This window comes from Bifidobacterium saguini DSM 23967, from assembly GCF_000741715.1.
Lineage (GTDB): Bacteria > Actinomycetota > Actinomycetes > Actinomycetales > Bifidobacteriaceae > Bifidobacterium > Bifidobacterium saguini.
Genome location: NZ_JGZN01000006.1, coordinates 57672 through 115342, shown reverse-complemented (window position 1 = coordinate 115342; position 57671 = coordinate 57672). Strand labels below are relative to the sequence as shown.

The following is a 57671-nucleotide window of genomic DNA, read 5'->3' as shown; positions in this document are numbered from 1 at the left end:
GCATCGGTTCGGCTCGTAGCCACTACATCAACGCGTCCGGGGCTGGCGTTGTACGCGTATGGATTCAAGAGGAACGCGGCGCAATAGTACCTGTCAGCGACGCGCGCGCCAATGTCAAAGTACCGTTCTCCTTCAATTGGGCTCGCGTGGCCGTTATGGCTGTACTGGTGCTGCTTATTGCATTGTGGCGCCCTGGTTCCAAACTATGGCGCATCACTTTGAATCCTTCGAGCGCACGCCAGCGATGGGCGTTTGCCGCCATCATGGCAATCCCTACGGTGATATTGGGCTCATCCATCGTCTGGCAGCTGCTGTATGCCACTCCGCTCGCCTTCCATACCGCAGGCGGATACACATATGATTTCGACCAGTATGCGCATGTGGCTGATTCCCTCATCGCAGGCCGCCCGTGGTTGGACCTCGAAGTGCCGAGCCAGCTGGCGCAAACCGAAAATCCGTATGATGTGGCCACACGCCTTAAGCTTTTGGATGATGGAGTAAGCCCCCTGTATTGGGATTACGTGTATTACGGAGGGCACTGGTATTCCTATTTCGGCGTGCTCCCCGCAGTGTTGCTGTTTGCTCCATACCGACTGATTACCGGCCGGATTCTGCCCACCAGCGCCGCCGAACAATTCCTGGTGCTGCTGTTCATTATCTTCTTCTCGATGCTGCTGCTGCGTCTGATTCACCGGGTGATGCCGAAGACTTCTATTGCAGCTGCGTCATTAACGGTTGCTTCCGGCTTGCTTGGTGCGCAAATAGGATATTTGGCATATCGCACGAATTTCTATCAGGTACCGTTCGCCGCATCATTGGCGTTGACTTCATTGGGATTGTGGTTCTGGCTGGGAGCGGATACTTCGGCCCGGCCGCTGCTGGCCGCCGACCGCTGGCATGCGGGTAACGCTGCACCATTGTCGTTGCCGAGGCTCGCGCTTGGCGCTTTGTGTATTGCCGCCAATTTCGGATGCCGCCCGACCTTCACGCTGACCGCGCTCCTTGCCTTCCCATTATTCTGGCCGCAGATTCGCGCGATGATCAGCGACTTGGTATGGCGTTCGGTGAGCCCGGTCAAGGCTCTCAGAGCGCCGGCCGCGATGGTTCTGCCCGCCATCGCGGTGGTGATTCCGCTGATGGCTTGGAATAAGGTGCGTTTCGGTTCGCTGCTGAATTTTGGCAACGCATACCAGTTCACGGTGTCCGATATGACTCGTTATGCCACGCCTGCGGTAGATATGCCATACACGATTTGGTATTACCTGTTCCTGCCATTGCGCTTCACCGACCAGTTCCCTTGGCTGGCGCTCTCCCCCGCGCCAATGCCCACTTGGGGGTATTACGAAGTGATGGTTGGCGCCTTGTTTACGGCCACGCCCCTGATGCTGCTGGCATTGGTGCTGCCGTTCCTGAAGAATCTGGAAACGCATGGTATGCGCACTTGGCTGCTGAGCTGCCTGATATTGGCGGGCGCGCTGGTGATATTCGATGGTTCCGTGGGTGGTCTTGGCTGGCGTTATCTGGCTGATTTCGGCTGGCTTACCGCACTGGCCGCTGTACCGGGCACATTGTGGCTGGTGAACGGCCGCGAGCCGAGCCGGTCGCTGGCAGGCGCGAATGATGCCGCTTCAGGAGATGGCATCGCTCATGTCACACCGTGGCGTTGGCTGATGCGTTGGACCGTGCTGCTGCTTGTGCTGTGGACAGTAGGTATAGCATTGCTCGGCTGCTTTGTGCCGGGGCGTGATGATGCGATGATCAACAACAATCCTGTGCTCTGGCATGATGTGCAATCATGGTTCTCGCTATTGTGAGCGATAACTACGTACTTTTTTCATGAAATCTCAGGGTCGGCTCCAGTGTTTGCCCAGTTTTTTCCTTATATTTCTCCAAGTCTCGCGCCATAATGTAACCGATGTAATTCATTAGCTTTGTGTTGCTTTATCGTGAGGATTTTCATGTCCAGTACAATGCGCGCCCGCATTTTTTAAAATTTTTGCCGCAGTTATCACTATCGCCATCGCACTGGGCTTGTGCCTGTTCTACAAGGATGATGTCAGCGCCGCCATCAAGGAACGCCGTGTGGAACGCCTCAACGCTCAGGTCGAGAACATTTACACTACCGACTACCAGTCCATGATGGATGAGCAGCTCACCAAAGAGCGCGACAGCAAGGAACGTACGGTAGACAACATCTACACCAAGGTGAATCCGTATGGCACGAACACCACGTCCATGTACGTGTATTTCACCACTGACACCGCTTCCACGGTGAGCTACACCGTGTCCGCGGACGGTTACCCTGATTACACGGCCACTGCCGTGACCAGCGACGAAGCTGCTAGCGCCATCCGTTCCGCGATCAACGCTTCGGAGAACTCCACCGGAGATACATTGAGCCCCAGCGCCTCCGATGAGGATTCCGTGGTCTCCACCGTTTCTGAAGACAAGCTGGCTTCCACCACGCATGAATTCCTGGTGTTGGGCCTGATTCCTCAGGTGAAGAACACAGTGACGCTGACCATCACCGCCACTGATGGCACGAAGACAACTCGCACAATTACCCAGAAAGGCCCGAAGCTGCTCGGCAGCGAGGAAGTACAGCTTGAGCAGACCACGGCACCGGATAGCACCACGCTCGGTGAGCTCGGCAATGGCCTGTATGCCATTCTCGGCAATGATTCCAACGAGCAGGACTTCATGTACTACTACGATGCGAACGGCGTGCTGCGCGGCGAAGTGCCAGTGCTGTACTACCGCTCTCACCGCCTGCTGTTCGATAACAATGGTTTGATGTGGCTGTCTGCTTCCACTAAGAACTTCGTGGCTATGAATCGCCTTGGCAAGATTGTCAAGAACATTAATCTGGGTGACCGTTTCATTCTGCACCATGATTATGCGCTTGATTCCGATGGCAATATCGTGTCTTTGGCCACCGATTTGAAGCGCAGCGACCACGCGGTGCAGGATCAGGTGATTAAGGTCGATACCAATACCGGCAAGGTGAGCCTTTTGGTGGACTTCGGCGAACTGTTCTCCGATTACAAGTCTTCCACCGATCATTCCGGCATTGATGAGTCCGACCCGACCGCCAAGAACCGTTGGGATTGGATTCACTTCAACACGATTCAGCTGATGGATGACGGTTCCGCACTGCTTTCCGCTCGCGAAACCTCCACAATGATCAAGATCAATGACATTGAAGGCACTCCGACGCTGGATTACATGATTGGTGAGCCGAGCGTCTGGGATGGCATGGACGAGCAGGATTCCTTCCTGACCAAGGTTGGTGATTTCGGCGACACCGGTGGTCAACATTCCATCACCGTGCAGTATGATTCCTCGCTGCCGTCTGGCCAGTATTACGTGTACTTGTTCGATAACAACTTCGGTTACGCCATGACCCGCCCGGATTACGATTGGACGGTGATTGACGGTATTTCCACCGCCCAGTCTTCCAAGGATAAGGATTCGAACTCTCAGTTCCGCAAGTATCTGGTTGATGAGAACGCTGGAACCTACACCGAAGTGCAGTCCTTCGATGTGCCGTATTCCCCGTATGTCTCCTCCGCACAGGAACTTTCCGATGACCTCAACTTGGTGGATACCGGTATGCAGGGCTTGTTCGGAGTCTATGATGACAACGGCAATTTGAAGGCCCAGTACAAGATGGAGCTCTCCACCGCCTACATCTATCGCGTCTACCAATACGGCTTCCGCGGCTTCTACTTCGCGTAATCCTTTACTTGCCTCCCTCTGACGAGGGAGGTGGCATCGCGCAAGCGATGACGGAGGGAGAGAAGTACATCAACTATTGATTTGATTCGCCGCCTCATACTTGCGGCGAATCAAATCCTCATAGAAGGCCACGGCATCTTGAGGGGTGCCATCGAACACGACCGTGTGCTCGTCCAGTACGAGTGCACGGTCGATTGCATATTCTGGCCTGCGAATCATATCCGTATCATGCGTGGCAAAAATCACTTGCTTGTCATAGCTGAACAATGCTTTCGCCACATGCGCGGTGCCGATTTCATCCAAGCCCTTGCTGGGTTCGTCCGCTACGATAGCGCTCGGTTCGAAGCTCAATGCTGCGGCGATAGCCAGCAGGTGACGTTTGAGCGAATCCAGTTCGCTGGCCTTGGCGCGAGACACCTGCGCCAAATCAAAATGCGCGAACAGGTTGCCGATGCGAGCCTGCCGCTCCCCTTCCGGGATCTTATGCTTCTTCAACGCTTTGGCAACAGCCTCGGAGATATTCTCCGCACGGTAGAACGCGTTCGGAATCTCCTCGCGGCGCACAATACCAACCAAATCATTGATGCGCTTGGCATCTTTCTTCACGTTCGGGTCAAGCTGTTCGCTGCCGCCTGCTATGTTGACCGCACCAACGGTGGCTTTCAACGTGCCATCAAGCAGGCCGAGCAGCGTGGATTTGCCGGCTCCGTTCAGTCCGATGATTGCCACGCGTTTCTCGCTGATGGTCAGCGTGGTAGGCGCGAGCCCTAACTGACCATCATCATAGGTATGGCCGGCCTGATCAAGGCGGAAGGTCAACGATTGCGGACGCGGCAGCTCTTTGGACTTAAAGAAGAATCCCATGTCGCCTATTGTATGCCTAGCTTGCCAGCAGAGCGGCCACCTCATCCAGCACTGCTTGCACATTATGCTCGAATTCTTCCGGCTCAGGCAGCAGGGATATGGCCAAATAGCCGTTCGACGTCATATCGAAGAAATAGCCGGGCTGACCGCTGAGCCCATGACGCTTAATAAAACCTAGTACCAGCTCATTTTCATCGATTACGGAAGGCACACGCAGCAGCACATTCCAACCACCTTCGGCGCGCAGCACGCTCACCAATCCGTTAGGGTCAGCGGCGAGCATCTCATGCAGCCGTGCAAGATTGCCGCGCACACGTTCCTGTACGCGGGCGGTCTGTGCGGGAGCCGCCTCAAGCAGTGCAGGAATCTTGTCTGCGATAATGTCGCTCATCGGCAGGTAATCATCGGCAATAACATCAAGGCGACGCTTGGCTTCGACTACATCCTCGGCCGGGCCGGAAACCTGAATCCAGCCGACTTTGGCATGAGGTGCCGCAAGCATTTTAGAGAAGCCGTCAAGCGCAAACGTCAACGCACCGGGCTCACCGGCAAGCCGCGCATTGCCTGCAAATGGTTCAAGGCTGTAGTCGTAGAACACTTCATCGGCAATCAATGCAATACCGTGACTGTTGCATAGATCCACTATGGCTTTGCGCTCATCCGGCTTAACATATGAGCCAGAGGGATTGTTGGGGTTAATCAGTACCAGTGCGCGAATGTTCTCACCGTGCGCAGAGTCCAACAATTCGGCCAGCGATGCGGTGTCGATGAACCATGAACCGTCGAATTGCAGTTGGTATTCCACGGTTTGAACGCCTTCGAGTCGTGCAATGGACTCAATCAGCGGATAGCCGGGCTTAGGTGCCAATACCGCGTCGCCAGGATTGCAAAGCAGCTTAATCAGCCACGAATAGGCTTCCGATGTGGAGCTCAGAATATACAAATCATCAGCATCAGGCTGGTCTGCTCTATTGGACCCATTGGAGAGGAATGCCGCCAAGGCTTCTCGTGCCACTCGTGGGCCACGCGGATCAGCCGTGTAGACGCTTGGCACCAATGCCGGTGCCAGGCCATGCCGCGTGGGATTGGAATCGTTGAGCTTGCCGAGCATGATGCCCTGAGCTTTGGCTTGAGCCTCGGCTGCGGCAATCGGGTTAGGAGCACTGATATCCACACGAGAAGAGAAATGCACGGTCATAGGCTCCTACCTTAGCCCTGCCCCGCCCTTTTTTGGCAGGATTAAAGGTTCTGTTCAACCAAGATTGACACGATTCCGGCGAACTACCCCTCAGTCGGCTTCGACGCCAGCTCCCCTGACAAGGGGAGCCAAAATAAGGGACATGTCAATTTTGGGTTAACAGAGTCGAATTAAAAAACTCTCCTCATACGAGTCATATGAGGAGAGCTTGCAAGCAATACGGCTACCGTTTATTTCACTGCTGCTTGGTGCTGGCGTAGTAGGCGGCGCCCACAATGCCGGCCTGGTTGCGCAGCTTGGCGGGCACAATCGGCGTCTTGATGTCCACGTACGGCAAGAACTTTTCGCTCATACGGCTCACGCCACCGCCCACGGTGAACAGGTCCGGGTTGAAGTACTTCTCCATCAGACCGTAGTACTTGGTCAGTCGCTTGGCCCACTTCTTGTAGCCCAAATCCTCATTCTCGCGCACGGCAGAGGAAGCATACTTCTCAGCATCCGGGTGCTTGGCGCTCAGAATGATGTGGCCCAGCTCGGTGTTCGGAATCAGCTGACCGTTGTAGATCAGCGCGGTGCCGATGCCGGTGCCCAACGTAGTAGCGATAACGAGACCTTCCTGGCCCTTGGCTGCGCCATACTGCACTTCAGCAAGGCCTGCAGCATCAGCATCGTTGACCACGACGACCGGGCGGCCGCATGCTTCGGAGAAGACTTCGGTAACGTCCACGCCAATCCAGGACTGGTCAAGGTTGGCCATGAAGTCCAGTTTCTGGCCGGGCTTAATCGGAGCGGGGAATGCGATGCCCACTGGAGCGGATTCCGGCACCTCGAAGTGGTCGAGCTGCTGCTTCACGATGGCGGCCACGGCTTGCGGCGTAGAGACTTCCGGAGTCAGGATCTTCAGACGAGGCTCGGCAAAATCACCCTTAGTCAAATCGACCGGAGCGGCCTTAATGCCAGAGCCACCAATGTCAACGCCAAAAGCCTGTGCAGTTTCAATCATCGTTGACCTTCCTTTCGTTTCAGCGAGGAATCACTTTGCCATAAGTGTAACGCCGCGCAAAGCACATTCCAAAGATTATGACCACGCTTTTGCAACCGTATGCATCAGCTACGTAGATAAAAATCGGCAACACACATGCAAAAGCGAGCGTTGCGCCCGCACCGAAAGCATGAGACGGGTAATAATGGAGGCATGGCAGAACATAATCAACTTATTGATGCGATTAATATTCGTACCGCTGTGCGCGCCTATGATGACGAGCCTATCGATGATGATGCGGCACGACAGCTTGACATGGCACTGCAGCCGGTCAACCTGCTTGGCAACCTTCACCTCCAGCTGGTGCTGAATCAGCCCAAGGTGTTTGAAGAGGCCAATGCTTCCGGTCATTTGACCGGTGCCGCGAATTACCTGGCTCTGGTAGCTCCTCAAGGTGATGAGCAGGCCAAGGAACGCGCTGGCTTCTATGCCGAGCGTGTGGTGCTGACCGCTACGTTGCGTGGACTGGGTACGCTGTGGGTGGCTGGTTCTTGGGATAAAGCTGAGGCTGCAAAGCACTGCCGTATTGCCAATAATGAGGAGCTGCTGCTCGGTGTGGTGATTGGCTATCCGAAGAATCATCTGGCTTACCAGTCGATGACGTATGAGGAGCTGTGCGAACGCCAGCAGAATCATCGTTCCAGCAAGACTTATGAACAGTTCACGGCCACGATGAGCGATGAGGCTCGTGCACAGGCTCCGGACTGGTTCAAGGCTGGTGTTGAGGCTGCGATGAAGGCGCCGAGTGCTATGAATCGTCAGCCAATTACGTTCTCGTACAACCCTGATGATGATACTGCTGCCGCTCATATTGATACGACTGCAGGCGATGAACATCATGCGTTGAACGATTTGGGTATCGCGAAACTGCACTTCCAGATTGGTGCCGGCCAAGGCCAGTGGGCCTGGGGCGACGGCGGCCTATTCATTCATAAGTAATAAATAAGGCTCCCTCTGATGAGGGAGCTGGCTCGCGTAGCGAGACTGAGGGAGAGACAAACCGCTATTTCAGCGGTGTTTACCAGATGTATGGTCTCTCCCTCAGTCAGCCTATCGGCTGACAGCTCCCTCGTCAGAGGGAGCCTTATTTATTGCTTGATACTTACTCCAGCGGAGGCATCGGCTTCCAATCAGGATCGTGCAGCAGCTTGCGGGAATCCCACCAGCCTTGTGCGATCTTGACTAAGCCGGTCTTCACATGTTCGCGGTCCACCATCACGAGGCGAATCACTTCCTTGACTGCAGTCAGGAACGTGCCGAAACCGAAGACCAGCGGGTGGAAGTCGCCGTGCACCATGAAGTAACGGGCCATGTAGCCACGGTTACGCATGATGTGGTAACGGTTCATATCGGAAGTGGAGTTGAGCTGGCGCACGCCGGCGATATCCCAGTTGCCGATTTCGCGGGTACGGCGCAGAATCACATCCGGCACCACAATCGGGTTGGTGACCTTGCTGGCACGGTAGCCATAAATCGTGTCATCCCAGTAGATGAAGAAGCGCGGATCCGGCAGGCCAATGGCCTTGACCACGCGGCGGTTGAACAGGCCACCTTCGAAGCACAGAGTGTCCATTACACGGTAGCCGGCCGGGCCGAATGCGGCCGGGGCAATCGGGTTCGGAATACCCAGCGGCACGATGAAATCATACTGCCAGTAGAACGGGCCGCCATCGTAATCGAAGCGGGAGCCCTGAATCACTTCATGCTTGTCGGTCCACTTGGCGAGCTTGCCGATGGCATCCGGCAGCACGGCCACATCGTCGTCCATCACCCAGAACCATTCGGCACCGAGCTCGTATGCCTTCTTCACGCCTGCGGAGAAGCCGCCTGCGCCACCCAGATTCTCGGTCTGCGGAGCGTACACCACGCGCTCTTCATTGCCGGAGAGGTCCGGAACCGTGGTGCCCCACTGGCCGGTGACCTTAGCGGCCAAATCGTTGACCATATCCGCAGTCTTGTCGGAATGCTCGTTGTCTACGATGATGATGCGCCACGGAGCCTGCTCCAGTGCCAGAATCGAATCGAACAGCACTTCAAGCAGCTGCTGACGCTTGAATGTGGTGACGATCAGGGCAAGTTTGTTGATGGTCCGCGGTGCGGCATGCTTTTCACTCATGGGTTCCATTCTATGCACACTTGTTCCCTAGCTCACACGATTAGTGTTCAGATCGAACTTGGCGATGGCGATATGCGCTAATCAGCAGCGCAAGCACAGCCAATGCGATGGCGGCAACGGCGATATTTCTGACTGCCGAGCCGGTGTTGGCCGGTGTTTCCGGATTTGGCGTGAGTTCATTCGTCGGCGGTGTAACAACACCTTGCTCGCTGAATTTAGGCTCGGCGGTAACGTCCAGCTGGGTAACACCGCTGTCGTTGCCAGGAATAGCTACAAGGAATGGGTCACAGTCGTACTGCTTGTTGGCATCTGCCACACTTGTGCGTTCTACCAGATAGAGGCCGAATGGTAGCCCGGCGAAAAGGGTTTTGCCGTTCGTATTAGTGGCAGCGGATTGCGCATATAGATTGTGCTGCTTCACGTAGGCTGCGATTTTGGCTGCGGCGTCATGATATTGGGATGATGTGATGCTCTCCCAGTTCTGCTCGAATTGGGTGAATGGCTCGAGCATATGGAAGTTCGCGATATTGCCTGCACCGTCCAAGTCTACGGATGCGACGCGCACGATGGAATACGTGTCTCCGGCGAGCGGAGCGGCATCAGCTTCGCTACGATTCCATACTGCATCGATGGTGAGGCTGCCCACACTGGCTGCCTGTGCTTGCGGGGTGACGGTAGCGGCGGTGATTCCTGCAATCACAAGAGAGAGGATGGCAGCGAGACTGATGACTGCGCCGAGCATGTGCCGTGCCATAATGCTCCGGCTATTATGCATGCTTGCCATGTCTGGTCCGTCCTTTCCTGTGTGATTCGTCTGTGGTGCTGTTGTCTAAAAGTTCTGAGAGTTGTTGTGAGGCCGATGCTGCAGTATTGCTGGCAGTGCTGTCGGCAGTTGCTGCCGCACGGCGTCGCGTACGATGCTGCCATATGGTCCAACCGGCGAGCAGTGCGATGAGGCCGATGGATGGCAGCAGGTATTGCAGAGGAATGTCCACGCGGAATGTGGGCTTGGCTTCCTCGGCTTGTTCTGGGGTGTAGGGAATGCGGTGGGCGCGCACGAGTAGCCGATGCGTGTTGACCGCGTATGGGGTGCAGGTGATCAGGGTCACGAGGTCTTTGCCGGGTTCGATGGCAAGTTCCTTAGTGTCGGTGGGCAGCACCGTGGTGATTTTATCGACCTGATAGGCGTATGTGTCTTTGAGAATCTTGATGTAGAAACGGTCGCCTTTCTTCATCAGATTCAAGTCGGTGAACAGTTTGGCGGTGGGCAATCCTCGGTGACCGGAGAGTGCCGCATGCGTGGTTTCACCGCCGACAGGCAGCGAGGTTTGCTCTAGGTGACCAATGCCTACCTGCAGCACTTTTTCGGCAGTACCGTGGTAGATAGGCATGGTTTCCTTGAGCCGCGGGATGGTGATGTAGCCCATCATGCCGTCACCGTCGAGGTTCAACAGTTTGTTGTATTCCTTATCGGTGGCTTCGGTGTTGACGGCTGCAGCGAGCGCATCCGTGGCTCCGGCATTATTGGCGGCCAATTGTTCGTTGTAGGCGTGCGCGGCATCGAGCATCTTCTGATACTCCTCGTCGGAGATGGACTCGGTGGCGGCATCATAATTGGTGACCGCGCGCGAGGCGTTCTTCATAACGAGAAAGTTGCTGATGGTCGGGTAAAACAGGACGGCAAGCCCTATCACGATGACCAGCAGAGGCGCAATGCCGCGCAGCTTTTTCATGGATTTCCTTTTCCGGGGGCTCCCCTCAGTCCGCTCCGCGGACAGCTCCCCTCAAAGAGGGGAGCCAGAAATGTTCTGAGAGGAGCCAGCGACCGGCTCAGGCAGCGTGCTTGGAAGCCTTGCGGTTGGACTTCACGTACCAGCCGGCACCCAGAGCCACGATCAGCACACCAAACACAGTGAACAGAGCAGTACCCATGCCACCGGTGGACGGCAGCTCAATGCCCTTCTTGTTTTCAACGGTGATGGTGGTGTTGTTCTTGGAGTAGGTGTCGGAGGACTTGTAGACGCCCCATTCGGTCAGCTGGCCATCTGCAGCATACTTTGCCTCAATCTTCACCTCAATCGGAGCGGTGAGCTTGTTATAGCCCTGCGGAGCCTTGGTTTCCACGACCTTGTAGGTGCCTTCCTTCAGGCCGGTGAAGTTCAGAACACCGTTGTCATTAGTCTTGACATCCTCAGCTGCAGCGGCAGAGTCGTCCTTGCCGGTCTTCGGACGGAAGGTGTTGGAAGTAGCATCAGACTGCACGAGCTCAATCTTGGTGCCGTTCTCATACTGCAGCGCAAACTGAGCGCCTGCAAGCTTCGTGTTTGCATTTTCGGCATCCACCTTGTTGATGCCGAAGTTGAAGTCGTAGGTGTAGGTCTTGTCTTCCTTGGACTCGCCAGTGCCATCGGTGCTCGGATCGTTGCTGTACACCACCTTGGCGGTGTTGTCATGTGCGGTACCCGCAGTTGCGTTCTCATTCAGAGTCGCGGAATACTCAACGGTAATGGCCTTGCCAGCATATTCCTGCTTGCTCTTGAAGTTCACCATTTCGACGGTCAGGGAAGTGGTGCCATCCTGATTTTCCACAACGGTAGCGTTGTAGTCAGTACCCTTAACCAAATCACTGGAGACACCATCAATCTTTACGGTAGGAGCGAAGGTCTTAGCGCTATCGGTTTCAGTAACGCCATTCAGCGTAAGGCCCCCGGACAGGGTATCGGTGAACTTGAAGGTGTAGCCCTTGGTGTACTCAGTCATATCCGGCACGGTGGAAGTAAGCTTGAACTTCACCTCATCGCCGATTTGGGCGCTGTTGTGGTTGGAGTCTTCCGTGCCGTTCTTGACGGTCTTTTCCACAGTCGGGTAGGTGGACTTCAAGTTCTGCTCCACAGCAGTGCTGTTCTTTACATTGAGCAGGATGGCATCAGTACCGCGCTTGTCCTTGGCATCAGTGGAGCCGCTCTGCGGGCTAACCACGTAGTAGCCGTAGGCAAGGCCGCTAATCGTTGCCGTGTACTTCGTACCATCTACCGCAGCAGTTCCAGTGTGCTTAAGGCCAGCAGTATCCAAAGTAGTGTTGTTGGCCGCAACCTTGGCCCAATCAGAAGCCGTCTTGGCGAACTTTACGAGAGCATTATCCTTCAGGCCGGAAACGTAGTCGTAAGCCTTCTGCTTGACGTTGGTATCATTGACCTCACCAAGGTTGAACTCAGTAGCCTTTGCCTTGAAGAACGCATCCCAGCTGTCAATCAGCTTGTAACCAGCGTTAGTGGCAGTGCCGTTCTCTACAGCTTCCTTGTCGTAGCTGAACATCTGGTAGGCGGTAACGGTCTTGCCATTGAATTCAGCGTTGGAGCTGCTGATTTTGATAACGCCATCAGATGCAACGGTATCTGCATTGGCGGTGGTGACTCCGAGGCCGGCGATGCCGAACATCGTAGCCGCGGCGATAACGCCCGCCGCCAGCTTCTTGGTCAGTGAGTTCATCACTGTTCCTTTCTCCTTAATGTTGCCTCCCGGACCTGACCCGGAAGGTGACGTTGGTTGACATTGGTTGGCCGCAACCGAGGCTGCGGAAATCTTGAGGTTATGCAACCGCGTGGCGGCCGCGTTTACGGGATGAACCGCTAGTACCGCCATTCGCGTTGGCACGTAGGTACCATGCGGTACCGAGTCCGAGCAGGAGCAAGCCGACTAGTGCGAACCACATCGTGCCCTGGCCACCCGTTTCGGGTAGCGGCACGGAATTGGTCACTGTGGCCACGTATTCCTTATTGCCTTCGCCCGTGGTGTTGTTCGGGTCAGCCGCGTACGAGACGGACACCGAGTAACCGGCATCGGTTGGCGTCTTGCAGCCTTCCTTAGCGTCAGCTCCAGCGGAGGTCGTGCACTGAGTCACATCCCCCTTGCCAAGCATCATCCAGGTTTCGGTAACGGTGTACGTGTAGTAGTGCAGCTTGCCGGCATCATCCTTGAAGGCCACCGGCAGACCGGTGATCTTCTTGCGCCACGTGCTGCTCCACAGGGAACCGTCGGAGGAATCCAGCACCACGGTCCAGCCGTTCTCCTGCTCCACGGTTTTGCAGTCGCTGTCGTAGCATTGGATGGACTTCGGCGTAACCTTCTCCCCTGCCTCGTTGGTGTAGGTTGCCGTGATCTTCAAGGCGATGGAGTCCGGGCGCGTCACGCGGCCGTAATCCTTCCACACCTTCTGCAGGGTGAGGTCCACGGTCTGGCAGCCCTCCTTGCCACAAGGATCCTGACCATCATCCGGTTCAGGGGTGAAGCCACCGTTGTTGTCTTCCACGGCGGTGTCCAGCATGAGCACAGCCTTGGCAGCGGAAACATATACGTTCAACGCCTGTGCATGGTTGGCCACGCCCTGAGACTGACCGGTGTTCGAACCGCCAAAATTGTTGGCGACGATGGCACCCTCGTAGTCGGAGTACTGCTTGATGAACGGTTCCACGACATTGCCGCTGGAATCCTTGGTGTAGGCCAAATGCGCCACATCGTAACGGTTGAGCGGCAATTGCAGTGCGCCGGTCACGTCGATTGGTTTGCCCTTATCAAGCGTGTTGTCCATATGCGAGCCATAAGTGAACTGCTTTTTATCCTTGGTCAACGCATACGACCAGCTTTCCGGCACATCACGATAGATGTGATACGTGTTGCCGTTGCCTTCAAAGGCGTAAATCGTCTTGAAATCATAGTTAGACTCAAAGTACGTCTTGCCAATAAAAGGACCGATTAATCCGGCAGTGCCTCGAATCGTATCGGCGTAGGTCATATTGTTGTTCTTCAACAGACCTTCATCATTTACGGCAACGAAGCCGCCTGCATAACCGGTCGCACCGTTACCATTCGTGTTTTGCGTCGCGTCACCACCGAACACGTCATAACCATCAGCAATGCCCTGCACGGAGGAATCAGTAATCTTCGTGCGATTGGCCTGAAGCAATTGCGCCTTGACATTATCGACGGAATCAGAATCGACACCATCCTTCGAGCAGCCAACGCTAATCTTGGAATCACCAATAAAGATGTAAGCGGTGTCTTGGGTATCGGTGCCGGTCTTATCAAGAGCAACGCCGATTTTCAAACCAAACAGATTGACATACAACGCATTGCCATCAGTAAGAAGTTCCAAGTCGATAATCTTGGTCAGCGGGCCGAACAACTGGTCCTTCCAATAGCTCAGTTTGTTGCCGATATTCTCAATTTTCTCGACGTACAAAAGCTTGAGCAGCGGATTTACAATCCACTTCAGCAGCAAATCCACCACTTCTGAATTCACACCGGCATCCACCAGATACGCTTTCGTGGTCTGACCAGCGAAACCGCCCGCAAGCTCTCCGCTCGCAGCTTTCTTAAAGTTGGTCACCGAGCTGCCCGAGATATGGGAGAGATCGGCATATCCGGCAAAACCAGCGGCAATTTCCTCACCTTTACGATCTTTGGCATCGGTCAGCGATTCATTACGGCCATATTCTTCACCGTTATGCGTAGCAGTGACCGTAAAGCCAGCACTGATACCCGCAACCGAGGAATCCTCAACGTGGGAGCCCCAGATATCTAGCACGCCAGCGGTCAATCCGGCAAGCACAGAATCGGCAGCGGTCACCTTATCCGCGCTCACCGTTCCGGACTTGCCGAGATGGCCGATGAAGCCACCCGTGTAGTTCAGACCGGTGACGCTGTTGAGGTTGGTAACCGTGGACTTCTTCACGGAACCGTTGATCAGTCCACCACCGAAGCCACCGGCAGCACCGGTGAAGCGTGTGTTGTCGAGCAGGCCATAGGTCTGAGCAGTGTGCGCTTTGACCTGAATGCCATCCGGCACACCGGCAACATGACCGCCGTAGATGAAGGTACGGAATGCCTCAAGCACGCCAATATTGCCAACCTTGAGCAGCTTCAACACCAAGTTCGTGTCACCACTGGTGCCGGCGGTATTGCCACCCACCGAGGCCACGCTAGACACGTCGGCCAAGCCAAAGAAGCCACCGGCGTATTGGCCGCCATCAACGGCACGCAAATCGGAGACGGTTACTGCGGCAACATCCTGAGACGCATCCGTAGCATCTGCAGCCGAATCCTTATCGCCCAGGATCGCGGCCTGCAACGAGCCGGCGAAGCCACCAGCGTTGACTGCATACTGTGTGGTGCCATCAGCCCCCGCGTAGGAACCTTCTACCGTGTAGCCCCAATCGGAGTCATCGGCACTTACATGAGCACCGCGAATGGTAACCACCGTGGCTTGCAGCACGTTCACCAGACCACCCGGATTGGCGTTCTGAATCAGCGTATCGAGCACGCCTTGCAGGAAACCGCTCGAAGCATTGGTATTCACATCGGCCACGGAACCGGAGGTAGCGATGCCCACATAACCGCCCACATTGTTGCGGCCGGACACCTTACGCAGATTGGTCACGTTCGCACCCAAAGCTTCATCAACAGACGATGCCTTGCTGCCGTCTTTCTTGCGGTCGCCCCAGATTTGAGCGCCCACAGCCAGGCCGACATAGCCACCGGCATTACCAGTGCCGTGTTCGATGTCTGTACCGGTTGCGGCAACCTTCATGCCCTTGCGGTAACCCGTCACACTGGACGCCTTGACCGCAGGCACGAAGACCTGTGCCACGCCAAGCATCTGGGCGAGGCTCAAATTCAAGCCCTTCTTACCAAGCAGTTGGATGGAACCGAACTGTGCTGCCGTACCGGCTTCCATCGTGCCGGCATAACCGCCGGCAGCGCGGAATGCGGAAACTGTCTTCACATCCATTGACTGACCATCGGTGATGGTGCCGGTGCGCATCAAGCCCACATGGCCGCCTGCCACGCCAGAATCGAGTCGGCTGGCATCGCCTTTATATTCGTTGCGGCCGGCCACCACGTTGAAACCGTAGATGTAGTCGTTCAGCTTGTCGATGGAGTCAATCTTGCCGGAGTTGGCGTTCTTGATGAGCTCGGCGAATTCCTTGCCGTATGCGCCGTTGACGCCCACAGCCTTCACCCACGCATTCCAAGTGTCGAGGTCGAGGTTGCGCAGCGGACCGGTGACCTCCGAATGCTCTTCAGTTGGGTACGCCATTTTCAGCGCACCGAGCAGGTTATCTACGCTGATTAGACCAAACAGTAGATGCAGGCTACCAGTTTCAGCGGTATCGGCGGATTCCATGAACCCGGTGAAACCGCCGGCAAGCTCAGCGCCATAGACGGAACGAATGCGTGCGGCATAGGCCCTACGCTTATTCCCGTTGTAGCCGTTCGAGTCGTTTTCGCTCTTCCAGCTGGCACTGTTACTACCCCAAATATGGCCGCCTTCGTTATGGCCAACGTATCCGCCTGCCATACCGCGGCGGACACTGGCGGAGGAAACCGCTTCAGCACGAATCGCACCGCCACAAGGCACAGCATCGGTAGAGGAGTTGCGAATCGTCGGCACGAAGTCTTGTAATACCGAGGCCAGTGCTTCGCTGGTATCGACCAAACCCTTCAGAATCGAGGATTGATCGCCCAGAATCTTTGCCGCATCGCCTGGAGCAATGCCACCTGCATAACCACCGGCAGTGATCTGGCCGATGATGTACGCGAAGTTATGCGCATGAGAGTCCTGAATATGGCCACCCATCACACGACCAGCAAAGCCACCGGCTTCACCAAGCGGATTATCCTTGCTGCCGGGTGTAGGAGTCGCATCACCGATAGCAGTGTTTGCTTCACTGGTATCGCTGGCGAGCACCGCATAGCCAGCGGCTGCACCGGTTACTTCAGAATGCTCGATAGTGGAAACGACCACAGAAAGTACCTTGGCCACATCAGTGAGCTGGATGCTCTTGCCAAGTAGGCTCAAGCCATTGCCCACGGAGGCAGCGGAACCGATATCCATCTTGCCGATGTAGCCACCGGCATAACGCTTGCCGCTCACCGCATAGGAGCTCTTCGCAGTATCGAAGTAGGTGCCGCCATCAGTGCCTTCAAGCTGCTTCGGCTCGGTGACCTTGGTGTATCGCAGCTGGGTCACGTTGCTGTACGAGACCTGCACGCCCGAACCAAAGCCAATGTAGCCGCCAGCGGAACCGGAGTTGGAATCACCCGTATCAACACGATCAGCGGACACTACAAGTCCAAGATTCTTGATGTCAGTAGGCTCGTTGCCGCTCGTAGTCTCAGTGGTGGAGGCGTCGGACTTCACGCTGGCATAGGAAATATATGGCACATAGCCTTGCACCAGATCCACTAGATTATTGAGCTGCACAGTGCCGAGCTTGCCCAGTACGTTGATGCCACCCTTACCTGCAGAAGCAAGCGCACCGGAAACCACCTTGCCGCCGAAACCACCGGCGTAAGCGCCGCCGGACACGTGGTCGAGATTGGTTACTGCCGCATAATCATCTGCAGTAACACGGTCCTTTACCGCTTGCAGCGCGGTATCTTCCAGTTCCTTGCTGGAGAACTGGTTGACCTTGCCGGATTGGAAATTGCCGGCAAAACCACCAGCAATATCTGCTTCCACAGAGCCACCGTTCACATAAGAGACCGTCGTGTCCTTATAGTCTGGAATGAGATATGGCACCGCACCGAGCAGATCATTGACGGAAATCAGTTTGCCGGTCGAGGGGTTGTTCAGTAGACCGGAATCCTCGGAATCACTCACGGCATCTACTAAGCCGCCAACCGTCGAATAACCAACGAAGCCGCCAGCCTTGCCATCAGACGTGGTTTTGTCTGCCGTGACCGACTTGAGGTTCAGCACATGGCTTTCGCGGGTTCTGGTCGAATTGGCTTGACCGTAGAAGCCGCCAGCCGTATAGGTATTGACATCATTATTGGTAGTCTTGCCGGAAGCAGTTACCGTCAAACCACTGGCAACACCGGTAACGTTGGACTGACTCACTTCCACAGACGAATATTCGGCCACGGATAGCAAGCCGGAGAGTTTAACCAGGCCCAACAGATTCAGTCCGGAAGCGCCAACCGTGTCAGCAGGACCGGAGAAGCCGATGAATCCGCCAACTTCTCCCGAAGCCGTTACGCCGCTCAGATTCTTCAACTGAACGTTGGTAACGTCGCCGCCGGAAGCGCAGCCAATGGCACCGCCTGCGTAATATTTACCGGCTTCAACCGTCCAGCCCGCTTCAGGGCCGGTAACCGGCACGTTCTCCACAGTAAAGGCTGCGAACTGATCGAACTTCTGCAACGTGGTAAGATCACCGATCTTGGCCACACTGTTCAGCAAGCCGACTACCTCAGTGGGCTGCAGATTGCCTGCGATACCACCGGCATATGAGCCATCGGCCTTCACCGAAGCGATGCCGCTGAGCGAGGTTGAACGTTCTTCAGGCAAATCACGGGCATTACTGAGTTTCGGATTCCAGAACGAGAGTTTCTCTAGATGAGCCTGCGAGGAGTCGCCGATAACCGTACCAGTGCCCGCGCCGACGATGCCGCCTGCATAATCGCCTTGAGAAGTGACGGTAATATCGCCGCTCAGCTGAGCGCCCAGAATAATGGAAGGATTCACGCCTGCGATGGTGAGCAGAGCGCCAGCTCCATCCGGGTTGGATTCCAGCAATTTGGTGAGGATCTCGGTCAACTGTTTAATCAGCGAGGTATCCGACGTTTTCTCGTCGGAATCGGTACCGGCTTCCAAACCCCAACCGGCAGAAGCGCGTCCGGTAAAGCCTCCGGCATGAGAAACTGTGGCCTTCACAGCCATAGCGCCATCCAGCGTATTGTTCACCGCATAAGCGTTGGCCAATCGTCCGGCGAAGCCACCAGCATAATTTTGAGCGGTGATGGTCACTTTGCCGGCAGAAGTCAACGACGAACTTTCGATCAGGCTCTGGGGGCGCAGTGCGGAAAGAATAGTGATGCCCAGCGAATTGAGCAGACCACCGACCTCACCGTTGCGGCTCACACCGGCGAAGCCACCGGCATATTTCTTTGCCGTAACAGCGAAACCGTTCTTTGAGTCCACCGAGGAGTTCTCGATAATCGCGCCGATTTGAGCGCCAATGAAGCCGCCCGCATAATCGGAATCGGCATTGCCGAGCACGGTCTTCTGCTTGAAGTTCGTCACATGAGAATCGGAAATCACCGGATTGTAATAACCGACCGGCACCAAGGCGTTCAGACCGAGCGTGCTACCAAGCAGCCAGTCGATAAGGTCGCCAAGACCTAGGAATGGAATAACATTCAGAATATCCGTGAGCACCGTGATGAGTGTGCCGAGTGCTTCCGAAGCAATGTCGTACCGGGTTGCGCCTTCCACATAGCCGGCAAAGCCGCCAGTCATATCCTTGACGTTGGCAACGGTGGCGTCTTCGACCTCACAACCAGTCACCTTCACGTCGCCGTAGATGCGACCGGCAAATGCACCGGTCGCAAAATTGGATGGGTTGCTCTTATGCACAGTCAGCAGCTCGTCCAGTCCGAGGCCTAGCGGTTTAAGCAGAAAGCCAACTAACTTGAGCAAACCGGAAACCAAAGTCTCATTCACATGAGCGACCGTGGCGTTATTGACCACATTCACATCGCTGAGTTTCAGATTTGCGACGGTTACCGTACCAAGGCTCTGCACACCACCCTTGTTATTACCGCTATTGGTGATGCTCGAAGTGCTCGTAATTGATGCAAAGAAGCCGATGCCCTGCTGCTTATCCACTTCGAGGTTGCCGGCCGGCTGGTCCACGGTGACATGGGAGATGACCGGCTTGGTTGTGCCGTCCTTCACCGTTGCATTATCAGCATCAATCGTGTTCCATAGAGTTGTCGCAGTATCTCCATCTGCACTGACCGCACCGAGCATAGTGCCGGAGAACATGAGCGGCGACCAGTTGGCTGAGCTCAAATCGATATCGCCGAAGATGATGTAGTTAGCAGTGGCAGAGTATTTTTGGCCGGTATTCGGACCATAGGTACTATCCGTTACGCTCAAGCGATTGCCATCAGCATCCTTGACGAAGTACTTGGTACGCGTTGAACCCAAGACCAGGCTCAGACCACCATCATGGTCATCGAAATTCTCGTCACGCAGCGTACCGTTATCGGCGAGATCAGCGTCACCAGCATAGGCCACCGACTCTTGACCGCTATCTTGCCATTCGAGTTTCGGCAACAGCGTGCTTCCCGTATTGACCACGGTTTGCTGGATTTGGTACACCGTGCCGCCGATGACCTTTTTATCTGATCCAATCGCACGCAGCTGCTGCTCGTTGCCGATGAGGATGTAGGTTTTGCCATTGATGGTTTTGGTGGTCTGACCTTCAAAGTCGCGGCCTCCCAACGCGGTAGTGGCAGCGCGGGTGGCGTTATTGTCGGCGGTGCCAGTAGCAGCATCAGAGCTATTTGAGTCGCCGGTTTGCCCGTTAGCAGAGGAACTTGCTGCGGCATCATCAGTCTGATTGCCATTATTCGCAGCGGCATTGGCATCAGATCCAGCATCAGTGCCGTCGGAATTCTGCGTGGTGGTAGAAGTATCATCGGACTGGCTGCCGTCAATAGTATTGGCAGACTGGTCAGTATCAGCAGAACCAGTGCCATCGGTGGAATCGGTAGCACCATTGGTTCCATCAAGAATGGTTTTGGTGGTGAATGCACTCTGAGAGTCGTCTGAGAATTGACGAACCGCACGAATCTTCGCGGAGGAAGTGCCAGCAGTACGCTTCAAGGTTTCGGCGGCAGACACCACAGTGCTGTCGGTAACCACGGAACCATTGGAGATGACGGTAACGCCGGAAGTGGAACCGGAGACAACGGTTCCGTTGGAAGACTGTCCGTATGCGGCAGGGATGGCGCAGGTCAGCGTCATTGCGGAGACCAGCACGCCGGCAATGGCACGAGTACCTTTCCAAGGGTGCTTCGGCATTTCCGGCTTCGCGGAATTCCGGGACCTGAAAACAACCGGCCCTACGCGCATCTTCTCCACCTCTCCCTATCGCGGCGTAAACGATTCGTGAAAGTGCCTCAATGATTACCCCCCCCCCCAGACGGAATAACTAGACAAAGAGGCTTGACTTGCCCCTTATTACCGCGTGTTAACTAAACACATTTTTGAGATATGTATAACGTGGGAAATTAAGCGATTATTAGCATTTCAACCATTAACGCTGTTAATTTGAACATTTCCGTTAACGCTCACAACATAAAAAATGCACATAATGAAACAGCGTCCGAAACGTAGACACGCCGAATAGTTCGGGGGTATATATTCCCCTATATATCGCTCCATCTATGCCCAGAATGAAACATCGCTTGCATCTGTACCGTGCATGGCGTATGAATATGCCTGTCAGTTTCAGGGAAGGTGAAATTCCTTACTGGCGGTAACTGTGCACCCGGGATTCATAACGGGAGCGTACAGAAGCCCGCGACCCGCGAAAGCGGCTGATCCGGTGAGATTCCGGAGCCAACGGTTACAGTCCGGATGGAAGAAACGAGGGCTCTGATGAGCATTTCTTCGCGTATTCGCATGCAAGCTATTCGTTCTATCGCGCCGGAAGCAGAAGGTGCAGCCAGCTCGGCCACGAACACCAAACTTGGCTCGCATTCCACCGGTGTGGCCGATTCCGGCCGCTGGTCCACCAGGCGCATCGCCATGTACGCCTTGTTTGTGGCGTTGGCGATGGTCACCAGCTTCATCGAGTTTCCAATCACTCCGGTGGCTTGGCTGAAGTATGACCCGTCCGGCATCGTATGTCTTATCGCCGGTTTCGCCTACGGCCCCTCCGCCGCCATCATCGTTTCCGTGCTCGGCTTCGTACCGCACATGTTCGCCGACCCGTGGGGTTCGCTGATGGCCGTGCTCGTGGCACTGTGCCTATCCGTTCCGGCATCGCTTATCTACCGTAAGATTCGCTCCCGCAAGGGTGCGGCTCTCGGCATTCTGGCCGGCGCTGTGCTGGCTATCGTGGCCGCACTGCTCGGCAATCTGGTAATCACCCCGATTTACGCGCACATGTCGTACGCTGCGGTCGCGGCCATGATTCTGCCGATTTTGCTGCCGTTCAACGTGGCTAAGATGGCCATCCACGCTGTGGTGACCTTCCTGATCTACAAGCCGATCTCCAATCTGCTCGCCAAGCAGCAGTGAGCGATAACCATAAGCAACAGTAAGTATTACCGACAATGAATTCATCCGACGCCCAGATGCCAGCCGCCAAGCTCAACCATATTCGATTCAGTTATGATCACGGCTCAACCTGGGCGTTGGATGATGTATCACTCACCGTATATGCCGGCGAACGACTGTGCCTGGTAGGCCCCAACGGTTCCGGCAAATCCACACTGGCCCGGCTGATTGCAGGCCTGACCGCACCCGACGCCGGCGCAATAATCCTTCTTGGACATACCGTATATACTTCGGCAGCCGGTCCGAATGCCGAGGAATACCGCGCCGCTCGCCGTGGCATTGGCATGGTATTCCAGAATCCGGAAGATCAAATCGTCACCACGGTAATCGAAGACGACGTAGCCTTCGGACCAGAAAACTTAGGCATTCCACGCACTCACATCGGCGAGCGCATTAATGCAAGTCTTGAAGCGGTGGGTTTGGCTTCTCACCGCGATTCCGATCCCACGCGCATGAGCGGCGGCCAGCAGCAGCGGGCCGCCATCGCCGGCATGTTGGCTATGAATCCCGCCATTCTGGTGCTTGACGAGCCGACCGCGATGTTGGATGAAGCCGCTCGCGCTGAAGTCATGGCCGTGCTCGATAAACTACATGCTCGCGGCACCACGATTGTGCATGTGACTCATCACCCGCAGGAGGCTGCACATGCCGACCGCGTGGTGCATATGGAGCATGGGCGTATTACTGAAATCGCTGCGCAACCGCAGGTGCAGCCAAACCGTTCCAATAGCTGCCCAAATCCTGCAGTCGCCCAAGAATTGCGCGCACAAGAGAACAGCACCACAACCGCTACTGCTGGCTCTGATTACCTACCTTTACTGAGCTCGTGCACTGACGCCTCGCGCGACAATACCATTCACAGCGCTGCTTCCACCCCGGCTATTCGCGTTGAACATCTGAGTTTTCGATATGGTTCAGGGCGCACGGTTATCGATAATCTTTCATTTACCATTCAGCACGGTGAAACCGTGGCCGTGATGGGTGCCAACGGTTCCGGTAAATCCACGTTGGCGAAACTGCTGTGCGCATTGGGCAAACCGTCTGCCGGCAGTATCGAAGTGGCCGGCGTGCCGCTTTCCCGCGAACGCGGTGGCAGGCGAAAGCCGCGAGGTGCCAATCGCAAACAATTGGCGCAATTGCGCAAGCGCGTGGGCTATGTGATGCAGCACCCTGAGCATCAGCTGTTTGCGGATACCGTTGCTGAAGACATAGCGTATGGGCCACGCAATCAGGGATTAACAGAGTCGGAAGTGCAGGGCCGCGTGCATCAGGCATTGGATATGCTGCGTATCGCGCATCTGGCGAACCGCTCCCCCTTCGATCTTTCCGGAGGCCAGCAGCGTCTGGTCGCTATTGCCGGCGTAGTGGCTTGCCAGCCGGAGGTACTCATTATGGATGAGCCCACGGCAAGCTTGGATGTACACGCCAAGGCACGCATTCATGAGCTGATTCGCACATTGCAGCGCCAGGGCGTAACCATATTCATCATTACGCATGATCGTGCGGAGGCGTTCGCGCTGGCTCAACGCGTGGTACGCATGCCAGACGCTCATGAAACCGCAGTTGAAGAGCCGCCGCAGGGAGCAGGAACCTCGCGTGAAATCAACGATGCGAGCGCTGGCACGGCTGTACCGGCTTCACCTGCAGCAACCAAAGCTCATCAGAATCGTTCTTTTGTGCAGCAGCTTGATCCGCGTGTGAAAATGGTGGGATTCCTCGCGGCGATGTTCACCATGTTTGCGGTCAGCACACCAGCACAGCTTGCACTGGGCATTGCCGTGAATTTGGCGCTGATTGCAGCCGCGCGAATCAACCCGGTGAGACTGTTGAGTGTGATTCATCCGATTCTTGCCTTGCTGGCGTTGATGAGCCTTGCCAATCTGATAGTGGTGCGCACTGGTACGGTACTGGCGAGTTTCGGCCCGCTCCTCATCACCTCGGATGGCGTATTGATCGCCGTGCTCTATGCCTGCCGTTTTGCGCTGGTGATTATTTTGGGTGCCGTGTTTCTCAATACCACAACGCCCACAGCTATGACCGACGCGTTCGAGGCATTATTGAAGCCTTTGTCTCGAGTCGGCGTGCATACGCAGGAGATTGCATTGGTGATGAGCCTGGCATTGCGCTTCATTCCCACGCTTACCGGTGAGACCAAGTCCATCGTCGACGCGCAGGCGGCACGAGGCGGATCCGTGGAGACCGGGTCACCTATGCAACGCATCAAGGCGATGAGCGCAATCATCGTACCGGTATTCGCCGGTACTTTGCGCCATGCGGATAATCTGAGTTTGGCGTTGGATGCTCGCTGTTACGAGGAGGGAATTCAGCGCACACATTGGCGGGTCTTCTCCCCCGGCTGGCGCGATGCGATATTCGCGGCCGTAATCATCGCATATATTACGGCGATTATTGTGCTCTGATCTTGTCTAGGGAGGCTTCTTCATCAGCCGTGCGCGTTTCACACATTGTTTCACATCGCGGTTGTACTCGCCCTTCAGGCACACATGACCTGCCTGACGGCTATGCTCGAGTGGTTACTCGAATGTAAGGAATTCTTATGGCATTGACCAAAAAGCAAATCAAGCAGCTGCGCGCACTGGCCAACTCGCTGAAGCCGCTGTTCTACGTGGGCAAGAACGATTTGACCGAAGCTGCCGTCAAGCAGGCTGACGAAACCATTGAAAAGCATGAGCTCATCAAGTGCGCCGTGCAGGACGGTTCGGGACTCACCGCCAAGGAAGCGGCTGCGGAATTGGCTGAACAGCTCGGTGCCGAAGTGGTGCAGTCCATCGGCAACCGTTTCGTAATCTACCGCGCCTCGAAGCGTGAGGATGTGGAGCACATCAAGCTCGTGCGCGAATAATTCCAACGCAACCGGCTAACACAGCGCCTGACGGCCATGTTCGTATCGATATGCGAGGAGCCGCCGGGCGCATTGTTTATGGCTCTGTTAACCCAAGATTGGTGGGACTACCCCTCAGTCGGCTTCGCCGCCAGCTCCCCTGACAAGGGGAGCCAAACAAGGGGGCATGTCAATTTTGGTGTAACAGAGCTTTGTTTATTCCTGGCCATTTTTCTGTTCTAGGCAAAACGTGAGAAGATGTATACCAGCGACGAACCATCGTCACGCATCTCGAGAAGGGACCCAATGATGAGTAACGACCAGCAGCCTTATGTTCCGGTGAATCCGGATCCCAATACACCAGCGACTCCGGCCACTCCGGAAGCTCCGGAATCTTCTGCTATGCCAAGCGATTCGACTGCCACTCCGTCAAATCCTTATGAACAGGCGAACCCTTATACTCAGCCGCAGCCGCAATACAATCCGTACGAGCAGCAGACACCTGCAGGCCAGCCTCAGTATGCACAGCCATCATATGGCGGTCAGCAGCCTTACGCTCAACAGTACAATCAGGCCTATGGTCAGCAGCAGTATGCGCAATCGCAGTATGGTCAGACTTCCAACCCATACACTCAACCTCAGTACGGCGCTCCGCAGTATGGTGCTCCTCAATATGGTGTTCCGTCATATGGCATGGGATACTCGCCCAAGTCAAAACTGGCCGCAGGTCTGCTCGGCATCTTCCTCGGTGGTTTCGGAGTGCACAACTTCTACCTCGGCAATACCGGCAAGGCTATTGCGCAGCTGTTGCTCACACTAGTTGGCTGGATTCTGCTTGGCCTGGGACCGCTTGCCGCCACCATCTGGGGTTTAGTGGAAGGCATTCTGATTCTGACCAGCCGTTACGGCTCACCGTGGCATCAGGACGCTAACGGGCAGGAGTTGACCGACTAGTCATAGCTTTAAACAAATTCGAGCCAAGTTCGATTGCCGCGACACGCCGGCCATGCATGTGTTCAAACCTGCATGGCCGTTTTTGTTGTTCACTTACCAAGTAAAGTGAACATCGTAAATGTTCACTTTTGCAAAAAGAACACAACGAATATCACAGCAAAACAATACCTTCCAAAACAGTTACCAGCTCATGAATTACTTGTTAAACGGCTTATTTTCAGTGTTTTACATGCTAGGCTAAGGAACCAGCACAAACCAATGTGCATATCCTTTCTCACAAGAGAAAGGATTATAGATGTGCGTTTTACTACGTAATCGAACAATACCGACTTCACCATGAAGCACGGCATGCTCACGAAAGGACCATCATGGCTGAAGAAAAAGTCATCGTCGTAGACCCAGATATGTTTGGCAAGGACCCGGCCTCCAAGACCGCCAAGGCCAATGAGGTAGCCAAGAGCTTCGGCATCAGCGATCAGGCGCTCAGCGAAGTGGAATACTTCAAGTCCCAGCTGACCAACCACAATGCTTGGGACCTGCCATTCATGGGATACGTGAATGAGGATGGTTACGGTTACGCCTACGTTCCCGACGCCGCCATCACCATGAACCCGTACTGGGATGCGCACAAGGCTTTTCTTGCGCTGCCTGAAGACGTGCAGACCGCATTCGCGATTCGTATGCTGTTCACTCACCGCCCTGTGGATCGCTATGGTGCCGCCATGTTCCTGCACTACCAGCGCGGTTTCAAGGTTGATTTCGAGGGTAACGGTGCCAACAAGTACTGATTGACACCAATTGTTCGTTCCCTGAACACATGTGGCCCGCAAGACAACGACGTCTTGCGGGCCACATCGTTATACAGCAGCTGTCATGCAGCGGCGAACCGCATGAGACTACCTGCGTACGAGGTTGATGAGCTCCTGATGGCGCGCATAGCGGGTCACATTGCCCAGTGCGATGCGAATAATTTGCTCGGAAGTTTTCTCCAAATGATTGCCACCGGCCACATGCGGGGTGATCAGACAGCGCGGCTCATCCCACAGCGGGCTGGTTTCGGGCAGCGGCTCCGGCTCGGTCACATCCAAACCGGCTCCGTGAATCCTGCCTTCATGGAGGGCCACGGCCAAGGCATCCGGGTCAATGGCGTCACCACGGCCCGCGTTAATCACAATGGCAGTTTCCTTCAAACGAGCCAGGCGCGTGGCATCCAGCAGATGATGGGTTTGCGGCGAGCGCGGCACTGCAAGCGCCACCACGTCGGCCAATGGCAGCAGCGCATCCAAACGTTCGAAACCATACATTTTTTCGATGCCCTTTGCCGGAACATCCGCGTGACGACGTACGCCAAAGGTGCGCATGCCGACGCCTTGCGCCAGTTGTGCGAAATGCGAACCGATATCGCCGGCACCAATCACCAAAGCAATGCCGCCTTCAGGGCTTAATACCGAACCCTGATCCTGCCAACGGTGTGCGGTATGATTCGCAGCATACTGGTTGATGTTCTTCATCAGTGCCCACATCAGCGCGAACATGTGCTCGGATACGCTTTGCCCATACGCTCCGGAAGCATTGGTGACCATAGTGCCACGCGGCAGGACGCCTTCTTTGAGGTAGGAGTCTACGCCGGCGCTGAACGTCTGTAACCATTCGAGTCGAGGGAATCGCGGGGCTTCATCAACTGGGAAATTGCCGATGACGGCGGTGGCCTGAGCGCTCAGTTCATCAGGAATGGATACTGGCCAGACCATATCCGTACGGTGGGCAACATCGCCCACGAATTCTTGGGGTATGTTCCTTGCTGCTTTGGCAAACGCCTGCTTCTCGGATTCGTTCAGGGGCAAGCAGTTGACGATGAGCTTATGCGTATTCTCGATTCCCATGTTTCACCAACCTAGGCCGCGGTGCGGATAAAAAACTCCCCTCACTGAGGGGAGCCGAAATGGATTTCTTACCGGCGAGATGCTCGAATGCGGAAGGCGATGGCCAAGCAGCTCCAACCGATGATGCAGATTACGGTCATGGTGGCGAAGGTCCATGCGCCGCCGACTGCCGTGGCGTGTGCGAACTGCGGCGTGCCTTCTTCGCCAGCTCCCGCCTGTGCCACGGCCAAGATCGTGGAGAACAATGCGGTGCCTGCCGCACCACCGAACTGCAGGCAGGTGTTGAAGATGGCGTTGCCGTCCGGGCGGAACTCATGCGGCACACCAGACAATCCGCTGGTCATGATGTTGGCCGCGCCTACGGCGTAGAAGAAGCCGAAGATGAAGTAGAAGCCGCACAGGAGACCTGCGGTCAAATGCATCGAGAAGATGAGCATCAGCACCGGCCCCAAAATGGCAATGCCAATAGGAATCAGGATGGGCTTGACCGCGCCGAAACGGTCGTACAGCCAGCCACCCACCGGAGCGCATACCGCACCAATCAAGGCGCCTGGCAGCACGAGGGAGCCTGCCACGAATGCGCTTACGCCAAGGGAGAGCTGGGACACGTTAGTGATCACGTAACCGTATCCGATAGCAACCAGTGGCAGTACCAGATAGGCGATGACGTGCAGCAATACGACTGGGTCGCGCAGAATGCCCAGACGCAGCAGCGGGGAGAACGCCTTCTTGGAGCTCAAAGCGAAAAGCATCAGAGAGCCCAAACCGATGATCAGGCTCACGATGGCGATTACAGCAGACTTGGTTGCCGCCTGACCGGATACTGCAGCGCTAATGGCCACGCCACCTTGGTTCAATGCCAGCACCAAGCCGACCAGCGCCAGAATAATGGAACCAAGCTGAATCGGATCAAGGAATGCTGCCTCAGTGGGGGTCTTCTGTTCAATACATTTCGTACCGATGAATGCAGCAATCAACACCAGCGGAATAACCGCTACGAAAATGGCACGCCACGGCAAAATCGCGGTTACAGCACCGCCCACGGTTGGGCCGATGGCCGGAGCCACGGTGATAACCAAGGAGCCGACACCCATAAGTCGGCCGATCTTGGAGCGTGGCGATTGTTCCAAAATAATGTTGATCATCAACGGTGTGGCCACACCAGAGCCAATGCCCTGGATGATTCGGGCAATGATCAGCAGCGGGAAGGCGCTGGCAAAAATCATGATCAAGGAACCAATGATGGCCAGCACTACTGCGGCAAGGAAAATGCCTTTCAGCGGGAAGCGACGCTTCAGGAACGAGCTGATAGGCATGGTGGCAGCCACGGCCAGCAGGTAGATTGTGGTGATCCACTGCACAGTGGCGGTATCCACATGGAATTCACGCATCAGCGAAGGGAAGAGCACGGTCATCACCGTCTCGGTCAGAATGCCGATGAAGGCCAGTGAACCCACGGCCACAATGGCACCGATAAGTTTCAGTGGAATCTTTTCCGCATCAACCGCGCGCTGCTGCTCATTTTCGGGCATAGGAAAGCTCCTCTACGTCTTTGGTTCAAACAAAATGGAAGTCAGGTTTACCAACCGGCGTATGTGTCTCTACGCGCCATCTGATAGGACCGAAAACAGGTTCCGATGGTGCGCCCCGTTTAGCCAGAACATATTTTAAGGCCGAAGGCGGACGCTGCCGGGCATTCTCGGCGTGGAGAGCTCAGGCGTTCACAGTGGATTCACGCTCGATGAGATGGCCTTCAAACCGTTGATACGCCTGCCATGACTCACCGTGCGCACGGCCCAGCGACACGTCTTCGAGCATCGGGGCAAGCATGGCGAATGCAGCGGCACCCACTCCTTGGAAATCCTGATGAATGGTCGTGATTGAGGGGTTCCAGATTCGCGCCACCGGGTGATCATCGAATCCGACGACCAGCACGTCCTGCGGCACGCGCAGACCTTCGTCTCCAAGACCACGAATCACACCCATTGCGGTTTCGTCGTTGCCGGCAAATATGGCCTTGACTTCACCGCGCTTGCGCCCTAATATACGACCGGTTTCGCGCGCGCTATCCACATCCCATCCGGCTTCCACAGCCGGTGGAATGGGAACACCAGCCTCCTGGCACGCTTGAAGCCACCCCTCATAACGGCCTTCGGCACCGCCGCCGCCAGGAATACCGACATAATGCACAGGGCTGGAGCCGATGCCGCGTTCGGCGAGGCGTTGCAGCAGGTGCTGGGTCACGCGGTATCCACCTTCGCGCTCCCCCATCGAAATCTGCGCGATTTCCGTATTGCGCTCTCCCGCCACGCTTACCAATGGCAAAGTGCGAGGAATCATCGACAGCGCCTGCGCACTGGCTTCATCAAAGTTCAACAGCACCACGCCGGCAGGATTATGGTCAAGTGCGGACTGCACACTTTCGCGGATTTGTGCACTGGTACTTCCCGGTTCGGCAATCAGCGCGATGGATAGGGCGAATCCTGCCGCTCGAGCTGCGGTTTCCACGCCTTGAATCACCTGTGTTTGACCGTATCGGGTGGTGTTGGAAGACAGCACCAAGCATTGACTGGATTGCTCGCGCACCAGCGCGCGCGCAATAGCGTTAGGGCGGTAACCAAGCTTGCTGACGGCTTGCGCAATGGCCTGCCGCTTGGTTTCGCTGACTCGCTCCGGCATATTCAAGTAACGGGATACGGTCGGCACGGATACGCCGGCGAGCGCAGCCACATCTTTGATGGATGGTGCTTTGGGCTTGCCGCTTGGTGTTTTCGCCATAGTGCCCCGTTTCCTTTGCCTCGATAACGTTTTTGCTTAGCGAGCGCTTGCCATTGTAAGGCATGCGTACGGTTGGGCTCACACTTGCGTAGCGCATAGGAAAAACTTGCGCATACAAAACAAAGCCGAACGCAGGCATATTGTATGCTGCGTTCGGCTTTGCTGTATCAGTAATAATCAATCACATAATTGATTGCTTACTTGGCTGCTTCCACCTCGTTGGCGCGAGCCTTAAGCTCGCCAAGCACCTTGTCTTGCTGATCTTCGTAACGCTTGTACAAGTAGACGGGAATCATGCACAGCACGAAGATGATCAGCGGCAGCCAGGTGAAGGAGAAGTGGATGGCAGTGAGTGCGGATGCGCTCTGAGCCTTCACGCCTTCCTGGAATCCGGCGATGCTCAAGATCTGCGAAGGCAGGAAGGCGCCGATGCCGGCACCCATCTTGATGCAGAAGGAGGAACCGATGGCGGTGAGCAGACCGGCTGCGCGGATGCCGTTCTTCCATTCGCCGTAGTCAACGGAGTAGGTGACCATGAGCACGAACAGGGAGCACAGGGTGCCGGTGCCGAGGCAGGCAATGCACCAGGAGACGATCATCACCGGGATGTTGCCGCCTGCTACCGCCAGACCGATCTGGCCAGCGCCTGCGAAGCCGAGGGCGAGCAGCGTGGTGCCCCACAGGTGCAGGCGCTTGCACAGGAACGGTACGCTCATCATGCCGAGCACCTGAATGATGGAGATGCCGTTCAGGATGGAAGTCCAGCTTTCATTGCCCACGTTGTAGCGGAAGTAGTACGGCAGCATGGAGGTGCGTGCGGTGAAGCCGATCCAGAAGACCACGTTGGCTACGACCACGAGAATCCACGGCCAGTTGGCCTTGGCTGCGCGGAAGGAATCACGGATGGAAATCGGCTTGGTACGTTCGATGTTCTGCTCGCGCATGTCGAGGAAGGCGATGACCAGCAGCACGAGAGCCACCAGGCAGTAGAGGCCCACGGCCACACGCCAGCCGTTGGCGGAGGTGGAGGAACCGCCAATCTTGGTGGACAGCGGCAGGATGAACGTCACAGCAAGGAAGTTGCCGATGTTGCCGCCGACCATGCGGAAGGTGCTGGCCACGTTGCGCTCGTCCGGGTTGGAGGTGAGGTTCGGCAGCACGGAGGTGATTGGCGCGCTCATGCCGGTGTAGGAGATGCCGGCAAGCACGTAGACCACACCGGCGTACCATGCGCGGGCGGCAGGGTCGGAGATGGGCGGTGCGCAGAACAGCAGGAAGACGAACAGCGAGAACGGCACGGCCATCCACAGGAACCACGGGCGGGACTGGCCCCAGCGGGTGTGCGTGTGATCGATGATCACACCCCACACCGGAGCATCGAAAGCGTCGAAGAAGCGGGCGACGAGCAAGATTGTGCCGGCTACGGCCATAGACAGGCCGTATACCTCGGTGAAGTAGTAGAGGGCGTACGTGCTGATGATGCAGTACAGCAGGTTGCCGGAAAGATCGGTGAACGAGTAGGTCACCTTGCGATGCAATGGCATCTGATGAGGGTTGCGCGGATCGGCCGCGGTAGTGGATTGGCTCATGATTGTTCCTTGATATGGGTTGGTGGTGGTGTGCGGCGCAGCTCTATCTGCGCCGCGGATGTATTGCCGGTGTTATTGCCGGTTGATCAATCGATGGTGACGGCGAAGGTGCGGGAGGCCCAGGTGCCGGTCGGCACTGTGACTTCCAGTACGCCTTCATCGGCGTGCCATTGCGTAGGCCAGGATTCGAAGCCTTCAACCGGGAAGATGGGCTGCACCGTGGCTTCATGGCCTTGTGCGTGGGCGAGGTTCAGGCGAACCGTGCTGTTCTTGGCCTCGCGAGCCCAGACCGTAATCAGTGTGGATTGCTCGCTGCCTGATGCAGGGCGCAGGCCGAATGCCACGGTATCGCTCTCCCATTCCGGTAGACCGAGCGGCCAGAACGGCACCGACGAGCCGATGATTGGCTGCACATACTGCTTGTATGCTCCGATGCCTTTGGCCACGAGCTTATGCTGGTCTTCATCCATGCGGTTGAGGTAACCGGAGAGGAAGAAGCGGCCCAGGAAGGTGGTGCTGATGTTGAACGCGGTTTCCTCGTCGCTCATGCCGGATTGCGGGTATGCCCAGCTGGCGGCCTGTTCGGGCAGCATCAGCATGGGAGCCGCGGCGGCGATGGCCGGATAGATTTTCCAATCCTGCTGGTCGGAGGTGGACTGCACTTGGAAGCGGCTCAGCTGAGCGAAATCCTCACGCATGCCGCCGGACGAACAGTTTTCCAGAATCAGATCGGGGTAACGGCGGCGCAGTCCGTCAATCCAGGCACTGTAGGCGCGATTGTGCTCGAGCAGCGCGTCTCCGAGACTGTCGGCGTTGTGGTCGGAGCCGATGCCGGGAGAAACGTTGTAGTCGAGCTTGAAGTAGCCGACGCCATACTCCCCTACGATGCGGTCGATGACCGAATCCATGTAGTCGCGAGTGTCCTGGCTGCGGAAGTCAAGAATGTAACGCTGCTGTTCAACCACACGCTTGCCTGCTCGGGTGATGAATGCGGAGTCAGGCAGCTGATTAGCTACCGGGGATTCGACGCCAATAACTTCCGGCTCCAGCCAGATGCCCGGAATCATGCCCTGTTCCTTGATGGCATCGATGACTTCCACAATGCCCTTCGGACCGGGGAATCGAGTCTTGGAAGGCATCCACTCGCCCACGGATGGCCACCAGTTGCCCGTGTCGTCATACCAACCGCAGTCGATCACGAAGATTTCCACGCCAACCTCAGCAGCCGCCTTGATCAAGGGCAGTTCCTTGGCGGTGGTTGGGTCGCCGTAGATGGTGTTCATGTAATCGTTGAACACCACGGAAGGGTGCGCGTTGTCTGCATGCTTGACACGCCATGCGCGGCGGTATGCGGTGATGATCGCAGTGGCTTCGTTGAAGTCGGCCGCAATGGTAAAGGACGCAGGCACGGTGGCGAAAGAGGCGCCGGGCTTCAGCGTCTTGCTCCATGCGTGGCTTTCTTCCACAGGGCCGGCAAGCGCGATGTAACCGTCTGCCGTATCCTGACCGATTTCCCAGCGCCAAGCGCCGTTATGTTCCACTTGGAAAATCCATGCGAGGCCAAGCACCTTGTTTTCCAGTACGGCGAGCGGCACATGCTGGCCGGTGGACCAGGTGCCCGTGGAGATGACCTGATGGCGACCGCGAGGATCCCATCCAGTCAGTTCCTCATGGATACGGGGGAAAATGCGACGCAATGGCGTGGTGTGCCATCGTCCTTCGGAAAGCCAGTCCATATCCGCTTCGGTGAGCGTCCAATCGCCAAACGTGTTGGGGTCGGTGGGAGAAACTCCGGTCGGAGCGCCAAAGCTGCCAGTGAAGCTGGTAACGGATTCCAGGGTGACGTCATCCTGTTCGTTGGCGTTCGTCACTGTGGCCCAGGTGCGCACCATTGGCGAGTTGGTCGCAACCTCATAGGTTACTACCGCTTCGATGCCGGTGCGCGGATCACTCAGGGTAATATCCAGACGGCTGGCGGTGGACTGTGCTTCTGCGCTTTCCGGTTCTACGGCTCGATTGGTGACATGGCTTACGTAGCGCAGGTCCCTGCCGATAGTGGTGTGGGTGATTTTGCCGCAGGCCAGCCAATGGCCGGAACCGGAAGCAAGAATTTCCACGATGGGCGTGGCATGCGCAAAGGTCACGTCGATGTGCTGCTTCGGCACTCGGTATGCCACCAGCGCTACTGGTTGGTCGTCGGCGTATGCGAAGTCGAGTTCAACGCCGCCGCCCTCCCATGTGAATGTGCTGCTCATTGATGTTCCTTATATGTTGTTCGGTTGCACCTCATGGCAGCGGCTTTGCTTGACAGCGTTGTTCCGCACGCCATTGTGGTTGCGTATGTTCACAGCATAGCGCGATAACGTTTTCATAGCAAAGTGGCAACGATAACAATTTGATATACAAAGCTGTCTTTTTCTAAATAGCCAGCATTATTGAATCGTTTTCATAAAATGCCATTGCAGCGGTCATGAACCAAAACTCATATAAAAAACGTGTGGGGAGCAGTTCGGATTTCCGAGCTGCTCCCCACACGTCGATGAAAGGAAGAAAAGAAAAAGGAGAAAGTCTTTGGTGCTTATTCCGGCCCTATCGCCCCGCTCCGCGACGAGCACAGGCAATAGAACCGGAACACCTATTCAGTTATTGTTCAGTTATGTGTTCGCGGAGGCCTATTTTTTCTCCCCGACTGCCATCACGGCGCGCTGCAGCACCACGAAGACGAGGATCATGAGGCCAACCACAATGGTGGTCCATTCTGCCGGCACACCGAAGTCGGAGGTGAGCGGGTCGAGGATGGAGCGGACCAGAGCGCCGAGCACGGAACCGAGCACGTAGCCGAAGCCACCGGTGATGATCGTACCGCCGATAACCACGGAGGCCACTGCGTCGAGCTCCCAGCCCACACCAACGGTGTTCTTTGCGGAACCGATGTTGGCGGTGTACACAATCGAAGCCAGGGCCGCGAGGATTGCGGAGGTCAGGTAGATGGTGTACTGGGTGCGCTTGACCGGCAGACCCATCAGCTCAGCGGAGGAGCGAGAGCCACCGATGGCGTAGATGGTGCGGCCAGTGCGGGTGTGGTGCAAGAAGATGTAGCCGTAGATCACAACAATCAGAGCGATAACAACGCCAATGTTGAAGGAGAGATCGTTGGAGATCTTCGGGTTATCGATGATCTTGATCTCGTTGGCGATGAAGTCGAAGTTGTTGTTCTCCGGGAAGGTCAGGGAGTCGGTGGAGATGATGGAGGCGATACCGCGAGCCAGGAACATCGTAGACAGGGTTGCGATGAACGGCTGCATGTTGAATTCCTCAATCAGCGTGCCGGCCAGCAGACCGAACACGGCACCGATCAGCAGCATGATGACCATGACCAGGATGGCGGGAACACCGGCGTTTGCCAGCTTCAGGCCAACGACTGCGGTGATTGCCACGATGGCGCCGACCGACAGATCGATACCACCGGTCAAAATCGGCAGGGTCATGGCCACTGCCAGGATAATCAGGTAGGCGTGGTCGATGAACAGGGAGGAGATGAAGCCCAGTCGGATGTAGGTGCCGAACAGTGCCTGTCCCATGATGATCATCAGCAGGAAGATTACGACGGCCGCGAGGGTCGGAATCATCTGACGATCAAGCTTGAAGCCCTTCTTAGGAGCCTTTACCTTATTTGCCGTAGCTGTTGTCATGCTGCCACCGCCTTAGCTTGAGCCTTGAGTGCACGCTTACGCTTCATTTCCGCACCCAAGTTGTGGATCTTAGGAGCCTGCATCACGCAGATCACGATCACGACGACGGCGAAGAAGGCCGGGGTTGCTTCGGCGTTGATGCCGAGGGTGATGATGGTCTTGCGGATCATGGCGATAATCACAGCGCCGACAGCGGAGCCGGCGAGGGAGAACTTACCACCGAGCAGCGAGGTGCCGCCGATGACGACTGCGAGGATGGCGTACATTTCGAGGTCCTGACCGGTCTTGACCACGTCAACACGCATCACGGATGCGGTGGCGAACAGACCTGCGATGGCCGCGAGGAAGCCGGAGACCGCGTAGACGAGGAAGAGGATCTTCTTCGGCTTGATACCAGTCATACGAGAGGCTTCCTGGTTGATGCCCACGGCCTCGATCATCATGCCCATTGCGGTCTTGCGGCACAGCAGGCCGACCAGAATCACAATGACCACGGCGATAACGAAGTTGGCGGGGATGCCGAGGATGAAGCCATTGGCGAACCACTTGAGCGGCTCGTTGCCGGCGACTGCGGAAGCATCGGTGTTCTCACCGGAGGTAATCACCTTGGCGATACCACGGCCGGCGAGCATCATGATCAGGGTGGTGATGAACGGCTGGAGACCAAGCAGGGAGACCAGAGCGCCGTTGACACAGCCGATGGCCAGACCAACGAGCAGAGCGATCAGGATGGAGACCCACACGTTGACGCCGTTGGAGAGGGACTGCATGGCGGCGGCACCTGCCACGGCCATCACGGAACCGACCGAGAGGTCGATGCCTGCGGTGGAGATGACCAGGGTCATACCGGTGGCGATCATCAGGTATCGGGCGGATTCCTGAAGCATGGTGATCAGCGGGCCGGCCAGACCGCCGGTGTTGTCGTTCCAGCTCAATGCCAGGAAGTCATGCTGGAAGATGGTGCAGATGACGACCAGGAGGATGAATGCCACAATGGACCAGGTCAGGTTGTTGCTCAGCAGCTTCTTCACGAGAGCGTTGCCCTCTTCCTTTGCCTTTTCAGCCATCTCACGCCTCCTTTCCGTTCACGTTGGTGTTAGCAATGGTTTCGACGATGGTCGCCTGAGAGACGGTGTCGTCGTTTTCGATTTCTGCGATCTTGTGGCGATCCTTCAGGACCTCGATGTCGTCGGACAGACGCACGACCTCTTCAAGCTCGGAGGAGATGAAGACGACGCCCATGCCCTTGGCGGCGAGGTCGAGCACGACCTGCTGAATTTCAGCCTTGGCGCCGATATCGATACCGCGGGTCGGCTCGTCGAGGATGAGCAGCTCCGGGTGGGTGGCCAGCCAACGGCCGATCAGCACCTTCTGCTGGTTACCACCAGACAGGTTCTTGATCGGGCGATCGGGATCGCGCGGACGAACGTTAAGTTCTTCCATGTACTTGTCGACGATCGCGTCCGCTTCCTTCTTCGGAATCGGGTTGAACATGCCGCGGGTGGCCTGCAGTGCGATGAGGATGTTCTGGCGAACGGTAAGGTCACCGATGATGCCCTCATCACGACGGTTTTCGGTGGAGTATGCGATCTTGTTCTTCAGGGCGGTGTACGGGTCGGAAATGTTGACCTGCTTGCCGTTGAACTCGTAGGTACCGGAGTCCGGCTTGTCTGCGCCGAAGAGCAGACGGCCAAGCTCGGTACGGCCGGAACCCAGCAGGCCTGCGAAGCCGACGACCTCGCCCTTGTAGATATCCAGATCGACCGGGTTGATGGTGCCCTTCTTGCCCAGGCCCTTGACTTCGGCCAGCGGCTTCTCGCCGGACTTGATTTCGCGGCGAGACTTCTTGGCGCCAATCTGGGAAAGCTCGGCGGCGGACTTACCAATCATCATGCCGATGAGTTCGTCACGCGGAGTGTCCTTGGTCATGACTTCCTTGATGAACTTACCGTTACGCAGAATGGTCAGACGGTCGGTGATCTCGTAGATCTGATCGAGGAAGTGGGAGACGAACAGGATGGCCACGCCCGAGTCACGCACCTTGCGCATGATCTTGAACAGGTCCTGCACCTCGTTGGCATCCAGGGAGGAAGTCGGCTCATCGAGAATCAGCACCTTGGCGTTGATGACCATAGCGCGGGCGATGGCGACCAGCTGCTGCATGGCGATGGAGATGGAGCTCAGCGGAGTGTGCGGGTCGATGTTCTCCAGACCCATCTGGGCCAGATACGTCTTGGCGGCTTCGTGGGTCTTCTTCCAGTCGATGCCGAACGGGCCACGCTTTTCATGGCCGAGCATCACGTTCTCACCAACGGAGAGGTTGGTGCACAGGTTCACTTCCTGGTACACAGTGGCGATACCGGCGTTTTGAGCATCCAAAGTGCCGTTGAAGCTTTGCGGCTTGCCCTCGACGGTGATGGAGCCAGAGTTGATCTTGTACACACCGGTCAGAGCCTTGATCATGGTCGACTTACCAGCACCGTTCTCACCCATGAGAGCGTGCACTTCACCTGGGTAGAGGGTCAGGTCGACACCGTCCAAAGCCTTGACGCCCGGGAACTCAATCGTGATGCCCTTCATCACGACGATAGGGGTTTTATCAGTCATGTCTTTGCCTTAAACGAGAAGGAATTTTTGTTATCGTTTTGTGATATTTGGGCCGAACATGAGTGATGGTGTGGAAGGAGCATGTTTTCCTTCTCACACCATCACTACGAGTTCAGTTCAGTTATCAGTGTTGAGCAGCCGTGCTATCAGTAAGCGCGGGAGTTGTTGTCCAGAGCTTCCTTGGCGCTGGCGGCGTCGAAGGTCTTGGACTCGATCTGGATGTCCTTCTCAACCTTCTTGCCATCCAGGTAATCCTTGACGGCCTGAGCAGTTTCCTTACCGAAGATCGGGTTGTACTCGATCACGTAGGAGAGGTCGCCGTCAACCAGAGCCTGCAGAGCGTTCTTGGTACCATCAATGGTGATGATCTTGACCTTGCCCTTGAGGCCGGCAGCGTCAACAGCCTGAGCGGCACCGAGGCCCATCTCATCGTTCTGGGCGAAGATGAACTGCGGGTTCTCAGACTTGTACTTGTCAAGCAGACCAGCGGTCACGGTCTTGGCCTCATCAGTGGACCAGTTAGCGGACTGGGACTCAAGGACCTTAATGTTGGAGGCAACCTTGTCGGACCAGCCGGTGCCACGATCCTTCACCACGGACAGGCCTGCAGGGCCTTCCAGGATGAAGCCGTTGGCGCCGTCCGGGAAGTTCTTGTTGACGAACTCGGCGGCCTGCTGGCCAGCCCATTCGTTGGACGGTCCGATGTGGGAGACGATAGCCTTCTTGGCATCGGCGTCCTTGACGGACACGTTACGATCAACGGTGAAGACCGGGATCTCAGCCTCAGCGGCCTTCTTCAGGGAGTCATCCCAACCGGAATCCTCAGTGGAAGACAGGATGATGGCGTCAACTTCGTCGTTCACGAACTTGTTGAAAGCCTGAATCTGCTTCTGCTGATCGTTGTTCTGAGTCGGGGAGTAGACCAAATCGAAGCCTGCATCCTTGAATGCGGACTTGATGTCGTTCTCGTTAGCGGTACGGAAGCCGCCCTCAGGACCAACGGCCACGAAGCCGACGGTCTTCTTGCCATCGTTGCTGCCACCAGCGCTGCTGGAACCACAAGCCGCAACACTTACCAATGCAGCAGCGGAAGCAACAAGAGCAATAGCTTTCTTCCAATTCTTCATGAATACTCCTCCTCGAGCAGTGTTCTCTGGATGTCCATCCATCCACATTGATGACTTCATGTCATCGACAGTCTTAAGTATGGAACGAACAGGTCTGATGTTCAATCGTGAGCGGTAACAGTTTGATAACAGGTCTATAACGTTTTGATAACAGTGCGTTCAGATGGGCGAAACTCGGCGGATTAAGGCCATTTATCAACCATAATGGTAGTTGGTTGCATAGCGGCAATGCCGCTCGTCAACCGAGCGACAAGGCCGTTGCTACAGGTATACAGAAAGGGTAACTATGCAGAAGACCGTGTTTCTTATCATCAAGCAAGTGGAGGGTGTGAAGCAGCTGGCCGGCGTGGCCGCCACTATTGGCGACGCCGCCAAGCTTCTGGCCAAGTGGGAGCCGGAATGCCCGGATAACTTCAACTTCCTGGGCACCAAGGAAGAGTATGGCGTGACCCGTCACCTGTTCAACATCCCGTTCAACATGGCATACCTCATCTATGAGGTTCCGATGAACTCCGAAGTACCAGCCGAACTGTTCAAGAAGGAATACGGCGGCATCTGATCTGTCTGGCTTCCTGTCACTATATGAAAACTCCCGCGCGCTAAGCGTACGGGAGTTTTTCATATCTTCATATGCCAGAACAATGCGCACAACGCGAATCATTGTGAACCCAAAGCGGTAACCTGACTATCCGCAATAGACCAGGAGCCGTCCAAAGAGCCGGAAACCGAACGCACGGTACCAGTGTCATCAAGTACAGCCAAACGGCGATACAGACTAATCTGGCCCGAAGCCATCGATACTATCGTGCCTTCAGGCAGGCGCTGCACGGTATCAGGACCGGGCACAATCTGACGATATGCGCTCTGCTGGGCTCCATCCTGAGGCGCCGAAGTGGCATACACGAGATTCAAATCGTTATAGAACGAGAGCATGGCCACATTCTGCGTTCGGCTTACCTGCGCCGCCGCTTTACTCAATCCGATGACATCGTTATTGGCATCGCGCACAATGCCGGTAATCGCCACGCCGCTCAACGAGCCTCCGTTGATGGCCACCGCCAAACGCGCACCTTCGGTGGATACGTTCACGGAAGTCACCACTCCCCCGTCATCCAGCCACGGCATATCCAGTTTTATGGATTTCTCATTGCGATAGACGTACAGCGTCTTGCCATCCTTGCTGACCGCCCACACTTCACCGTTCAACCCGGCCGTTATCGAACGTACGCGAGCATTGCCGAACAGCGTGCCGCAGGAGCCGCCGCCTGCATCCAAGCATTTCACAACACCGTCCGCCTGCAATACCGCTCCCCCATTGGTGGAGAATGTGAATCCGAGCGCATCATCAAACCCGGAAGCATCCCCCACGCGCAGCGGGCTGGAGCTGGACAGCGAAACCACATGACCACCGGTCAACGTATATACACCTACCGCCGGCTGATCGGCATCGAGCTTGATATTCGAATCGGCATCCGAATAATCCACACCATCGCCGGTCACTTTCAGGTTATATCCCGAATTGCCGTCACCCAACGTCAATCTGATGCGATGCACCAGCATGCTACGGTCTTCGTCACTGAGTGCATTGATGCCGCGAGTAAGGCTGACTTCCACCGAACTGTCTTGCACCGGCACTGAGTCCACGGCCAAAGACACCGTATTCGCACCGGGTTCCTTCACCGCATCCTTCAGCCAGCTCGGCGCATCGCCCAATACTTCTCGCACCGCCTGAGTACGCCAGTTGCGCCAGCTCAGCCAACGAACGTCCGGCACTAATTGTTTGCCGGAAGAAGCCACCTGATAGACGGAAACCTGTCTGAACACCTGGTCGAAATCCGCGGTGGAAATCACCACTCCGTTTTCCAGCGAGGAAATACGCCACTGTCCTTTTCGCTTGATCAACGTGTATGACAGTTTTCGAGATTGCGTATCATGCACTGGCGTATACGAACCATGTGAATCCAGTGCGCCCACTACTTGCACGTTCACTTCTACGATGAGCGAGCTTTCCGCGCCTTGCGGAGCGGTCATTGTGTTGGCACGGCGGCGAAAATCAGGAGTACCGCTGTAAATCACTGCGGAGCCATCGCCATTCCATGTGGTGGAGGCTGAGGATGTGAGGAATTCGCGGGCCACACGGTACCCGTCTGACTGCACGCCAGCCGGCATAGCATCATAAAAACCTTCAACGATGCTTTCAGGCTGCGCATCATCATTGGGCCCTTGTGGATTGGTGTACACGCGCTGAGTCTGCTGCTGCACCGGAGCAAGCGTCTGAACGCTGCCGCTGGTCGGTAAAGCGAATGGGCTCGAGCAGGCGGTCAAAGCCGCTGCGCATAGCGACGTTGCGATGGAGGCGATGATCGATCGTATGCGCTTGTCTTTCATTCGTCACCATCCTCATCATCGGTTGGATGTGTGCCATTATCCTGAGCAGATGGCGCGATGGCTACCGCATTGCTGCGCTCCGCAACCGGACTTTCCGCTACACCGAATCCACCGGAAACCGAGAAGTCATCCGGAGCCTCACTCGCGAAAGTAATGGGAAGATCACTATCCGCCACTTCCCCGTTCAGAGGATCGCGTGGCAGCATCACCAGGAACCATGTACCTTCCCCCAATGCCGAGCGCACGCGAATCGAACCATGATGCAGGAGCGCATCGGTCATGGAAATAGATAGGCCCAGACCAGTTCCTCCGGTGATGCGGGAACGGGATGGGTCGCCTCTCCAGAATCGGTCGAACACATGGACCACAGTGTTCGCATCCATGCCTACACCGTAATCTCGCACGCTGATGACCACGGCCTTGCGATTGGCCGCGATACGCACATCAATGGGTTTGTCTTCGGCGAAATCAACCGCATTGGCCAAAAGATTGCGAACAATACGGGTCACGCGGCGAGCATCGACTTTGGCGAGCACCTGCACATTGGGCAGCATGGCACGAATATTCACATGTTTGGCCGCCGCAATACCAGTCACCTGCTCAATGGCATCGTTCACTGGATCGCGCATATCAGCATCCACCAAATCCAATGCAGCATAGCCGGCATCGTATCGGGAGATTTCCAACAGGTCAGCGAGCAAATCCTGAAAACGATTAATCTGGCCAGACAGCAGTTCAACCGTACGCTTTGTTGCCGGATCGAAATCATCTTTTTTCATTTCCAGCAAATCGGAAGCCATACGCATGGTGGTCACCGGGATGCGCAGTTCATGGCTCACGTCGGAGACGAACCGTTTCTGCGAGGCACTGGCTTCCTCAAGCTGATCGATTTTCTGATTCAATGAATCAGCCATGCCGTTGAACGAACGCTGCAGCACGCCAAGCTCATCCTTGCGATTCACTTCCACGCGCGTATCAAGATTGCCGGATGCCAGGGTTTCCGCCGCATATGCCACATGCTCCACTGGGCGAACGATGCCGCGAATCACCATCCACATCACTACGCCCACCGCTATGGAAAGCAGCGCGCACACAGTCAACAGGCTGAGCTGAATCTGCGTCAGCGACTGCTGTTGCAGCGCATAGGAATACACGGCGAAAAATTCCAGATTCCCGGCCACGCCATAATCCAATACCGTGCCCAGCACAGCACCTGGCGTGTTCCCATTCCATGCATCAGAGGCGATGGGCAGATTCACCGGCTGATAGAACACATTGCCTTCCACATCGGAAGCCACTGCGGAATGCATATCAGCGGTGATGACATCCTCATATGTAGGCTCGGTGGAAATAGGGATGATGGAACGTGCCGTGGATTCTCGGCTCCACATATACACGCCCACCAGATTGGATGCACCGTCAGATTGCAGGTTCGAAGCCAGATCATTGACAAGCTGTTGAATCTGCACGGTGGTGGTGGCATCAGAGGCATCCAAACCGGTTTGCGCCTGCTCCACCATATTGGAGAAATCCGCTTGAGACTGGGATGTGGTTTGCGTGAGCAGTGACGCGCGCACCGAAATCATCGAAACCATAGAGAACACAATGACCACAGACAAGGTGAGCAACACCGTCAAGGCCACGGTTCGAGCCTGCAGTGAGCGGCGTACTTCGGAACGCCCATGCCTGAGCAACCGTTTGAAACTGAAACGGAAGCTGTGGTGGGGCATGACCAACGTGGTACGTGTCTTAGGTGAGGTCTCCGGGGTTTGCAATGGTGCCGAATCAGTCACGATCAGTTCTCAGGAGTCACAAATTTGTAGCCGATGCCGCGCACCGTTTGAATGATTTGCGGATTCTCGGGGTCGTTCTCCACTTTGGCACGCAAACGCTGCACATGCACATTCACCAAACGGGTATCGCCGGAGCTCTCATACCCCAGACATCATGCAATAGCGTGGAACGGCTGATGGCCTCCCCTGCGGCTTTGGCGAGTACGAACAACAGCTCGAACTCCATTGGCGTCAACCCCAGATCCTTGCCATCCTTGGTTGCCGTATGCTCCAAACGATCGATGACGATACCGCCACGTTCAATATGGTTTACAGTGGCGTCCTTGGCCGACGAACCGGATTCCTCGACCGCTACGGGGCGCGCAATACGGAAGCGAGCACGGATTCGGGCCAGTAGTTCGGCCACTTTGAATGGTTTGGGCACGTAATCGTCGGCACCCGCTTCAAGACCAGCCACAACATCAGTGGTATCCGACTTTGCGGTGAGCATGATGATTGGCACGTTGGAAGTCTCACGAATACGACGGGCCACTTCGGTGCCGTCCAAGCCGGGAAGCATCACGTCAAGCAGAATCAAATCAGGCTTGACTGTGGGGAACATTTCCACAGCACGCAAACCATCCATGCAGGTGACTGTTTGGAATCCCTCATTTTCCAGCACCAGACTGAGCATTTCGCCAATGGCCTGATCGTCGTCAACAATGAAAATGACCGCCATGCTTTGTTCACACTCCTTATCTTGTGCCACCAACCACACCGCAGGCGTTTACCATTCTGTAATACTCTACTCCTACTCCTTGGCCTCACCTTCGCTATGCAGAATGGGACGTATTTTGGCCAGCCTCTGGCTCACTTCATGCTCATAACCGCGATCATTGGGATGATAGTATTCCGTGCCTCGCAGGATTTCAGGCATGTATTCCTGCGGAGCCACCGCACCAGGCCAATCATGAGCGTATTTATAGCCTTCATGATTGCCCCATTCCTTCATCAGTTTGGTGGGAGCATTCCTGAGATACAGCGGAACAGCACCAATCTTACCCGCATCCACATCGGCAAGCGCCTGATTGATGGCATTGTAGCTGGCGTTTGACTTTGGTGCGGTAGCTACGGCGATGGTGGCTTCGGCCAGAATAATGCGCGCTTCCGGCATACCGACTAAGGCCACGGCCTGTGCTGCGGCTACGGTGACTTGCAAGATCTGCGGCGCGGCCATACCGACCTCTTCACTGGCGGCAATCATAATGCGCCGGGCGATGAACCGCGGATCTTCACCAGCCTGAGCATGCGGGCAAGATAGTGGATTGCAGCATCCGGATCGCTGCCACGCATGGATTTGATGAATGCGGAGATTACATCATAATGGTCGTCGCCGTCTTTGTCATAGCGCACAGTGGCGGTATCCATCACATTGGCAACTACTTCAGGAGTGATAATCGGCCTGCGCGCACCTTTTTTACGAGCTTCGTCTCCAGTGACCGCTCCGGCCGCCGCTTCAAGAATGGTTAATGATTTGCGCGCGTCTCCCCCGGCCATGCGCACGATATCCGCGACGGCTTCGTCCGTGGCTTTGACTTCACCTTTGAGGCCGCGCTTATCGGTAAGAGCTCGCTGCACCAGTTCGGTGAGTTGATCAGGCTCCAATGATTCGAGTTTGACCACCACCGAACGTGATAACAATGGTTTGATAACCGAAAAACTTGGGTTTTCGGTGGTGGCGCCAATGAAGGTCACGTCACGATTTTCCACGGCTGGCAGCAAAGCATCCTGCTGGGATTTGGAAAAACGGTGCACCTCATCGATGAACAATACGGTTTCCTGGCCTTTGGCCACCAACCGTTCATGTGCCCGATTGAGCACATCACGCACGTCCTTGACGCCGGAGGTCACTGCGGAAAGTTCCTCGAACACGCGGCCGGATTGACCTGCCACAATGGTGGCGAGCGTGGTTTTGCCGACTCCTGGAGGCCCGAAGAGAATCACCGAGCTTGGAGCGGTGAGGCTGCCGCGGCTGGCCGGATTAGCAAGGCGGCGCAGGGGGCTGCCCTCCCCCAGCACATGCTTCTGCCCGATCACCTCGTCGATCGTACGCGGCCTCATACGCACAGCCAACGGACGAGTCATCGACTTCGGCGCATCCATCGCCCCAAACAGATCATTCTCGCTCATACTTGCATACTACCCCAGCGTTCGAACATGCGTTCGACGTTGAATTGGCCTCAGTTACTGACCTTGTAGTCGTAGAAAACCACTTCGCCGGTGTCTTGGGTGGCGTCGAGATCCACGATGCCTTCGATGGCCCAGTCGTGATCACCATCGGAGTCATCGATAATCTGGCGAACCTTCCACGTATGCTCATCCTGTTCATGGCTGTCGTCCAGCATAAACAGTTTCGGCGAGCGGGCGTTGGCGGAAATGCCCACGTACTCGTACTCGTCGTAGTAATCGTCGAGCACATCCTCCCATTCGTGCACGCCATAGCCCCAGTCCTTGTCAAGGGCACCGAGCTTGTCCGGATCATCCAAATCCATCAGCTGTACACGGCGGAACAGTGCGTTCCTCACCAGCACGATCAGGCCACGGCGATCTTCCACCACCTGATTCTTCTTGCCGGGCGCAGCCAGGGATGCAGCCGCCTCGGACTGGTCCGCATTGTCACCCGCATTCTCCCATTCATCCACCAGCGAGGAATCAATGGAGCGCACGAGCACACGCAGCCAGGAAATAATATCCTTCAACTGTTCGTCGCGCTTTTCCGGTGGAACCGTGCGAGCAAGCGTACGGTATGCATCGGAAAGATAGCGCAACAGCGTGCCTTCCGAACGGGCAATGTTGTAACGCGCGATGTACCCGGTGAAGTCGGATGCGGTTTCCACCATGTCTCGCACCACCGATTTCGGGCTCAGATAATAATCGTTCGCCCACGGCACATCGTGACGGTACTGGTCGAACGCGGATTCAAGCATGTCTTCCAGCGGCTTCGGATACGTGATTTCCTGCAGCTTATCCATGCGTTCGTCGTAATCGAGACCATCCGCCTTCATGTCTGCGAGCGCCTTGTCTCGAGCCTGACGTTCCTGCGCGCGCAATACCTGCTTCGGGTCTTCCAGCGTGGCTTCGGCCATTGAAATCACGTCCAGCGCATAGGTCTCGGACTCGGGGTCCAGAAGTTCCAACGCAGCGAGCAGGAATGGCGAAAGCGGCTGGTCGAGCGCGAAGTCGTCCGGCATATCCAAGGTCATGTAATAATCCTTGCCACCATCCGAGCGGTCTTCGGTTTCAATCACCTCGGTGTCGAACAGGGTTTGGAAAATCTCGTCGGCACGCTGGTGCAGATGCTCCTTCTGCTCCGGTGTCTGTGCACTGTCGTCGATGAGGTCTTCCACGCGGGCTCGCGCATCGCCACCTTGTGCCACTTCGTTCAAAACCATCGAATGCGTGATCTTCAGATGCGGCACCAAGGTTTCCGGCTCGGCGTCAATGAGTTTGTTGAACGTGTTCTCATTCCACGTCACAAAACCTTCGGGTGCCTTCTTGCGCTTGATCTTCTTGAGTTTCTTCGGGTCTCCCCCAGCCTTGGCGATGGCCTTCTGGTTTTCGATCTCATATTCGGGCGCCTCGGCAATAACCAGACCCTCTGTATCGAAGCCCATACGGCCGGCGCGTCCTGCAATCTGATGGAATTCACGGGCCCTGAGCCTGCGCATCTTGGAGCCATCGAACTTAGTCAATGCGGTCAGCACCACCGAATGAATCGGCACATTAATGCCCACACCAAGCGTATCAGTGCCGCAGATTACCGGCAGAAGGCCTTGCTGGGCGAGCTGTTCGACCAGTCGGCGGTATCGCGGCAACATGCCGGCATGATGAATGCCCACGCCGGTGCGCAGCAGTCGTTGCAGAATCTTGCCGAATGCCGTCGTGAATTTCACGCCTTTAATGGCTTCCGCAATGGCCTGGCGCTGCTCCTTGCTGGATACGCCGGTGGATGCGAGCGCCTGTGCGGTTTCCAGAGCGGCATCCTGAGAGAAATGCACCACGTAAATCGGGGTTTCACCGTTGCGGAAGGCGAGTTCCACGGTTTTCTCAAGCGGGTCGAGCGTGTATTCGTAGCTCAACGGCACCGGGCGCGGCGCATCGGCAATCACATCCACATCCGGGGTGTCGTTCAAATCAGCGAGCTTATCCGCCACGGCATCCACATTGCCGAGTGTGGCGCTCATCAGCAGGAACTGGGTTTGCGGCAGCGTCAAAAGCGGCACTTGCCATGCCCAGCCACGCTCCGGGTCACCGTAGTAATGGAATTCATCCATCGCTACGAGCCCCACATCGGCGTGCGTGCCTTCACGCAACGCCTGATTGGCCAGAATTTCAGCGGTGCAGCAGATAATCGGCGCATCCGCATTGATGTGGCTGTCGCCGGTAATCATGCCCACATTGTCACGGCCAAACACCTCAACCAGATCGAAGAACTTCTCCGAAACCAGCGCCTTAATGGGAGCCGTGTAATACGAACGACGGCCCGTGCACAAAGCGGCAAAATGCATGCCAAGCGCCACCAGGGATTTGCCGGAACCGGTCGGTGTATTCAAAATCACATGGTCTCCGGCAAGGAGGTCCATAATGGCCTCCTCCTGATGCGGCCACGGTTCGATGCCTTTAACATCTGTCACCCAGCCGAAGAACCGCTCGTAAATATCATCGGCGGTAAGGTTACGTTCGCGCTCGTCGCCATCCCATTCAGGCGCCAAACGCCCCAAAGAGCCGTATGCTTGTTCCTTCTCGTCAGTCATAATCCTCTAGTCTAGCTGCCGGCGTACGTCTTCTGGATTTACTCCGGGCTCAAGCGGCGGCCAAGTCATGTTCATATTCTTCAACGTGGTGCGCAACAGTTCGGATACCACAGCTCTTGAATACCAGCGATTATCCGCAGGCACCAGATACCAGGGCGCTGCCGGAGTGCTGGTCTTCTCGAATACTTCCTGCCACGCGGCCATGTAATCATCCCAGCGTTCACGAGCATTCACATCGGAAACGTCGAATTTCCAGTATTTCGTTGGGTCGGTCAAACGGCCCAAGAAATGTTGCTTCTGCTCTTCTCGGCTCACCACCAGGAATATTTTGAGAATCGCGCAACCGGAAACCGCTAAATCCCGTTCGAATTCGTTAATCATGTCGTATCGGGCTCGCCATACGTCTTCCGGATATGTGCCATAGACATGCGGCATCACGATGTCTTCATAGTGGGACCGGTCGAATATGCCAATCCAGCCCGGTTGAGGCAGCTCACGCTCCACACGCCAGAGGAATCCGTGATTCAATTCCTCTTCGGTGGGCTTGCCGAAACCGTGGTAGTGAATGCCCATTGGGTCGCCTTGCCGGAACACATGGCGCACAATGCCGCCTTTGCCGGATGCATCCATGCCTTGCAGCACGATGAGCAGTCTGCGCGGCGAGCCTTTGACACCATTGGCGTACATCAGACGTTGGTAACGGGCGATTTCGGAAGAGCTCAAATCAATGAATCGTTCGCCGTCGAATTTGTCGCCATCGAATCCCGGCGTGGAGTCACCGTCGATATCGGTCACATTCACACCGTGATGGAATAGCAATCGTTGTGCAGGCGGCAGTGACCATACCGCGCTCAATAATTCGCTGGCTTTGGCTGCGTTCGCCATTCGTTCCGCCAACGTGGCGCTTTCCTCGATCATGCCGATCCGGTCTTCGGCAAGTTTGAGCGCTTTATCAATCTGCTTGCCTTGCTTGCCGGCTTTAACGGACTTGCCTGATTTCTTGTCTTCCTTGACCATGCCTTTGATTGTACGTCCGCATACTGCATTTCATCGAGTAATCGACTATTACCGCTTACGGCGTACGCGGAGCAGAAAACCAACGAGCAGAGCCGCCACTGTGCCTACAATCACCGCAGTCAACGCCGGCTGTTGAGCGGCATGCAGCACAGCGAGGTCCGGTCCGGCCGCTTCAGTGCTGTTCTGCCCTGCCGCCACATCGGAGGCTGGATGATTGCCTTTATCCGCATATTGCGCGCTGATCACACTCGGACCGGAAAGAGCTACCTGATCCGCGGTTTCCACTTTGACCACATCACCGTTCGTGTTGAGCGTCACTCGCGCACATAACGCTTTGGCCCAGTTGATGCGCTGCCAGCCCTCTGAAGACTCCCATAACGGATAGCCTGAATCAATTGCAGTGGCTTTCAAAATCGCATTGCGCTGATCGACATGCAGCTGTGGGTAAGCGAGCCGCAGCACGTCTGCTGCACCTCGAGGAGCTTTGAACTCAGCGCCGGCCTGTGCTTTGACTTGCGGGAAAGTGTAGGTCATACGTGCGGTGTAGACACGTACCGCCGAAGCTTGATCTTTCACCGGCTCGGTAGCCACAGGATCCAGGAAATCATTGGTATAACCGGCCGTTGAGTTGGCTTTCACATTGGAGATGCATTCGGTGAGCGTATCGCCATGATGGTCGGCTTTGCAGCGTTCGGTTAGATAATCGCGCAGCTGGCGGGCCGCGGGCACAATCGAAGAGGCGAACTCGTTATGCCAATACTGGCCGTTTTGTGCCGAAGCGCCAATGCGGCCGCCCATGATGTCAAGCGGATAATGCACGCCGAGCACGATGCGATTGTTGCCGGCTTCCGAAGTACGCGCCATGATTTGTGGCGCAAGCTCCGGCAATATGCCGGCGAGTGCTATACCCCACGAATATGCGCCTGTCGTATGCCCGGACGGGTAGGAGCTGTTCTTTTGCAACGTGGAGTAACCGGGAATATGCTCCAGCCATGATGGTGATTCTTTGATATCAAGCGTGGACGGTAGACCAGCCAAATCATTGGTGCCGCCCAACGTGCTTTGCGAACGGTCCAAATACGGCCTCGGGTGCATGGCCGCGCGCTTGGATTGGAAGGTGGAGGCCACATTGAATTTGAACAGGTCAGAAATCTGATTCAGTTTGCCTTGTTTGAATCCTTCGCGCATGTATCGGCCGAGCACGGGGCCGAGCGCATCCGGCAGCGTCTCCTCGCCGTATAGATCCGAGTCGATCAGCGCGCGTTTACGCTGGGCCGTCAGTCCGTTCTTATCGGCATTCTCAGCACCCAAATGATTGATTTCGACCGCCAAATCTTCATCAAGCTTCATGGTTTTGGCATCCAGCACTTTGCCGCCATGTTCGGCATCCACAGGAGCCTGCCAATAGTTTTTCTCATAGTCGGAAAGCAGGGCGACCCAATCAGGATTAGGCAACTGGTCAGCTTGCGCGGTAACGGGTGCCGCTGCCAATGCCAGCGGCAGACATACGGCGATAGCAAAAACGGAGGATAGGTTCCGGAACGTCTTCATACGTTCCAACCTATCCTCCGTTTGGCTACGTAGCTTCAGGCTCGGTAGAACACTCGGTGAACTCTTCGTGCCACCTTAGCCACGGATTAGCGAGGAGCAGCCAATCAGATCTTCGGCTTGCCTCCGAATTTCACATGACCTTTGCCGATGTCGTTGCCGTGCTTGAACACGGTACCGTGATCGGATTGCTCATGCTCGTTCGAGGATAGCTTCGGATCATTGGTCTTGGGACTTGCCGGCTTGCCGTTCTCACGCTCACGCTTGGCTTCCGACTCCGGATGAGTCACGTCATAGCCCTGCTCATACTTGGTCCTACGCCAGTTGCGAATCGAAGCGTTGGTGCCACGGTGGTGTACGTGGTACTTACGCGGCGTACCGCCCAGCGGCAGCTCTTCGACTTCCTTGGCCACTGCAATCTGGTTCACGTTGGAAGCGTCACCAGCAGCAATCGGCGCGACCGGCTCAGGTTCGGCCGGCGCTGCTGTACGCTGCTGCATACGCTCAGGCAGCCATTCGGCAAGCCTGGAGAGCAGCCAGCAGGCGATGAAGTAAACCACCGCAGCCATGACCAGCGTCTGCAGAATATTGAAGTACATCGAGCCAAGTCGGCGAGATTCCTGTAGCAGATCGGTGTACATGATGATGGAACCCAATGCGGTATCCTTCAGCACCACGACCAGCTGAGTGACAGCTGCCGGCAGCATGGCGTAGACGGCCTGCGGCACTTCAATTTCCATCAGCGACTGGGTTTCAGTCAGACCCAAGGCAAGAGAAGCCTCACGCTGACCGCCCGGCAGATTGCCAACGCCGGAGCGCACCAGCTCGGCAACCACGGAACCGTTATAGAGCACCAAGGCCAGCACCACAGCCCAGTAGGAGGGGCTGGGCAGGCCGGCGAAAGCGAACCAGCGCCAGAAGAAAATCATGAGCAACAGCACCGGCACAGCACGGCAGAACTCGACGATAACCGCGGAAACACCGCGCAGCAGAGGGTTCGGCAGCAGTCGGCCGACGCCGAACACCAGACCGAATGCCACAGCACCAATCACTGCGAGTACGGTGGCCTTGATGGTCATCCACAGGCCAGGCAGGTAGAAATCGGTCCATGCTTCTCGCTCGAGTGCGGGTTTCCACAGCTCCCAGCTCAGCTGATTTTCACCGTCCGGCGGATTGTGCAAGCGCATCAGAATCAGGACGAGCACCACGGCGAACGCGAAACCGGCCAGCCAGTTGACAATGCGGATAGTGCGGCGGCCCTTGGGACCAGGAGCGTCGAACAATACGGAATTCGAAGTATCTGCCATGATGTCACCTCCTCACAGCGAGCTTGTTAGACAGGTACGTGGTGAGCATGCCAATCGGAATGATCAGAATCACATAGCCGAATGCGAAGATCAGGAAGATCTGGATAATCACATCCGGACGGAATTCAATCATCTGGCTCATCAGCGATGAAGTTTCAGTGGAAACCGATGCTGCTGCGGCCACGGTGGAGTTCTTCAGCAATGCAATCAGCGTGTTGCCGAGCGGCGCTACGGAACCGCGGAAGGCCTGCGGCAGAATGATTTCGGTGGCGGACTGCATGAAGCCCAGGCCCAGCGCGCGTGCGGCTTCGGCTTGGCCAAGCGGCACGGTGTTGATGCCGGAGCGCAAGGATTCGCACACGAACGCTGCGGTGTAGAGGCTCAAACCGGTTACGGCCAGCCAGAAGAAGTTCGTGGCGAAGGTGTCGGAGAAGCTGAGCTTCAACTGAGCGTAAGCGCCGAGCACCATGAACACCATGATGATGGTCAATGGCAGGTTCTTGAACAGTTCCACGTAGGCGCCGGCCACAGCCCGCAGCGAAGAAATCGGCGAGATGCGCATCACTACGAGGATGACGCCGAGAATCAGGGAGAACAGTGCGCTCCACAAGGTCAGTTCGATGTTGACCAGGAAGGCGCCCAGCACATCATACTGGGAGAATAGTTCCAGGAATCCGTTCATCAGTTGATCTCCCCCTCATCCGGAGTGGGCGGGTTGTAGCGCACGTCAGGCGTGTAATTGGTGCCCTTGGTGTTGTCGCTGATGGCGTTCTCCCATGAACCGTCCTGAATCATGTCCACGATGGCGTTGTTGATCTTGGTGGCGAATTGCGTATCGCCCTTCTTGATGCCCACGCCATAGTATTCCTGAGTGAACGGCTTGCCGACCACACGCAGCTTGCCACGGGAAGCGGAGGCGAGACCTGCGAGAATGATGTCATCGGTGGTCACAGCGTCCACAATGCCGGAGAACAGTGCAGTAGCGCATTCGGCGTAGCCGGGCTGTTCCATAAGCTGCACTTCGGAAGCGAACTTCTCCTTGACGGTTGCCGCCGAGGTGGAACCGGTCACGGAGCATAGGCGCTTACCATTCAAATCTTCCGGGCCGTTGATGGACTGATCGTCCTTGCGCACCAAAAGATCCTGGCCGGCCACAAAGTATGGGCCCGCGAAGGAGACGGCCTTCTTACGCTCGTCCGTAATGGAGTAGGTGGCGAGAATCATATCCACGTCGCCGTTTTGCAGCATGGCTTCACGCTGCTTGGAAGGGGCTTCCTTCCAGATGATCTCATCCTCGGAGTAGCCGAGCTTTTTAGCGATGTATTTGGCCACGTCCACGTCGAAGCCCACATACGTGCCGGACTTCTTGAAGCCCAGACCCGGCTGGTCGAATTTGATGCCGATGCGGATTTTGCCGGCTTCGTCCTGCCCGCATGCCGCCAAGGACATGGTGCAGGCCAAAGCGCAGGCAGCCGCGATAATGCGCCCGGCTGTGCGCTTGAATCGTTTGCTCAATGTCATGCGTGCACCCTCTTTCAGTGGGTGAGAATCTTCGAGAGGAAGTCCTTGGCACGGTCGGTCTTCGGATGTTCGAAGAACTCGTCCGGAGTGTTTTCCTCCAAGATCTGGCCGTTGGCCATGAACACGATACGGTCGGCGGCCTTGCGGGCAAAGCCCATCTCGTGGGTCACGCAGATCATCGTCATGCCTTCGTGAGCGAGCTCGACCATAACGTCAAGCACTTCGTTCACCATTTCCGGGTCGAGTGCGGAGGTCGGCTCGTCGAACAGCATCACCTTCGGACGCATGGCGAGTGCACGGGCGATGGCCACACGCTGCTGCTGACCACCGGACAGTTGAGACGGCATCTTGTTGGCCTGGCTGGCCACGCCAACGCGGTCGAGCAGGTCCATAGCAAGGCGCTCGGCTTCCTTCTTATCCATGTGACGCACCTTGATTGGGGCAAGGGTCACATTCTCAAGAATCGTCTTGTTGGCAAACAGGTTGAAGGACTGGAACACCATGCCCACTTCAGCGCGCAGGCTGGCGAGCTCCTTGCCTTCCTGAGGCAACGGCTTGCCGTCGATACGAATATCGCCGGAATCAATGGTTTCCAGACGGTTGATGGTGCGGCACATCGTGGACTTACCGGAGCCGGAAGGTCCGACCACCACAAGCACCTCACCCTTGGTCACAGTGAGATTGATGTCTTTCAGGACATGGAGATCGCCGAAGTGCTTCTCCACATGAGTCAGTTCGACCAGCGGTCGTCCTGCAGGTTCATTGCCCGGCACCAGCGGTGTCACAGGGCGCGTTTCTTCTTGTTTCTCTGACATAAGCGGTCAGTATAACCGCATTGTGTTACCGAAATAACACCCATCGGACGAATGGCGTTCATAATGTGAGACAAAATTCGTCAGCACGTGCAACGTCAATAATCGTGAACGTTCACATCGATACTGTGACAAACGCTATGCAATTCACCATAGCTATAGTGTGACTATCTTCTCTTTATCTCAGCCGCGCGGCTTGCCAAGCGCAGAGACGAACTGCACACCGGGAATATCAGCGAAAATCGAGCCGTCCACTACAAGCTTGGATGGGCGGATACCGGAACCCAGGTACAGCTTCGGAATCGAAAGAATGTGCTGATCGACCAACAGCGGCCAGCCATCCGGCAAACCAATCGGCGACATGCCACCGGATTCCATACCAGTGGCCTCCACCGCGGCATCGATTGGAGCGAAGCTCACCTTGGACACCTCCAACGTGTGCTTGACCACACCGTTCAAATCGGCGCGCGTATCAGCCGTTACAAATGCTGCCGCGAACTCAGGCGGCGCTTTACGGGTCTTATGCGTGTGCACCACCACGACGTTGCCGGTGATGGCGAATGGAATACCATACTTCGGGCACCATAGGTCCGTGTCTGATTCCTCATCCGTGTTGATGGTTACACCCAGAATCTTGCTCTCCGGCACCCCAGCCGCCACTAATGCGTTCAGCTTGTCAAACACCGGCTTGGCCAGCAAATCGCCGTCGCGCCAATCCAATATTTCCAACGTCATAAGAATCCCCCTCATTATCAAATGAACTGGGGCCAGAATAACGAAAGCGCCAGCAGCACATGCCACTGGCGCTATTCGCATTAGCTATACAGCGTTATTACTCATGTACCAATCCTCCCACTGTGTGGCAATTCCTCCACGGTGTGGCAATTCCTCCACGATGTGGCAATTCCTCCACGATGTGGCAATTCTTCCACGATGTGGCATTAGCGAACTTGACAACAATCCAAAAAGCCTGAAATTCCGCCATTTTCCAAAACCACACCGTGTGCAGGTTGCCACACCGTGGGAGAATTACCACACCGTGGTGGAATAGTTGGAGCGTTAGGGCCGATATCGTCACAAGCATTCAATGTGGATAACCGAATTACAACACGCCGATAATCGCCCGATAAACACCGATAGTTATCCACATTTTTCTATTTCACGCTTCCCACACATGCCACTCCGCTATCCTGCTCGCATGAGCAACGACGCATATATTCACAATGGGGAAATCAACGATTATGTAAGGCGCAATCTTGCCGAGCAAGCTGCAGCTAAGGCCTATGCTTGTAAGAACTTAATCACACGTATAAGAACAGAACAGCCATTCTGTTTCTCCTTGCACACAGCCCTGGAGTTATACGCCATTGAACGACCGGCCCATTGCAAACTTCCCAGCAGCGATTTCTACATCACGGTACGCAAACAACAGCACCGGTCCAGTATCCGCAACGTAAGCTACCAGACCTGGAGTCAGCCTTATGAAACATATGCTTTTCCCAACGGCTTAGTCTGCATGCATCCCATAGATACGTGGATTCAGTACGCTCAACACCTTAGTCTCACTGAACTCGTAGTTCTCGGCGAAGCAATAATCAGACGATTCGGTTACTCCATCGACAGCTTTCGCTACAAGCTCACGGCCTTTCACCGTGTTACAGGAAGAAAGCGTTGTGAAGAAGCCCTAAAACTCATGCAACAGTCTGACTCCGTGCAGGAGACACGCGCCCGCCTCGCACTGTTGCGCTTTGGTCTGTCGAATCCGGTCATGCATTACAGCATCACCAACCCCCAAGGCAACACATACATTGTTGACATGGCTTACCCGGATCGAAAAGTCGCTATTGAATATGACGGCGATCACCATAGACGCTTCCGAAATCAGTATGTAAGGGATCAAAGAAAACGTCGAGAGCTTCGCGCTTTGGGTTGGATTGTAATTGAGGTGTTCGCAGAAGACTTGAAGAATGAAGCCGGTCAGCGGGCCTTTGCAAATAATGTAGCTTCCGCCTTACAGGTGCCATTAATCGGCACGCCGCAAAAACAATTCTGTGCTTTAGTCGACCCAAAGTTGCGCGTTAACGCACGTCGCGGAGAGCGTCGGCGATACAACGCGCATGCCGGCAAACGGCCATGACTCAATTATCTTGATGCGTATTTCTTTTCTCCTCCGTGTGGCAATTCCTCCACGGTGTGGTATTAGCGAACTTGGCAACAATCCAAAAAGCTTGAAATTCCGCCATTTTCCAAAACCACACCGTGGAAGATTTACCACACCGTGAGAGAATTGCCACACCGTGAGAGAGTTGCCACACGATGGAGGCACAATAAGGCAGTGGATAAGCATTGAAGGCCTATCCCATTGATATAAGTATCTCCAAACAAAAAAGGAGGCTCTCCATATTGGTGGAGAACCTCCTCAGACATCTATTTCAAATCTGAAATCAGTCTTCGTCCGGGTCGTAGTCGACGCCAGTTTCAGCGCGCTGCTCGTCCGTAATCGGAGCCGGGGCGCCGGTCAACGGGTCGCGGCCGCCGCCAGCCTTCGGGAAGGCGATAACGTCGCGGATGGTGTCGGCACCGGCCAGGATGGACACGGTACGATCCCAGCCAAGGGCGATACCCGCGTGCGGCGGAGCGCCGTACTTGAAGGCCTCGAGCAGGAAGCCGAACTTCTCCTGGGCTTCCTCCGGGGAGATGCCCAGCACGTTCAGCACGCGATCCTGAATGTCATCGCGGTGAATGCGCACGGAACCGCCGCCCATCTCCTCACCGTTGCAGACGATGTCGTAGGAGTCGGACATGGCGTGCTCAGGATCCTTGTCGAACTTGTCGATCCAATCCTTGCTCGGCATGGTGAACGGGTGGTGCATGGAGGTCCACTTGGAGTGGCCGACTGCCACGTCATCATCATCCGGGTCGTC

At 55.9% G+C, this 57671-nt stretch carries 38 protein-coding genes, 2 pseudogenes and 1 riboswitch (2 of these 41 cut by a window edge); of the genes and pseudogenes, 10 read left to right on the top strand and 30 right to left on the bottom strand.

Annotated features, from left to right (window positions below; genetic code table 11):
* Both BISA_RS11895 and BISA_RS03635 read left to right on the top strand, forming a co-directional pair.
* Window positions 1-1814: the 3' portion of a hypothetical protein gene (locus tag BISA_RS11895; protein ID WP_034534908.1), read on the top strand. The gene continues 535 nt to the left of window position 1, outside the view; the window shows 1814 of its 2349 coding nt (coding positions 536-2349); its start codon lies off the left edge, out of view; the stop codon is at window positions 1812-1814.
* Window positions 1815-2031: 217 nt separating this feature from the next.
* A complete protein-coding gene (locus tag BISA_RS03635; RefSeq protein ID WP_237746086.1) occupies window positions 2032-3738 on the top strand; it encodes an aryl-sulfate sulfotransferase in 1707 nt (568 codons plus the stop codon).
* A gap of 69 nt (window positions 3739-3807) precedes the next feature.
* Here the strand turns inward: BISA_RS03635 and BISA_RS03630 are convergent, their stop codons facing one another.
* From BISA_RS03630 to ppgK, 3 genes are all read right to left on the bottom strand, one after another.
* Window positions 3808-4602 carry an ATP-binding cassette domain-containing protein gene (locus tag BISA_RS03630; protein ID WP_033890287.1) on the bottom strand — a complete coding sequence of 265 codons (795 nt, stop codon included), beginning with the start codon at window positions 4600-4602 and terminating at the stop codon, window positions 3808-3810.
* Window positions 4603-4618: 16 nt separating this feature from the next.
* Window positions 4619-5800: a pyridoxal phosphate-dependent aminotransferase gene (locus BISA_RS03625; RefSeq protein ID WP_033890286.1), complete on the bottom strand. Its 1182-nt coding sequence runs from the start codon at window positions 5798-5800 to the stop codon at window positions 4619-4621.
* A 235-nt stretch (window positions 5801-6035) separates the two neighbouring features.
* Window positions 6036-6803, bottom strand: a complete 768-nt coding sequence (gene ppgK / locus BISA_RS03620) for a polyphosphate--glucose phosphotransferase (RefSeq protein WP_033890285.1) — start codon at window positions 6801-6803, stop codon at window positions 6036-6038.
* 192 nt (window positions 6804-6995) lie between these two features.
* Between ppgK and BISA_RS03615 the strand changes: the two genes are divergently transcribed.
* Window positions 6996-7781 carry a nitroreductase family protein gene (locus BISA_RS03615; protein ID WP_033890283.1) on the top strand — a complete coding sequence of 262 codons (786 nt, stop codon included), beginning with the start codon at window positions 6996-6998 and terminating at the stop codon, window positions 7779-7781.
* A gap of 163 nt (window positions 7782-7944) precedes the next feature.
* Here the strand turns inward: BISA_RS03615 and BISA_RS03610 are convergent, their stop codons facing one another.
* From BISA_RS03610 to BISA_RS03590, 5 genes are all read right to left on the bottom strand, one after another.
* On the bottom strand, window positions 7945-8958 hold the full coding sequence (locus tag BISA_RS03610) for a glycosyltransferase family 2 protein (protein ID WP_033890282.1): 1014 nt from the start codon (window positions 8956-8958) through the stop codon (window positions 7945-7947).
* A gap of 40 nt (window positions 8959-8998) precedes the next feature.
* Complete coding sequence (locus BISA_RS03605; protein ID WP_152597179.1) at window positions 8999-9742, bottom strand: isopeptide-forming domain-containing protein; 744 nt, start codon at window positions 9740-9742, stop codon at window positions 8999-9001.
* A complete protein-coding gene (locus BISA_RS03600; protein ID WP_033890279.1) occupies window positions 9726-10691 on the bottom strand; it encodes a class C sortase in 966 nt (321 codons plus the stop codon). The genes BISA_RS03605 and BISA_RS03600 overlap by 17 nt, the downstream gene beginning before the upstream one ends.
* A 97-nt stretch (window positions 10692-10788) precedes the next feature.
* Entirely contained in the window at window positions 10789-12447 is a 1659-nt protein-coding gene (locus BISA_RS03595; RefSeq protein ID WP_033890278.1) for a SpaH/EbpB family LPXTG-anchored major pilin, read from the bottom strand.
* A gap of 100 nt (window positions 12448-12547) precedes the next feature.
* Window positions 12548-20833: an LPXTG cell wall anchor domain-containing protein gene (locus tag BISA_RS03590; protein WP_237746085.1), complete on the bottom strand. Its 8286-nt coding sequence runs from the start codon at window positions 20831-20833 to the stop codon at window positions 12548-12550.
* Window positions 20834-21254: 421 nt separating this feature from the next.
* Window positions 21255-21407: riboswitch (FMN riboswitch) on the top strand.
* A gap of 5 nt (window positions 21408-21412) precedes the next feature.
* On the opposite strand from BISA_RS03590, the gene BISA_RS03585 reads away from it, so the two are divergent.
* The 5 genes from BISA_RS03585 (at window position 21413) to BISA_RS03565 (ending at window position 26680) form a co-directional block, all read left to right on the top strand.
* A complete protein-coding gene (locus tag BISA_RS03585) occupies window positions 21413-22057 on the top strand; it encodes an ECF transporter S component (protein ID WP_033890276.1) in 645 nt (214 codons plus the stop codon).
* A 35-nt stretch (window positions 22058-22092) separates the two neighbouring features.
* Window positions 22093-24516, top strand: a complete 2424-nt coding sequence (locus BISA_RS03580; protein WP_033890274.1) for an energy-coupling factor transporter ATPase — start codon at window positions 22093-22095, stop codon at window positions 24514-24516.
* Between the two features lie 137 nt (window positions 24517-24653).
* Window positions 24654-24959, top strand: coding sequence for a YhbY family RNA-binding protein (locus BISA_RS03575; RefSeq protein ID WP_033890273.1), 306 nt, complete (start codon window positions 24654-24656; stop codon window positions 24957-24959).
* A gap of 285 nt (window positions 24960-25244) precedes the next feature.
* Window positions 25245-25892, top strand: a complete 648-nt coding sequence (locus tag BISA_RS03570; protein ID WP_033890272.1) for a TM2 domain-containing protein — start codon at window positions 25245-25247, stop codon at window positions 25890-25892.
* Between the two features lie 368 nt (window positions 25893-26260).
* On the top strand, window positions 26261-26680 hold the full coding sequence (locus BISA_RS03565; RefSeq protein WP_033890271.1) for a hypothetical protein: 420 nt from the start codon (window positions 26261-26263) through the stop codon (window positions 26678-26680).
* Between the two features lie 108 nt (window positions 26681-26788).
* On the opposite strand, the gene BISA_RS03560 is transcribed toward BISA_RS03565, so the two are convergent.
* The 9 genes from BISA_RS03560 to fruE all read right to left on the bottom strand — a co-directional run bounded on the left by BISA_RS03560 (window position 26789) and on the right by fruE (window position 39568).
* A complete protein-coding gene (locus BISA_RS03560) occupies window positions 26789-27775 on the bottom strand; it encodes a D-2-hydroxyacid dehydrogenase (protein ID WP_033890270.1) in 987 nt (328 codons plus the stop codon).
* A gap of 68 nt (window positions 27776-27843) precedes the next feature.
* Window positions 27844-29307 carry an MFS transporter gene (locus tag BISA_RS03555; RefSeq protein ID WP_033890268.1) on the bottom strand — a complete coding sequence of 488 codons (1464 nt, stop codon included), beginning with the start codon at window positions 29305-29307 and terminating at the stop codon, window positions 27844-27846.
* 181 nt (window positions 29308-29488) lie between these two features.
* A complete protein-coding gene (locus BISA_RS03550; protein WP_033890267.1) occupies window positions 29489-30553 on the bottom strand; it encodes a LacI family DNA-binding transcriptional regulator in 1065 nt (354 codons plus the stop codon).
* Window positions 30554-30750: 197 nt separating this feature from the next.
* Window positions 30751-32142: an MFS transporter gene (locus tag BISA_RS03545; protein WP_033890266.1), complete on the bottom strand. Its 1392-nt coding sequence runs from the start codon at window positions 32140-32142 to the stop codon at window positions 30751-30753.
* An 86-nt stretch (window positions 32143-32228) separates the two neighbouring features.
* Window positions 32229-34397 carry an alpha-galactosidase gene (locus BISA_RS03540; RefSeq protein WP_033890265.1) on the bottom strand — a complete coding sequence of 723 codons (2169 nt, stop codon included), beginning with the start codon at window positions 34395-34397 and terminating at the stop codon, window positions 32229-32231.
* A gap of 417 nt (window positions 34398-34814) precedes the next feature.
* Window positions 34815-35834 (bottom strand): fructose ABC transporter permease FruG, encoded by a 1020-nt coding sequence (fruG, locus tag BISA_RS03535; protein WP_033890264.1) that lies wholly within the window; start codon window positions 35832-35834, stop codon window positions 34815-34817.
* A complete protein-coding gene (gene fruF, locus BISA_RS03530; RefSeq protein WP_033890263.1) occupies window positions 35831-36901 on the bottom strand; it encodes a fructose ABC transporter permease FruF in 1071 nt (356 codons plus the stop codon). The genes fruG and fruF overlap by 4 nt, the downstream gene beginning before the upstream one ends.
* A gap of 1 nt (window position 36902) precedes the next feature.
* On the bottom strand, window positions 36903-38441 hold the full coding sequence (gene fruK / locus BISA_RS03525; protein ID WP_033890261.1) for a fructose ABC transporter ATP-binding protein FruK: 1539 nt from the start codon (window positions 38439-38441) through the stop codon (window positions 36903-36905).
* Window positions 38442-38587: 146 nt separating this feature from the next.
* On the bottom strand, window positions 38588-39568 hold the full coding sequence (gene fruE, locus BISA_RS03520; protein WP_033890260.1) for a fructose ABC transporter ATP-binding protein FruE: 981 nt from the start codon (window positions 39566-39568) through the stop codon (window positions 38588-38590).
* Between the two features lie 286 nt (window positions 39569-39854).
* On the opposite strand from fruE, the gene BISA_RS03515 reads away from it, so the two are divergent.
* Window positions 39855-40127 carry a hypothetical protein gene (locus BISA_RS03515; protein ID WP_033890259.1) on the top strand — a complete coding sequence of 91 codons (273 nt, stop codon included), beginning with the start codon at window positions 39855-39857 and terminating at the stop codon, window positions 40125-40127.
* 98 nt (window positions 40128-40225) lie between these two features.
* On the opposite strand, the gene BISA_RS03510 is transcribed toward BISA_RS03515, so the two are convergent.
* The 12 genes and pseudogenes from BISA_RS03510 to BISA_RS03455 form a co-directional block, all read right to left on the bottom strand.
* Window positions 40226-41956, bottom strand: a complete 1731-nt coding sequence (locus BISA_RS03510) for an LpqB family beta-propeller domain-containing protein (protein ID WP_033890258.1) — start codon at window positions 41954-41956, stop codon at window positions 40226-40228.
* On the bottom strand, window positions 41953-43686 hold the full coding sequence (gene mtrB / locus BISA_RS03505; RefSeq protein WP_081889992.1) for an MtrAB system histidine kinase MtrB: 1734 nt from the start codon (window positions 43684-43686) through the stop codon (window positions 41953-41955). Before mtrB ends, BISA_RS03510 begins: the two co-directional genes overlap by 4 nt.
* 65 nt (window positions 43687-43751) lie before the next feature.
* Window positions 43752-44467, bottom strand: a pseudogene (mtrA, locus tag BISA_RS11890) (MtrAB system response regulator MtrA).
* Window positions 44468-44539: 72 nt separating this feature from the next.
* Window positions 44540-45918, bottom strand: a pseudogene (locus tag BISA_RS11885) (replication-associated recombination protein A).
* A gap of 50 nt (window positions 45919-45968) precedes the next feature.
* On the bottom strand, window positions 45969-48542 hold the full coding sequence (locus BISA_RS03490) for a DEAD/DEAH box helicase (protein ID WP_033890257.1): 2574 nt from the start codon (window positions 48540-48542) through the stop codon (window positions 45969-45971).
* 6 nt (window positions 48543-48548) lie between these two features.
* Complete coding sequence (locus BISA_RS03485; RefSeq protein WP_033890255.1) at window positions 48549-49559, bottom strand: PPK2 family polyphosphate kinase; 1011 nt, start codon at window positions 49557-49559, stop codon at window positions 48549-48551.
* 48 nt (window positions 49560-49607) lie between these two features.
* Window positions 49608-51110, bottom strand: a complete 1503-nt coding sequence (locus BISA_RS03480) for an acid phosphatase (RefSeq protein ID WP_033890254.1) — start codon at window positions 51108-51110, stop codon at window positions 49608-49610.
* A gap of 104 nt (window positions 51111-51214) precedes the next feature.
* The gene (locus BISA_RS03475) at window positions 51215-52414 is read right to left on the bottom strand and encodes an amino acid ABC transporter permease (RefSeq protein ID WP_237746083.1); all 1200 of its coding nucleotides are present in this window, start codon (window positions 52412-52414) and stop codon (window positions 51215-51217) included.
* A gap of 4 nt (window positions 52415-52418) precedes the next feature.
* Window positions 52419-53096 carry an amino acid ABC transporter permease gene (locus tag BISA_RS03470; RefSeq protein WP_033890253.1) on the bottom strand — a complete coding sequence of 226 codons (678 nt, stop codon included), beginning with the start codon at window positions 53094-53096 and terminating at the stop codon, window positions 52419-52421.
* The gene (locus BISA_RS03465) at window positions 53096-53935 is read right to left on the bottom strand and encodes a glutamate ABC transporter substrate-binding protein (protein WP_033890251.1); all 840 of its coding nucleotides are present in this window, start codon (window positions 53933-53935) and stop codon (window positions 53096-53098) included. The genes BISA_RS03470 and BISA_RS03465 overlap by 1 nt, the downstream gene beginning before the upstream one ends.
* A gap of 14 nt (window positions 53936-53949) precedes the next feature.
* Complete coding sequence (locus BISA_RS03460) at window positions 53950-54750, bottom strand: amino acid ABC transporter ATP-binding protein (protein WP_033890249.1); 801 nt, start codon at window positions 54748-54750, stop codon at window positions 53950-53952.
* Window positions 54751-54930: 180 nt separating this feature from the next.
* Entirely contained in the window at window positions 54931-55482 is a 552-nt protein-coding gene (locus tag BISA_RS03455; RefSeq protein WP_033890248.1) for a YbaK/EbsC family protein, read from the bottom strand.
* A gap of 463 nt (window positions 55483-55945) precedes the next feature.
* On the opposite strand from BISA_RS03455, the gene BISA_RS03450 reads away from it, so the two are divergent.
* Window positions 55946-56884, top strand: coding sequence for an endonuclease domain-containing protein (locus BISA_RS03450; RefSeq protein ID WP_033890448.1), 939 nt, complete (start codon window positions 55946-55948; stop codon window positions 56882-56884).
* Between the two features lie 307 nt (window positions 56885-57191).
* On the opposite strand, the gene aspS is transcribed toward BISA_RS03450, so the two are convergent.
* A protein-coding gene (gene aspS, locus BISA_RS03445) for an aspartate--tRNA ligase (RefSeq protein ID WP_033890247.1) crosses the window boundary here: on the bottom strand, window positions 57192-57671 show its 3' portion. Its footprint extends 1314 nt past the window's final position; 480 of the gene's 1794 nt are visible here — the last part of the coding sequence; its start codon lies beyond the right edge, outside the window; the stop codon is at window positions 57192-57194.

Bases quoted from the DNA above. Each gene is read 5' to 3' on its own strand.
- BISA_RS03555 (WP_033890268.1), bottom strand. From the start codon at position 29,307: ATGCCCGAAAATGAGCAGCAGCGCGCGGTTGATGCGGAAAAGATTCCA.
- mtrB (WP_081889992.1), bottom strand. From the start codon at position 43,686: ATGCCCCACCACAGCTTCCGTTTCAGTTTCAAACGGTTGCTCAGGCAT.
- BISA_RS03510 (WP_033890258.1), bottom strand. From the start codon at position 41,956: ATGAAAGACAAGCGCATACGATCGATCATCGCCTCCATCGCAACGTCG.
- BISA_RS03570 (WP_033890272.1), top strand. From the start codon at position 25,245: ATGATGAGTAACGACCAGCAGCCTTATGTTCCGGTGAATCCGGATCCC.
- BISA_RS03480 (WP_033890254.1), bottom strand. From the start codon at position 51,110: ATGAAGACGTTCCGGAACCTATCCTCCGTTTTTGCTATCGCCGTATGT.
- BISA_RS03540 (WP_033890265.1), bottom strand. From the start codon at position 34,397: ATGAGCAGCACATTCACATGGGAGGGCGGCGGCGTTGAACTCGACTTC.
- BISA_RS03465 (WP_033890251.1), bottom strand. From the start codon at position 53,935: ATGACATTGAGCAAACGATTCAAGCGCACAGCCGGGCGCATTATCGCG.
- BISA_RS03615 (WP_033890283.1), top strand. From the start codon at position 6,996: ATGGCAGAACATAATCAACTTATTGATGCGATTAATATTCGTACCGCT.
- BISA_RS03585 (WP_033890276.1), top strand. From the start codon at position 21,413: ATGAGCATTTCTTCGCGTATTCGCATGCAAGCTATTCGTTCTATCGCG.
- BISA_RS03475 (WP_237746083.1), bottom strand. From the start codon at position 52,414: ATGGCAGATACTTCGAATTCCGTATTGTTCGACGCTCCTGGTCCCAAG.
- fruF (WP_033890263.1), bottom strand. From the start codon at position 36,901: ATGGCTGAAAAGGCAAAGGAAGAGGGCAACGCTCTCGTGAAGAAGCTG.
- BISA_RS03590 (WP_237746085.1), bottom strand. From the start codon at position 20,833: ATGCCGAAGCACCCTTGGAAAGGTACTCGTGCCATTGCCGGCGTGCTG.
- BISA_RS03450 (WP_033890448.1), top strand. From the start codon at position 55,946: ATGAGCAACGACGCATATATTCACAATGGGGAAATCAACGATTATGTA.
- BISA_RS03485 (WP_033890255.1), bottom strand. From the start codon at position 49,559: ATGGTCAAGGAAGACAAGAAATCAGGCAAGTCCGTTAAAGCCGGCAAG.
- BISA_RS03565 (WP_033890271.1), top strand. From the start codon at position 26,261: ATGGCTGAAGAAAAAGTCATCGTCGTAGACCCAGATATGTTTGGCAAG.
- fruK (WP_033890261.1), bottom strand. From the start codon at position 38,441: ATGACTGATAAAACCCCTATCGTCGTGATGAAGGGCATCACGATTGAG.
- BISA_RS03575 (WP_033890273.1), top strand. From the start codon at position 24,654: ATGGCATTGACCAAAAAGCAAATCAAGCAGCTGCGCGCACTGGCCAAC.
- BISA_RS03470 (WP_033890253.1), bottom strand. From the start codon at position 53,096: ATGAACGGATTCCTGGAACTATTCTCCCAGTATGATGTGCTGGGCGCC.
- BISA_RS03600 (WP_033890279.1), bottom strand. From the start codon at position 10,691: ATGAAAAAGCTGCGCGGCATTGCGCCTCTGCTGGTCATCGTGATAGGG.
- BISA_RS03580 (WP_033890274.1), top strand. From the start codon at position 22,093: ATGAATTCATCCGACGCCCAGATGCCAGCCGCCAAGCTCAACCATATT.
- fruG (WP_033890264.1), bottom strand. From the start codon at position 35,834: ATGACAACAGCTACGGCAAATAAGGTAAAGGCTCCTAAGAAGGGCTTC.
- BISA_RS03610 (WP_033890282.1), bottom strand. From the start codon at position 8,958: ATGAGTGAAAAGCATGCCGCACCGCGGACCATCAACAAACTTGCCCTG.
- BISA_RS03515 (WP_033890259.1), top strand. From the start codon at position 39,855: ATGCAGAAGACCGTGTTTCTTATCATCAAGCAAGTGGAGGGTGTGAAG.
- fruE (WP_033890260.1), bottom strand. From the start codon at position 39,568: ATGAAGAATTGGAAGAAAGCTATTGCTCTTGTTGCTTCCGCTGCTGCA.
- BISA_RS03630 (WP_033890287.1), bottom strand. From the start codon at position 4,602: ATGGGATTCTTCTTTAAGTCCAAAGAGCTGCCGCGTCCGCAATCGTTG.
- BISA_RS03560 (WP_033890270.1), bottom strand. From the start codon at position 27,775: ATGGGAATCGAGAATACGCATAAGCTCATCGTCAACTGCTTGCCCCTG.
- ppgK (WP_033890285.1), bottom strand. From the start codon at position 6,803: ATGATTGAAACTGCACAGGCTTTTGGCGTTGACATTGGTGGCTCTGGC.
- BISA_RS03455 (WP_033890248.1), bottom strand. From the start codon at position 55,482: ATGACGTTGGAAATATTGGATTGGCGCGACGGCGATTTGCTGGCCAAG.
- BISA_RS03595 (WP_033890278.1), bottom strand. From the start codon at position 12,447: ATGAACTCACTGACCAAGAAGCTGGCGGCGGGCGTTATCGCCGCGGCT.
- BISA_RS03550 (WP_033890267.1), bottom strand. From the start codon at position 30,553: ATGGCGAAAACACCAAGCGGCAAGCCCAAAGCACCATCCATCAAAGAT.
- BISA_RS03460 (WP_033890249.1), bottom strand. From the start codon at position 54,750: ATGTCAGAGAAACAAGAAGAAACGCGCCCTGTGACACCGCTGGTGCCG.
- BISA_RS03625 (WP_033890286.1), bottom strand. From the start codon at position 5,800: ATGACCGTGCATTTCTCTTCTCGTGTGGATATCAGTGCTCCTAACCCG.
- BISA_RS03605 (WP_152597179.1), bottom strand. From the start codon at position 9,742: ATGGCAAGCATGCATAATAGCCGGAGCATTATGGCACGGCACATGCTC.
- BISA_RS03545 (WP_033890266.1), bottom strand. From the start codon at position 32,142: ATGAGCCAATCCACTACCGCGGCCGATCCGCGCAACCCTCATCAGATG.
- BISA_RS03490 (WP_033890257.1), bottom strand. From the start codon at position 48,542: ATGACTGACGAGAAGGAACAAGCATACGGCTCTTTGGGGCGTTTGGCG.